This window comes from Nonlabens antarcticus (assembly GCF_015356755.1).
Lineage (GTDB): Bacteria > Bacteroidota > Bacteroidia > Flavobacteriales > Flavobacteriaceae > Nonlabens > Nonlabens antarcticus.
The window spans coordinates 1-57671 of sequence record NZ_JADFCO010000063.1; the positions used below are offsets into that span (position 1 = coordinate 1).

General features: G+C 36.5%; 58 protein-coding genes (1 of these 58 running past the window's edge). 10 read left to right on the forward strand and 48 right to left on the reverse strand.

The genetic code is table 11. From position 1 onward, the window contains the following. Window positions 1-453: 453 nt before the first annotated feature. The 7 genes from IQ282_RS04270 to IQ282_RS04300 all read left to right on the forward strand — a co-directional run bounded on the left by IQ282_RS04270 (window position 454) and on the right by IQ282_RS04300 (window position 6512). Window positions 454-798, forward strand: a complete 345-nt coding sequence (locus tag IQ282_RS04270) for a single-stranded DNA-binding protein (protein WP_194850679.1) — start codon at window positions 454-456, stop codon at window positions 796-798. Between the two features lie 76 nt (window positions 799-874). After that, the gene (locus IQ282_RS04275) at window positions 875-1255 is read left to right on the forward strand and encodes a DUF6876 family protein (RefSeq protein WP_070237383.1); all 381 of its coding nucleotides are present in this window, start codon (window positions 875-877) and stop codon (window positions 1253-1255) included. Between the two features lie 11 nt (window positions 1256-1266). Next, window positions 1267-1464, forward strand: coding sequence for a hypothetical protein (locus IQ282_RS04280; RefSeq protein ID WP_115122621.1), 198 nt, complete (start codon window positions 1267-1269; stop codon window positions 1462-1464). Between the two features lie 431 nt (window positions 1465-1895). Next, on the forward strand, window positions 1896-2276 hold the full coding sequence (locus IQ282_RS04285) for a BfmA/BtgA family mobilization protein (RefSeq protein WP_194850680.1): 381 nt from the start codon (window positions 1896-1898) through the stop codon (window positions 2274-2276). A gap of 11 nt (window positions 2277-2287) precedes the next feature. Then, a complete protein-coding gene (mobB, locus tag IQ282_RS04290; RefSeq protein ID WP_194850681.1) occupies window positions 2288-3319 on the forward strand; it encodes a MobB family relaxase in 1032 nt (343 codons plus the stop codon). Between the two features lie 5 nt (window positions 3320-3324). Next, complete coding sequence (locus IQ282_RS04295; RefSeq protein ID WP_194850682.1) at window positions 3325-4905, forward strand: type IV secretory system conjugative DNA transfer family protein; 1581 nt, start codon at window positions 3325-3327, stop codon at window positions 4903-4905. 113 nt (window positions 4906-5018) lie between these two features. Then, complete coding sequence (locus tag IQ282_RS04300; protein ID WP_194850683.1) at window positions 5019-6512, forward strand: PDDEXK family nuclease; 1494 nt, start codon at window positions 5019-5021, stop codon at window positions 6510-6512. Window positions 6513-6669: 157 nt separating this feature from the next. Here IQ282_RS04300 and IQ282_RS04305 read toward each other — a convergent pair whose 3' ends face one another. The 8 genes from IQ282_RS04305 to IQ282_RS04340 form a co-directional block, all read right to left on the reverse strand. Beyond that, window positions 6670-7347 (reverse strand): DNA-methyltransferase, encoded by a 678-nt coding sequence (locus IQ282_RS04305; RefSeq protein ID WP_052184290.1) that lies wholly within the window; start codon window positions 7345-7347, stop codon window positions 6670-6672. A gap of 103 nt (window positions 7348-7450) precedes the next feature. Then, on the reverse strand, window positions 7451-7813 hold the full coding sequence (locus IQ282_RS04310; RefSeq protein WP_194850684.1) for a hypothetical protein: 363 nt from the start codon (window positions 7811-7813) through the stop codon (window positions 7451-7453). Window positions 7814-7819: 6 nt separating this feature from the next. Next, a complete protein-coding gene (locus tag IQ282_RS04315) occupies window positions 7820-8656 on the reverse strand; it encodes a DUF4138 domain-containing protein (RefSeq protein WP_194850685.1) in 837 nt (278 codons plus the stop codon). Between the two features lie 30 nt (window positions 8657-8686). After that, entirely contained in the window at window positions 8687-9616 is a 930-nt protein-coding gene (traM, locus tag IQ282_RS04320) for a conjugative transposon protein TraM (protein ID WP_194850686.1), read from the reverse strand. Between the two features lie 52 nt (window positions 9617-9668). Continuing rightward, a complete protein-coding gene (locus IQ282_RS04325; RefSeq protein ID WP_194850687.1) occupies window positions 9669-10283 on the reverse strand; it encodes a conjugal transfer protein TraK in 615 nt (204 codons plus the stop codon). 12 nt (window positions 10284-10295) lie between these two features. Next, window positions 10296-11138: a hypothetical protein gene (locus tag IQ282_RS04330; protein ID WP_178987095.1), complete on the reverse strand. Its 843-nt coding sequence runs from the start codon at window positions 11136-11138 to the stop codon at window positions 10296-10298. A gap of 2 nt (window positions 11139-11140) precedes the next feature. Beyond that, entirely contained in the window at window positions 11141-11716 is a 576-nt protein-coding gene (locus IQ282_RS04335; protein WP_178987096.1) for a conjugal transfer protein, read from the reverse strand. Window positions 11717-11720: 4 nt separating this feature from the next. Continuing rightward, complete coding sequence (locus IQ282_RS04340) at window positions 11721-14123, reverse strand: TraG family conjugative transposon ATPase (RefSeq protein WP_194850688.1); 2403 nt, start codon at window positions 14121-14123, stop codon at window positions 11721-11723. A 29-nt stretch (window positions 14124-14152) separates the two neighbouring features. On the opposite strand from IQ282_RS04340, the gene IQ282_RS15090 reads away from it, so the two are divergent. Further along, window positions 14153-14377, forward strand: a complete 225-nt coding sequence (locus tag IQ282_RS15090; protein WP_194850689.1) for a hypothetical protein — start codon at window positions 14153-14155, stop codon at window positions 14375-14377. A 17-nt stretch (window positions 14378-14394) separates the two neighbouring features. On the opposite strand, the gene IQ282_RS04350 is transcribed toward IQ282_RS15090, so the two are convergent. Beyond that, window positions 14395-14682, reverse strand: a complete 288-nt coding sequence (locus IQ282_RS04350) for a hypothetical protein (protein WP_008610937.1) — start codon at window positions 14680-14682, stop codon at window positions 14395-14397. Window positions 14683-14871: 189 nt separating this feature from the next. Here IQ282_RS04350 and IQ282_RS04355 point away from each other — a divergent pair, with 189 nt between their 5' ends. Then, window positions 14872-15510: an N-acetylmuramoyl-L-alanine amidase family protein gene (locus tag IQ282_RS04355; protein WP_194850690.1), complete on the forward strand. Its 639-nt coding sequence runs from the start codon at window positions 14872-14874 to the stop codon at window positions 15508-15510. Window positions 15511-15663: 153 nt separating this feature from the next. Beyond that, a complete protein-coding gene (locus IQ282_RS04360) occupies window positions 15664-16794 on the forward strand; it encodes a cysteine desulfurase family protein (RefSeq protein WP_194850691.1) in 1131 nt (376 codons plus the stop codon). Here IQ282_RS04360 and IQ282_RS04365 read toward each other — a convergent pair. The 39 genes from IQ282_RS04365 to IQ282_RS04555 form a co-directional block, all read right to left on the reverse strand. Further along, on the reverse strand, window positions 16775-17260 hold the full coding sequence (locus IQ282_RS04365) for a hypothetical protein (RefSeq protein ID WP_156115602.1): 486 nt from the start codon (window positions 17258-17260) through the stop codon (window positions 16775-16777). The two genes, IQ282_RS04360 and IQ282_RS04365, sit on opposite strands and share 20 nt — an antisense overlap. After that, window positions 17220-18989: an ATP-binding protein gene (locus IQ282_RS04370; protein ID WP_047550455.1), complete on the reverse strand. Its 1770-nt coding sequence runs from the start codon at window positions 18987-18989 to the stop codon at window positions 17220-17222. Before IQ282_RS04370 ends, IQ282_RS04365 begins: the two co-directional genes overlap by 41 nt. Before the next feature lie 12 nt (window positions 18990-19001). Further along, entirely contained in the window at window positions 19002-20132 is a 1131-nt protein-coding gene (locus tag IQ282_RS04375; protein ID WP_194850692.1) for a phosphoadenosine phosphosulfate reductase family protein, read from the reverse strand. Next, entirely contained in the window at window positions 20122-23343 is a 3222-nt protein-coding gene (locus IQ282_RS04380; RefSeq protein WP_194850693.1) for a P-loop NTPase family protein, read from the reverse strand. The genes IQ282_RS04375 and IQ282_RS04380 overlap by 11 nt, the downstream gene beginning before the upstream one ends. Next, on the reverse strand, window positions 23336-24199 hold the full coding sequence (locus tag IQ282_RS04385; protein WP_047550462.1) for a DUF4007 family protein: 864 nt from the start codon (window positions 24197-24199) through the stop codon (window positions 23336-23338). Before IQ282_RS04385 ends, IQ282_RS04380 begins: the two co-directional genes overlap by 8 nt. Continuing rightward, window positions 24192-24512 carry a helix-turn-helix domain-containing protein gene (locus tag IQ282_RS04390; RefSeq protein ID WP_047550465.1) on the reverse strand — a complete coding sequence of 107 codons (321 nt, stop codon included), beginning with the start codon at window positions 24510-24512 and terminating at the stop codon, window positions 24192-24194. The genes IQ282_RS04385 and IQ282_RS04390 overlap by 8 nt, the downstream gene beginning before the upstream one ends. Window positions 24513-24647: 135 nt before the next feature. After that, on the reverse strand, window positions 24648-27146 hold the full coding sequence (locus IQ282_RS04395) for a hypothetical protein (RefSeq protein ID WP_228547218.1): 2499 nt from the start codon (window positions 27144-27146) through the stop codon (window positions 24648-24650). Between the two features lie 114 nt (window positions 27147-27260). Beyond that, window positions 27261-27923, reverse strand: coding sequence for an ATPase (locus tag IQ282_RS04400; protein ID WP_194850694.1), 663 nt, complete (start codon window positions 27921-27923; stop codon window positions 27261-27263). Further along, entirely contained in the window at window positions 27907-28659 is a 753-nt protein-coding gene (locus IQ282_RS04405; RefSeq protein WP_194850695.1) for a hypothetical protein, read from the reverse strand. The genes IQ282_RS04400 and IQ282_RS04405 overlap by 17 nt, the downstream gene beginning before the upstream one ends. Window positions 28660-28662: 3 nt before the next feature. Beyond that, window positions 28663-28947: a helix-turn-helix domain-containing protein gene (locus tag IQ282_RS04410; protein WP_026754847.1), complete on the reverse strand. Its 285-nt coding sequence runs from the start codon at window positions 28945-28947 to the stop codon at window positions 28663-28665. A 293-nt stretch (window positions 28948-29240) separates the two neighbouring features. Beyond that, complete coding sequence (locus IQ282_RS04415) at window positions 29241-30092, reverse strand: RteC domain-containing protein (protein WP_070237401.1); 852 nt, start codon at window positions 30090-30092, stop codon at window positions 29241-29243. A gap of 64 nt (window positions 30093-30156) precedes the next feature. Further along, entirely contained in the window at window positions 30157-31371 is a 1215-nt protein-coding gene (locus IQ282_RS04420) for an MFS transporter (RefSeq protein WP_121344431.1), read from the reverse strand. Continuing rightward, window positions 31372-33489, reverse strand: coding sequence for a copper-translocating P-type ATPase (locus IQ282_RS04425; RefSeq protein WP_034886804.1), 2118 nt, complete (start codon window positions 33487-33489; stop codon window positions 31372-31374). It abuts the gene before it with no gap. Window positions 33490-33507: 18 nt separating this feature from the next. After that, window positions 33508-33801, reverse strand: coding sequence for a hypothetical protein (locus IQ282_RS04430; RefSeq protein WP_034886805.1), 294 nt, complete (start codon window positions 33799-33801; stop codon window positions 33508-33510). 6 nt (window positions 33802-33807) lie between these two features. Continuing rightward, a complete protein-coding gene (locus IQ282_RS04435) occupies window positions 33808-34452 on the reverse strand; it encodes a hypothetical protein (protein WP_121344432.1) in 645 nt (214 codons plus the stop codon). Next, window positions 34449-35342 (reverse strand): ribose-phosphate pyrophosphokinase, encoded by an 894-nt coding sequence (locus tag IQ282_RS04440; protein WP_121344433.1) that lies wholly within the window; start codon window positions 35340-35342, stop codon window positions 34449-34451. Before IQ282_RS04440 ends, IQ282_RS04435 begins: the two co-directional genes overlap by 4 nt. A 6-nt stretch (window positions 35343-35348) precedes the next feature. Next, window positions 35349-36851 (reverse strand): thymidine phosphorylase family protein, encoded by a 1503-nt coding sequence (locus IQ282_RS04445; RefSeq protein ID WP_121344434.1) that lies wholly within the window; start codon window positions 36849-36851, stop codon window positions 35349-35351. Between the two features lie 28 nt (window positions 36852-36879). Beyond that, window positions 36880-38256 (reverse strand): MBL fold metallo-hydrolase RNA specificity domain-containing protein, encoded by a 1377-nt coding sequence (locus tag IQ282_RS04450; RefSeq protein WP_121344435.1) that lies wholly within the window; start codon window positions 38254-38256, stop codon window positions 36880-36882. 15 nt (window positions 38257-38271) lie between these two features. Further along, entirely contained in the window at window positions 38272-38526 is a 255-nt protein-coding gene (locus tag IQ282_RS04455) for a hypothetical protein (RefSeq protein ID WP_121344436.1), read from the reverse strand. A 132-nt stretch (window positions 38527-38658) separates the two neighbouring features. Next, window positions 38659-39501 (reverse strand): ATP cone domain-containing protein, encoded by an 843-nt coding sequence (locus IQ282_RS04460; RefSeq protein WP_121344437.1) that lies wholly within the window; start codon window positions 39499-39501, stop codon window positions 38659-38661. After that, window positions 39498-40334 (reverse strand): universal stress protein, encoded by an 837-nt coding sequence (locus IQ282_RS04465; RefSeq protein WP_121344438.1) that lies wholly within the window; start codon window positions 40332-40334, stop codon window positions 39498-39500. Before IQ282_RS04465 ends, IQ282_RS04460 begins: the two co-directional genes overlap by 4 nt. Before the next feature lie 24 nt (window positions 40335-40358). Continuing rightward, a complete protein-coding gene (locus tag IQ282_RS04470; RefSeq protein ID WP_070237408.1) occupies window positions 40359-41132 on the reverse strand; it encodes an SDR family oxidoreductase in 774 nt (257 codons plus the stop codon). A 42-nt stretch (window positions 41133-41174) separates the two neighbouring features. Next, window positions 41175-42164 (reverse strand): 2-hydroxyacid dehydrogenase, encoded by a 990-nt coding sequence (locus IQ282_RS04475; RefSeq protein WP_121344439.1) that lies wholly within the window; start codon window positions 42162-42164, stop codon window positions 41175-41177. A gap of 10 nt (window positions 42165-42174) precedes the next feature. Beyond that, window positions 42175-43443, reverse strand: a complete 1269-nt coding sequence (locus tag IQ282_RS04480) for an MgtC/SapB family protein (RefSeq protein ID WP_121344440.1) — start codon at window positions 43441-43443, stop codon at window positions 42175-42177. Window positions 43444-43478: 35 nt separating this feature from the next. Then, window positions 43479-45824, reverse strand: coding sequence for a glycosyltransferase (locus tag IQ282_RS04485; protein WP_121344441.1), 2346 nt, complete (start codon window positions 45822-45824; stop codon window positions 43479-43481). After that, window positions 45821-46891, reverse strand: coding sequence for a glycoside hydrolase family 130 protein (locus IQ282_RS04490; RefSeq protein ID WP_194850696.1), 1071 nt, complete (start codon window positions 46889-46891; stop codon window positions 45821-45823). The genes IQ282_RS04485 and IQ282_RS04490 overlap by 4 nt, the downstream gene beginning before the upstream one ends. A 10-nt stretch (window positions 46892-46901) precedes the next feature. Further along, the gene (locus tag IQ282_RS04495) at window positions 46902-47252 is read right to left on the reverse strand and encodes a phosphomannose isomerase type II C-terminal cupin domain (RefSeq protein WP_121344443.1); all 351 of its coding nucleotides are present in this window, start codon (window positions 47250-47252) and stop codon (window positions 46902-46904) included. 11 nt (window positions 47253-47263) lie between these two features. Continuing rightward, entirely contained in the window at window positions 47264-48238 is a 975-nt protein-coding gene (locus IQ282_RS04500; protein WP_121344444.1) for an ATP-dependent 6-phosphofructokinase, read from the reverse strand. Then, window positions 48228-49121, reverse strand: a complete 894-nt coding sequence (locus IQ282_RS04505; protein ID WP_317174181.1) for an alpha/beta fold hydrolase — start codon at window positions 49119-49121, stop codon at window positions 48228-48230. The genes IQ282_RS04500 and IQ282_RS04505 overlap by 11 nt, the downstream gene beginning before the upstream one ends. A gap of 20 nt (window positions 49122-49141) precedes the next feature. Beyond that, window positions 49142-50500, reverse strand: a complete 1359-nt coding sequence (locus IQ282_RS04510; RefSeq protein ID WP_194850697.1) for a dicarboxylate/amino acid:cation symporter — start codon at window positions 50498-50500, stop codon at window positions 49142-49144. A gap of 11 nt (window positions 50501-50511) precedes the next feature. Then, window positions 50512-51573 carry a class I fructose-bisphosphate aldolase gene (locus tag IQ282_RS04515; RefSeq protein WP_026754864.1) on the reverse strand — a complete coding sequence of 354 codons (1062 nt, stop codon included), beginning with the start codon at window positions 51571-51573 and terminating at the stop codon, window positions 50512-50514. 11 nt (window positions 51574-51584) lie between these two features. Continuing rightward, entirely contained in the window at window positions 51585-52598 is a 1014-nt protein-coding gene (locus IQ282_RS04520; protein WP_026754865.1) for a type II glyceraldehyde-3-phosphate dehydrogenase, read from the reverse strand. Window positions 52599-52668: 70 nt separating this feature from the next. Next, entirely contained in the window at window positions 52669-52923 is a 255-nt protein-coding gene (locus IQ282_RS04525; protein WP_051605472.1) for a heavy-metal-associated domain-containing protein, read from the reverse strand. 15 nt (window positions 52924-52938) lie between these two features. Continuing rightward, window positions 52939-54303, reverse strand: coding sequence for an APC family permease (locus IQ282_RS04530; RefSeq protein WP_121344932.1), 1365 nt, complete (start codon window positions 54301-54303; stop codon window positions 52939-52941). 7 nt (window positions 54304-54310) lie between these two features. After that, complete coding sequence (locus tag IQ282_RS04535; protein WP_121344446.1) at window positions 54311-55666, reverse strand: NAD(P)/FAD-dependent oxidoreductase; 1356 nt, start codon at window positions 55664-55666, stop codon at window positions 54311-54313. A 33-nt stretch (window positions 55667-55699) separates the two neighbouring features. Then, window positions 55700-56161: a universal stress protein gene (locus IQ282_RS04540; protein WP_121344447.1), complete on the reverse strand. Its 462-nt coding sequence runs from the start codon at window positions 56159-56161 to the stop codon at window positions 55700-55702. Between the two features lie 50 nt (window positions 56162-56211). Beyond that, on the reverse strand, window positions 56212-56673 hold the full coding sequence (locus IQ282_RS04545; protein WP_026754869.1) for a universal stress protein: 462 nt from the start codon (window positions 56671-56673) through the stop codon (window positions 56212-56214). A 45-nt stretch (window positions 56674-56718) separates the two neighbouring features. Next, entirely contained in the window at window positions 56719-57345 is a 627-nt protein-coding gene (locus IQ282_RS04550; protein WP_228547219.1) for a lycopene cyclase domain-containing protein, read from the reverse strand. A gap of 114 nt (window positions 57346-57459) precedes the next feature. Continuing rightward, a protein-coding gene (locus IQ282_RS04555) for a DUF5676 family membrane protein (RefSeq protein WP_117157962.1) crosses the window boundary here: on the reverse strand, window positions 57460-57671 show its 3' portion. Its footprint extends 67 nt past the window's final position; 212 of the gene's 279 nt are visible here — the last part of the coding sequence; its start codon lies beyond the right edge, outside the window; it ends in the stop codon at window positions 57460-57462.

The following is a 57671-nucleotide window of genomic DNA, read 5'->3' on the forward strand; positions in this document are numbered from 1 at the left end:
TCACTCGAAAATCCTTAAAAACCGAACCGCTGCCTTACACATTTTAAGGGGTTTATAATGGATAAAGCCTTTATTGTTTTTCGGTACAGCGAAAAACAGGCACGACATAACCAATTCTAATGTAAACACAGCTGCTTATCTCGCTTAACTGTCGGTACGCTCAAACGCAACTGCGTTTAAAAGAATTGCTAATGCCCTTATGGAACTTGTCAAGACTGTACAAGTTTTAGTGAAAAATAAGGTTTCTACTTCCTTGAAATCCCCCGAAAAAAGCGGATTTACTACGTCGCAAACACACCTGATTTTACCCTAAAAGTCTGGACAAAACCCACTTTATCCATTGTGCGGTGCACAGAAGAAAAGAACAAACACCCCTTAAAATTTAATTCAGTTTAAAACAAATAGGGGAAATATAAACCAGTCTGTAACAAAGCAGACACAAATCTTTTTATTATGAGTACTATTAGAAATCACGTACAGTTAATTGGAAACGTTGGTCAAGAGCCAACAATCACGAACCTTGAAAGCGGTAAGAAAGTAGCCCGCTTCTCACTCGCTACAAACGAGTATTACAAAGACAGCAAAGGCGAAAAGCAAACGGACACCAACTGGCATACCATAGTAGCTTGGGGCAAGACTGCCGAAATTGTTGAGAAGTATATTGTAAAAGGCAAGGAAGTAGGAATAACGGGAAAACTTAAAACCCGAAGTTATACAACCGAAAATGATGAGCAACGCTACGTTACAGAAGTTGTAGCCGATGAAATCCTTTTACTTGGAAGCAAGAGCGACAAGTAATCTCTAAAATTAAGAGGGCGTAACCGTCGAAAGATGCGCCCTCTTTTTCATTATTAACTCTTTAAATCAAATTAAAATGAAAGCACAAGTTAACGAAATAAAAGAGCGATTGCAATATTTTACGGGAACAGAAATGTTCTATCAAATCCCATTATTGCGAACCCGTTTTACGGACGGATTGAAATATTTATCGGAAGTAGCAGAATGCTTTTGGCTCATTACGGACACGTCCGTAATCGCAAAAAGTCTGATGAACCGAAGCGAATTTGTAACCATCGATTTTAAAAGATTGCCCAAAGAAAAACAGGATTATTCTGGTTATGAAGCTGAGATAATTTACAGCGACGGCAACGATAATATTTTGGAAAAACACGGTTACAGGGCAACCGATTTCCCACTTGATGAACTGCGGTTATTTTTTGTAAATGATACGCTGATGTTACCAAGCGAATACTAAATTTTGAAGTTATGATTTACATTAAATTTCAAGATTTGAGCGAGGAAAAACAAGAGGAACTTTTACAGGTTTCGAGAGAACACGTTACACATATTTATGGGGAATCCATCCAAAAATATGTTGACGAAACTGGGGCAGATTATGATAGTTTGATAGATGAAGAAATGATTAAGAATTTATACACTTACAATTTCGTTTTCAATATCTGATTTCCCAATGATAATTTTAAAGCACCTCTAAAATTTAGAGGTGTTTTTGTATGTAATTAACATATAGTAAAGAAAAAAACGTATCTTTATTTCGCTGAAATTCAGCATTCAAATTTAAGTAGGGTTATCCACTTTTCGACTTTCGCCGATAACCCTACACATCGAAAAATAACATATCGGAAAATCATTTTCCCTGAAAATGGCAATCGGCTTTTTAGCCGGATTGTATGGATTTTTGCCACGCTTGCGCGTGACGAAAAGGAATAGCAAGAGGGTAACACGCTGCGCGATGTTTCGGATTCCTTTTCGTTTTCAAATAGCTGATAATCAGCGAATTGAACATATTATAATTTCCGGACAATCAACAATTTGCGACAAACGGGCTGTTAATGCCAATTTTTAGGGAAGATTTTGCGACAAATAGGCGAAATATGGACTCATTTATTGGAATTAGATTTAAAAAGGAAACCGCAAAACGTTTCCAAACTTTCTCACGCACTTACTTTAAATCGCACACCGAGGCGATGGCTACGATGCTCGATTTTTTCTTCTACAACGAAATATCGCCAAAGGAAAAATTAGGACCAACAGGGCGAACCATCGAAGCAAAACTTCTCAAAAGAATAAATGCCGTTATCGCCATAATGCGAGATGTAGAAAAGACACAAACCAAACCCACGGTGGCGATGATTCAATCCCTTTTTGAAATGGAAGAGCCAACTAAAAAACCGCTGATTGTAGAAAAGAAATATGCTGAAGAGAAGAAGGAAGTCCGCTTTCGCGAAAAGCAAAACCCGAGTAATCAGCTCTAAATATTTGAACTATGTATATCACAATCACAGCTCAAAAAATGGGTGGTAATTATAGCCAAAGTTCAGCGGATTTTGTAGGCTATTTAGAGAAAGAAAATGAAGGTTTAGAACAACGAGATATGGAACACTTTTTCAATCAATTTGGCGACGAGATTTCCGCTGAAGAAGTGGTAAAGGAAATCGATGGAAACACCGCAAAATTGAAAAAGAAAGAACCCAAATTTTATTCCATTACGGTAAGTCCTTCAAAATATGAATTACGAAAACTTCAGAACAATAGTCAAGATTTAAAAACCTACACCCGTGAGCTGATGAAAAATTATGTTGCCAGTTTCAATCGGGAAATAAATGGACGACCTATAACAATCGATGACATAAAGTACTATGCTAAAATTGAACATCAACGAACCTTCAAGGGAACAGATTTTCAGATTAAAGAGAATCAACCTTACGCTTCAAAAATTCTTCAGCTAAAAACTGAAATCCGGAATATTAAAGATGGACGAGCCGAAGGGAATATCAACAATATGAAAAAGGAAATTACCAAACTGGAAAGCCAAGCACCACATCAACAAAATGGAAAACGGATTGTCCAGGGAATGGCGAAAGATGGAAACCAAAGTCATATCCATATCATCGTGAGCCGAAAGGATGCATCAAACCGATTCAGCTTGTCACCCGGAAGCAAATACAAAGCTTCTGATGTAAAGTTGAATGGGGAAACCGTAAAACGTGGTTTTGACAGAGATAAGTTTTTTGAGAAGGCTGAAAAGACGTTTGACAAGAATTTTGGGTACAAACGCAACTTTGCAGAAACCTACAAAGCGCGAAAGGATTTTGTAAAAAATCCCAATCTCTATTTCGCTGCCTTGATGAAATTACCAGCTAATGAAAAGGCATTGGCTTTCAAAATGATTACAAAAACGGGATTGCCAATAGTGCCAAGTATTCCAGTAAGTCAAACGCAAATTGCACTTCGGGTTTTTAAACGGTTAAGACGTGGCGCAGAAGTGGCCATCAAATCAAGTTCAATAGGAATCTAAGTAATATGCAGATAGATAATGTCATAACTATACTCTCAATTATTGGTGTGGCCAGTATCGTTTCCTATGCAATGTTTCGAGTGAGCAAGTACGCACTATTCTTGAATTTCACAATGCTTTCGTGCTTAGTTATCTATTTAACCGAAGTGAACGAATTAGTATCGATACTGCTTTATCTGGTGTGTCCTTTAATGCTAATTAATATAGGATTATATGTTTTTTTGCATAAGACTGAAAATGCACAAAATAACGATAGAAAAAATCAAGTCAATTTTGCTACTACCAAGGGAAATTTCAAATTGGATAACATCAAAAGGGGCGCATCCATAATCGGTTCTGCGGGAAGCGGTAAAACAGAAAGCGTTGTTTATGGCTTTTTAAAACACTTCCGAAAAGAGAAATTTTGCGGAATAATCCACGACTATAAAGATTTTGAGCTGACCGAAATGGCATATCCACTTTTTAAGGATAGCGATATTCCGTTTAAGGTCATTTCCTTTGATAAAATTATTCATAGAGTAAATCCTATCGCACCACGCTATTTAGAGAACGAGGAAAGCGTAAACGAAGTGTCACGGGTGTTAATCGAAAACCTTTTAGAGCAAAGGGAAAGCGGAACAACTGGCACGACAAAATTCTTCAACGATGCTGCGGAAGGGTTGATTGGTGGTTTGATTTGGAAACTGAAAACCGACTATCCCAACTGCTGTACGTTGCCACATTTGATAGCCATTTATCAAATACTCGATACCGATAGCCTTATCCAGTTCTTGGAAACCAACACCACATCGAGAGCGATGGCAGATGCTTTTATTAGTGGGAAAGATTCGGATAGACAGACCGCTGGTGTAAAAAGTACTTTAGCCAATGCGCTGAAACGAATTAGTACACAACGTATTTTTATGGCACTATCCGCAGACGAAGTGCCATTGAACATCAATAGCGAGGAAAATCCTGCAATCATTTCGGTAGTGAACAACCCTAAATATGAGACATCCTATTCGCCTGTTATCGCCACAATTATTCACACCATTACCAAGCAAATGAGTGTGCGAAATTCTAAACCTTCATTTTTGTTGATGGAAGAAGCACCTACGATTCGTTTATTGAATATGCACCGTATTCCGGCAACACTTAGAAGTTACGATATTGCCACCATATATGTGATGCAGGATAAGATACAGAATGATATGATGTATGGCGATAAGGCAAGCAAAGCGATTTTGAGCAATCTATCCTACCAATTTTTCGGCAAGGTCAACGACCCAGATACTGCAAAATATTACGAGCGCTTTTTTGAAATTATCAAAGATCCCACGAAAAGCATAAGTCGAGGTCACAATTTGGATTTCGATACAAGAATTACTACTGGCGAAAAGGAAATTCCGAAGATTAGAGCAGATGTCTTTTTCCGATTGAAACAAGGCGAGTTTATCACTTATGCGGACGGCAAAGATAAAAAGGTGCAGTTTAGATTGTCTAAGATTCAACGACAGCTTCCAGAAGAATCAAGACAATATTCTCAGGCAGATTTAGCGGCTAATTTTGAAAAAATTTATAGAGATGTAAAATCTATATTTAACTAATTTAAAGAGTGATGCTATATTTAAAAATTATGATTTCGCTATTTTTGACAGGATAACAGTATATTTATGACTGGTAAAATAAGTTTTAAATTGTACTTATTTTAATGCTTTAAATGAAAATAGAGAACGCTGAAGAAATACAAGAACTAAAAGCAATTGTTGAAAAATTATGTAAAAAACATCATTTAATCATACAAATCGCCGAGGATAATTATTTTAAGATATTTACGGACCAATCCTCTGGTATTACACTTTTTCTTCAGTTAGATGAGAACCAAAATTTATCATTTTACTTTCTTCAGAGAACATACGATGTGTTTTATACTGGTGATAGGTCTGATGCGCACGTAGTTCTAAGTTTGATGTTTACAGCTTTCTTGAGGTTCTACAAGTCAGGAATTTCTTGTGAGCAATTTGATATTGCCCATCCTGCCGTTCAAGATGAAATATGGGGAAGGTATTTGGTGCCTATTCAAGTCCCAATTTTACACGGAATATCGACTGCTAAACAACTTATTGAAGTTGTCACGGAAATTATAGAAATGGTTGCATTTTGGCGAGAAAGCTTATGGTATTTTACTGGCTGCCCTTGTGATAAATGTATGAAAAATGAGAATATTGATAATTCAAATTACAAGTATTCACTTGAGGATATCGAAGATTTGTTCTCAGATTTGCATAGCATATCCAGCCGTAATAATTATGGGGACCGTGAACGACCTGAATGGGTGTATTTCTATGACATAGAAGAGGAAGTTACTATGATAAAATCAAGTAGCCTAGCAAAATTTCTCAAGGCAACATTGCAGTTGTATACAGATAAAACTGAACAGTTGAAAGGACAGAATGGGACATTCGTTCTAAGCGACAATATAAAAAATTTTGTTCACGATGATACCAACTCTGAAATGGATGAGTACTTTAAAAAAGTAAATACAAACGGTAAATTAAAAGGATATCCAGTTATTCCAATGGAAAATATGATTGTAACCGTTATGGATGATTACATCATTGCCTTAGGTAGAATATGTGGATTTGAAGAATATAAAAAAGAAAGGGAAATCATCAGAAAGCGGAATAATAGAGAGTCAGAACTTCTATTCCCGATTCCACAGTTCAAATGGAAAGAAAAGGTCTGTCCAGACCAATTTGAATTATTAGTTAAAGCACTATTGGAACGTGAACCAAATGTAAAAAGTGTAAGAAGACCGGCACCCATAAATCAAGGTGATAAGGGTAGAGATTTAATTATTGAGTGGAATGTAATAAATGAATATATGTCCGATACCGCACCGCCAAGAATATTGATTAAAGTTGTAGGGCAGTGCAAATCTGGAACATCTACAATTGGAAAAGGCAAGGTTCTGGACATTAGAGATACGGTAGAGACTCACGATTCTCAAGGATTTTTTTTGGCAGTTAATACTCAAGTTTCTGCACCATTAACCGAAAAACTTGAATCACTAAAGTCAAAAGGCTTATGGGTCTCTTGGTGGAATAGGGATGATATTGAGATGCGCCTTTCTAAAAACCAAGATTTAATTCCCAATTTTCCAAAAGTTATAACATCCAGGGACAAAATAAAATTTGTAGACAAAGAAGATTAGTTATAACATAACTGTCCTCACAATCTTAAGGACAGTCTTTGTTTAGAATTTTTAATCTTAGGTGGTCAAATAGGTGGTCAAATAGGTGGTGTAATAGGTGGTGAAAAAAGTGATTTAATTGATTCGATTGAATAAAATTTCAAACTAAAACGCGCTATTATAAGTAATTATCCATCCCAAATAATCTTGGTGAAGCACTTGCCAAGTTTTTTCGGCCATTGTTACAATAGTCAGCTTCAATCTCAAAAACAATACAATTCCTATTGGTCTGTTTACTGGCAATGGCTGTTGAGCAACTTCCGCCAAAGGTATCTAAGACTAAATCCCCAGGTGTTGTACTTTTTTCAATTAAGTAACTAATTAGCTCTACCGGTTTTTCTGTAGGATGGTTATTGTTTTTGGTTTTAGCAGATTTTAAAATATTACAATCGCGTTTACCATTCAATTTTTTACTTCCGTTACTGCAAAAAATAATCATTTCATACTTTGGTGCATAGTCGCCTTTTAGGTCACCAGTTCCGTGATTTTCCTTTTCCCATATTAGGATGTTTTTTATTCTAAATTCTTTATCAAGAAAAAACTTGAAGACTTCCACGTTATGCCAAGAGCAGAATACATAGAGATGCGCATTATTTTTACACACGCGCTTCAATTCTTTTACCCAATAATCTAACCAATCTAAGTTATCGTCGTTTGGCATTTTTTTATGCTTCTTACCTCGCTTATTACTTCTGTATTTGATGCCATAAGGTGGGTCGGTCAGTACCAAGTCTACACTACCATTAGCAACGGACTTAATACCGATATTCCAGTCTATATTTAGTATTTTTTGCATCTGTTACACAGATTGGTTTCGTTACAATTAGAGCATAGTTATAGCTATTCAGCACCAATAAAAGGCTGACATCACTTTAATAAATACAGAGAAATTAATCTATTTAAAAAGGCCCTTTTTCCCTCGGACCATTATGCGTGACCTTCCATTGGTCATCCTCTTGAACCAACTTAAAAACACCAGGTTTGCCATCATAAGATGTACTATATTTTACCCAAGTCGCTTCACCATCGACAGCTTCATCTAAGATGTCAACCTCGATTTCCTTTTCGGTGTCTGGTATCATATCTAATAACGTATTCAAACTGGCATATCCTTCTGATGTGGTATGCTTTTTTAGGGTAGATTTATCTTTTGAAAAGAAACTTTCCGCTACGATTGTTGCAGTTTCTGCGGGCGACAAATTTTTATTTCCTGAACAGGAAATGAATAGTAGTATTAACGAGCAAATAACTATTCTTTTCATAATATTCTAATTTGGGTTATTGATATATCTATGTGATATTTTCAGTTCTATGTTTCGTTCGCCATCTTTCTCGTTCAATTCCAAAATCGCTCTACGATCGTTGGACAATGAAAATTTAGGCATCACATAAACAAATCGTACCGTTTCACTTTCTTTGATTTTAGACGGCAGATTATGCTTGTATATCGGTTCTTGATAGAGACGTTGCAATGATTTTCTTTTCCCTTTTTGCCGAGTTTCAATCGAAAGGTTCAAGAAATTCAAATCGTAATCCAATGTAGAATTATTCTTAATTCGGATAACGAAGTAGAGTTCTTCTTTATCAAAAACAATATTCTCAATGCTCAAAATTACACCACTTTTTCGTTTTGTGAAGTAACCAAATCGTATGCCTCTTTCAAGAAGATACGAGCAGAATTTTTGGTAATAATAGGTTTTGTTATCTACAAGTTCTTCAGAAGATTCAACAAGCGTCGAATCAGTTACAATCGGTTTTTCATTACCGATACTATTTGATAGCGGAATGAAATAATTGAGCTTAGAGAGCTGCTTTTTATATCTTACAATATACGAAAAAATTGAACCATTTCTGTTGACTACCAGCAAATTACTTTCCTTCCCAGGCTTTGCTTGAAGAAGTCCAAAATACTGTTCTTTTTCACGATTGTATGTAAATACAAAATTATCTGAACCAGTAATACCTTGCCGTATAGGTTCTGGAAAGAATAGCGCAACGTTTTTGGTGTCGTTGGCATAGATTGTATCAAGCGGTATTGGTTGCTGTTGTGCTTTCGCGAAAGCGGAAACAATAATAAGCGCGGAAATAATGATATACTTTTTCATAAGAGTGCGTTTTAAATACCCAATATGGGCTCATAATTTCGGTTTTAAGATTAATCTGTAATTGTTCAGGACATTAACTTTTACGTTGCGGTTACTTCGTCTTAGTACTTTTGTAACGCCACCTACTTGCGGAACGGTAGGTATGTTGATATCGCCAATAATATCGTCGAGAACTTCGGTGGTGGCTTCTGCCCTAAAATTGTTCTGTACGTAGATGCCTTCGCTACCATCTGACAAATCAAAGGCTTTGAGTTTTGTAGGATGGTGCTTTATGTTTTCAATTTCGATTAGCGCCCGATTGGGCTGAAAGCTGATGAAACCGAAAATAGGTGTGTTCTCAGGCATTTCTTTACCATTGATTGTAGCAGTTTTGGTCAGGCGCATCCGCAATCTAGTATTCGCTTTTACGACTTGGTCGCCATCTACTACTACGTATATAGTTTCATCTGTATTACCTATGATTGAAACTTCATTGGGTTTTGGCGAAGCAGCAAAGAACAATTGATGTTCTAAGCCTAATTCTTTGGCTTCAATTTTTTCTTCCCTTTTTACTTCAGCAGAATCAATTTTTGATACCATTCCGCGAACAGTACTTCTCTGTCCCAAATTCTGGTATCGCTTTTCTGAATACTTAATCTTACCAGCTTCATAAATGCTATCTACGATACGCTCTTTTTCGCGTTCTGGAAGGTCTGGGTCGTAAAATCCCAAGGAATCAATTAGCTTTTCATCGTAGATGCTGGGTGCATTGTTTTCACGTACTTTTTTTAAGTCGTTGATTGCATCCAATTTGGAATCATACTCTTTTTGGCCTTCTTCTAAATCAGGAACTAAGGTCTGCTTAAGGTTTTCTGTTTCACTTTCATCATCGCCCATTACCATCATGGAATAGGAAATCAGAAATATGAAAATCACGGCCAATACCGCTGCAAATACTATCTTGTTTTTTTCTACTTTCATAATCGTGTTTTTTTTAAATGCCAATTACCTGCCCGAAGTCAGGCGGGTCGGCTCAACTTTCATCTGATATTTTCTTTAAGGTGTTTTCGAAATAGTTTGTAATCAATAATCCGTGCGGATTGTTCGGAAAGTTTCGGTCGACCATAATCAGGTTTCCGGTGGAAACCAATTCGTAGGTGTCGATGATTGAACCTCTATTGATTTCAAAAATGGTCGTCGTGGTAAAACTATACGAACCATTATTTTCAGTTATCCTTGAATCGATACTCAGCACTTTTTGAACCAATGAATACTGAAGTAATCTATTGTAAACACCATCGGCTTTTTTCTGGCGGTAGAGATTGTCCACGGAACTATTACCCAACCACAATGCCTTTTCCAAGTTGCGCTCGTAATTACTGGCATCGATGTTATAGAAGTAGTTGTGGAACAGATCCAAATGTGCCAGAGCTTCAACTCTAAAATTCTCTTTTTGAGTCACGAGCTTCAGCGGAATAATACTGCCATCGGTATTAATGGCAAAAGCACTATTGAGTGCTTTTTGATTGGTGTTGAATACCATCCATACTGAAAAAGTACTGGAAAGCAAGGCACACACAACAACCGCCAAAACGATAAATCGATTCAGTTTTAGGACATTGTAAATATTCTTATATGGTGTTTTCATATTTAATCTGATTTAGGCAGTAAATAATCTGAGTGTGAAGGATGTGGCACGTTTGTACAATTTGAATTTTAGGAAAACAATAAAGCCTACTGAGCCTAATTGAACCACAGGTGCAAAAAATCCACTTCCAACATCGGTGCCGAATAAATTCGTCCAAAAATTGGTGTTGATTTCTGTATAGAGCGCATTGATAAAAACGTTGACCAAAAAGAAGGCTGGTACGAGCATATAAACCGCAGCGTACAATTTGAAAAACGTATAGGCAAGTGAACGGAACTTTTCAAATACTGCCAAACTAATGACCAATGGAAAAAAAGCCTGCATTATCCCTAAAAGAAAAAAGCGTTCTGCCAAAAACAGCGGATAGATGAACAAATCCAATATCCACAGGAAAAGGCTAATGATAAAGGCAAATATTTTGAATCCATAAAGTGGTGTTACCAATGCTTCATATAATAGCGTCATAGCTGCCTTGGCTACTTCGATGATACTTACATCTTCTTCAATCGGGATGTCCTGCATTTGTAGGGGCAATAACGCAGGTGCAGTCCCTCTATATTGCCCTTCAATAGCCACTAAAATACCATCAAAAAATCCCAATATTTGCGTTGAAAATATGACTGCAATAACTATTGCAAAATTCTTGGCAAGTTCACCTGGACTTAATCCCCAAGTATATCCGTCCTTATCGGCAATGCCTTCATTGTATCTTTTAAGTATGTTGACCAGAAAAAATAGGACAGCAAGCGTTTTCATTCCGGCAATTGTATATTGCGAAAAGCTGCTGCTTTGTATAGTCTGGAACACCGTATCTATATATTCCAACCCAATCCCTAAAATTATAGTTGCTGTCATTTTTAATAGTTCGTTTCTCGATTATTTACTTTATCCTGCATTTTTCTGAAGGAAATAATATCACGATAGCGTTTCGTTTTTGTCTTTATATTGGAAACCATTTCATTTGATTCCTGTTCTTTCTGCTTCAAAACTTCAGCACGTTCAGCATCGCTCATTTTGAGATAGTCGCTCGATAGGACTTCATCGATAAAATCCACCGTGTCCAATGAGTTTTGAACTATGGCATCAAAAGATTCCACAACCCTTGAAACTTCATCGGGTTTAATATATGGCGAGTTAAGAATATCCTGTACATCGTTTTGCATTATATTGATAAGGCGCTGATTGTTTTGTCCAATTTCTTCAACTGCCCTAAGTTGTTGGACAACACTTGATACTTTCTCTATGGCCTCTTTTGCATCTTTCAGGAATTTTACAGACTTAATCATCTGAGCTGTCTGTTTACCTGATTCTATGAGCTGTTTAACCAAGCTGATAAAATTGGTATTGTCATAAGTTGGCATTCCCTGGCACGCAGCGCGTGCAGGCAATAAGAAGATGAAAGCTGTTGCGAGAATTAAAATTTTTGTTTTCATAATATTATGTTTTAGATGTGAATTGAATTATTGCTTTTTGCATATCGTTATGCTCATTGTAGAGCTTCATTATTTCCTCATTTTCCTGTCCATCGGTCAAGTAAGCGGCATATACTTCCTTCGGAACTTCGAGCCGGAAAATGTTGCTTTCCCGTCCAATTTTGATAAACATTTCGGTGTACTTGCGTGGACCAGAAAGGTTGTTTTTGATGGACTTTAATTGGTTCAAGTCGTGGCTGGTTAGGTTGAGCCTTTTGACCAATTCGTCATAGCCTTTTTCGTTATTTAAGCTATAAATGACTTGCGTGTTTTCGAGAATACTTGCTGAAGTTGAATTGTTGGGCAGCTGATTTATCGACTGAAGAATAATCCCAATCGCACCGTTTTGTTTACGGATAGCTTGATAGTAGAATTCTACACTTTCCAGTACGTTTTCAAACTTCAGTTGCTTTGCAAACTCGTCAAAGAGGATGATTCCCTTTTCGGCTCTGTTTTTCCAAATGGTTCTTTGTATAGCCGACTTAATCAGCTTCAACATTACGGAAAGGATTTCCTTATTGTCCTTGACTTCATCCAGTTCAAAAACTATCAAACGTTTGTCCTCAATTTTATAGGTCTGGTCTTCACTTACTTCAAACAGAAAACTATATAGACCATCGCCGACATATTCGGACATTACGTGCAAGAAGCTCGTAACATTGAAGTAGTCGGGATGGATTTTTAAGGTGTCCAGAAGGTCGTTCTGATTCCTTTCTATAAAGCTGTAAAAACCATCTAAAGAATGATTTTCTGAAGTGCTATCGTAATAATGGCGCAATATCTTTTTAACCGAAACCGATTGTGCTTTGGTCACTTTTAAATCTGAAGCGAATAACTCGAAAAGGAACACAGATAAGTCTTCCAACCGTTCTGGCGTGAGGTCATTAGTATCACTTATATAAAAAGGATTGATACCTAAGTTCTTTCCACTTTCGTAACGAAGCACCGTGTATTTTTCAGGGTAGAGTTTTGCAAACTTGGTGTAAGAGCCACCTAAATCAATGATGACCAAACGAACACCACTTTCAAAATACTGGCGTAATATGTTATTGGCCAAAAAGGATTTTCCTTCGCCTGTTGGGGCGAAAATGGCAAAGTTTCGTGCCTTGATGCGTTTCTTTTTTTCGTCCCAGACATCTTTCAGAACAGGAATATTATGTTCGCGGTCATTAAAGATAATTCCAGTAGCATCGCTTTTATAGTTGGTGTTATTAATGAATAGACAAAGCGCGTGTTTTAAATCAGTTACGTATAAATCATTATTCGAAAAATTGGATGAGAAGCAACAGTAACTATTCAGTATATAATTCTTACGTTCTTCGCCTCTCGGGTAATATGGAATAATATCCAGTTCCTTAAATTCAGTCTTTATTTTTGAAGTTATCTTGTCAAGCTCTTTGGCTTCCTTTGCCCAATAAACAATATTGAGATGTCCACGAATGATTCGTGCATTGTCATCGGCATTGATTTGGTCAAGGATGTGCTGAATTTTGCCAAGTACTACTTTATTCTGTGAACCGAAATTGGAACTTTTGTTGAGTTCCTCAATTTTCTTATCAAGTAGCTTGCGCCACTTCTGTTTGTCATCCAAATAAAGGATTTGATTGACAATGTGGTTCTCATTAAGCGTAAGCCCTAAGCCATCAATAAACCCTTGATGAAATACAAAATCGTCAGAAGTGAATTTCTCATTGGTCTTGCTACTCTGTACACTTTCGCCAAAGCACAGTTCGCTATTGATAGCCAGGGCATCAAAATGGTTTTCGCCAATATTGACGCTTTTCTTATTAAGTAAAATATCGGTATCATAGCCTTCATTAAAGCCATTGAAATAAGCACTTGTTAGTTGCTGTATCTCTTCCGCTTTAAGCGCAACAAAATTCATTTTTCGGCTATTGTTGATAAAGGAAACCGAATCACTAACCGAGTTGGCGAAACTCTTGATATTATCATCCAATTCCTGTACGATTCCTTTTGAAACTTTTCTGAAAGGGTTGACGTATTTCGGATTGTTGAGCGCCTTATTTTTAGTCAAGATGAAGAACAAATAACAGCTGTGCTCGATATGCCCACGCCCTTTAAAATGCTCGTGGGTAGCTTTTTCTAAAAAAGTAGAATTCGGAAGTTGTTCTGAAGAATAAGATTTCTTCAAATAGATATCCTGTTTATGGACTACAGTACCAACTGGCAATGACTTTAATGCCTGAAACCAAGCACCGTGCATATCCTCAAAATCCTTTTCGGATAGTGAATAGATTTCAGGTAGATTCCCTTTATAGCATAGTACAACATTGCCATTGTTGGCAAATACGATATTGTCCTGAATATCTACAATGGGTAGATATGCCGAAAGGTTAATCTTGTTCATAATCGAAGCCAGAGTTTCTTTTGTTACTAATGATTTGCGGAAATGCTTTTGCCATTTGGAAAAGCTGTGGATTGTGGGCTATCCGTGTCAGCGCCACATATAGGGAAGCATTAAAGACCAACACACCTATTATCATCCCAAAGCTGAATGAGAAGATGATGATGAGCAACGAAGCCAAAATGGAAACCATCATTAAGGCAAACAGGGAAATGGGCAATCCAAAAATGACCGCCCTTTTCCTGATATTTTTATAGACCTCGAAGCGTTTCATCTATACTACGATTCCTATTAAGTATGTGAAGATTCCGACTACTGCACCTGCAATCAATACAAATACTAAAACTCGGGTAATCCCCTTTTTTAAATCTGCATTTTCCCCAAAAAAATGTCCTGCGTTGAACAGGAAACCTACAAGGAAGATTACACCGAGTAGTATTGGAAAAATAGTTCGGATAGTGTCGCCAACATCATTAACTGAATCTTCAATGCCACCAATTTGAGCAAAAAGCGAAGTGGATAATAGCGAAAGAATGGATGCTAAATAGTGTGATTTTTTCATAACGGAAAAGTTTAAATTTTTAGTTCATTTTCGTTATTAGAAATTTACATATATTTGAATATAAATAGTTGAAAATCAAATATTTGTGAATAAAATATTATTTGAAATCAATTGAATTCGTTTGCTATTAATTAGCATCAAATTCTATTGAATTTTGAAGTGAAGTTGTTGATAACCCGAAAATTGAAAATGAAAAAAGTGCTCAAAAACGTCAGTTTTGTGATTTTGCTTCTAAAAATGTGTTTCATTTTTGGTCAAGAAACGAGTGCTCAAAAACGAATTGTAATTGATGTTGGACACGGTGGAAAAGATTCTGGTGCAATTGGAAAAAATGGTATCCAAGAAAAGGATGTGGCTTTGGATATTTCAAACGCCATTTTAAAGCTGAATAATGAATTGGAAAAACCTTTGGATATTTATTTGACCAGGTATAGTGATACGCTTATTTCATTATTGGACAGAACTAAGCTGGCCAAAGCATTAAAAGCGGATTTATTTGTGTCCTTGCATTGCAATCATTCAGATAACCCTAATGCAAGAGGGATTGAAGTTTACGTGGCAAACGCTACTTCACAGTATTCTGATGATTCTATTTGGCTCGCTTTTCAACTGCAAGGTGGATTAAATAGGAAGCTGGGTTTTGAGAGTAGAGGTGTGAAGTTTGCGAATTTTCAGGTGCTTCGAGAAACAATTGGCTATTGTGCCTCTGTACTATTGGAATTAGGGTTTTTGAGCAACATAGATGAGGAAAGTTATTTTGTTAAAGACATTAATCTAACGATGTTAGCTCATAGTTTGCTAAACTTTTTAAAACGAGTAAGTTTATGAAAAATATGTACACAGAAATTTTTGGAAATTTAAGACATACAATTGCATTATTTTTAAAAGAGATAGTTTTAATTGTAAAATCTATTAAAAAGAATTCTAAACTCAAAAAATAGATATTTATATTTTTAACTTTGCAGTTGTTATTTGAAGAGAGTGAATAAAGAACCAATTTATTTTGATTATGCGTCAACCACACCCGTAAAACAAGAAGTTTACGAGGCAATGTCCCCATACTTTCTTGATCATTATGGAAATGCATCTAGCAGTACTCACAGACACGGGTCAATAGCTTCTAACGCGATTGATAAAGCAAGAAATCAAATTTCTAAACTTGTAAACTGTAAAGAAAATGAGATATTTTTTACTAGTGGTTCAACTGAAGCTATCAAGCTGGCCATAAGTCAAGTTTTCTACAACAGTTTAGATAATGGCAACCATATTATCACATCAAAGGCAGAGCACAAAGCCGTTTTGGATACGTGCAAGGATTTGGAAAAAATCGGTGCTCAAGTAACCTATCTTGATGTAGATGACAACGGAAAAATAGATATAAATTTACTGCAACACAGTTTTGTTGAAGACACAATACTTGTGGCCTTAATGCACGTTAACAATGAAACCGGTGTGATTGCCGATATTGATGATATTGGTGCTATTTGCAAGAAGAAGAATGTTCTGTTTTTTACGGATGCAACTCAATCTTATGGAAAACTTCCGCTGAATTTCCAAGAGGAAAACATAGATTTATTATGCTTTAATGCCCATAAAATTTATGGGCCTAAAGGTATCGGTGGGTTATTGGTTAAAACAACAGCCAAAACAAAATCGAATGTATTGGTTAAGCAACTAATTGAATCGGTCAATTTAGGAACTTTAAATGTACCAGGAATTGTTGGTTTAGGAAAAGCAAGTGAACTTGCGATGACAGAATTAGAAAGCAATTATAATAGGATTCACCATTTGAATAGTTATTTGCAAGTAGAACTGTATCAATCTAAACGAGCAGCTGTTAACGGATTATCAGCTAGTAGAAGTCCTTACATTCTCAATATACAACTTATAAATCAGGACGCTGAGTCATTTATCTTAAAGAACAAAAATTCAGTTTCGGTGTCGATGGGTTCTGCCTGCAACTCTAGATTAATAGAACAATCTCACGTTCTTAAAAGTATGGGATTGAGTAAGGAAAAAGCAGATAGTAGCATCAGGATAAGTTTTGGAAGTCCCACAACTCAATCACAATTAGATGTTTTGCTCAATGCTATTAAAAGCGGGAATAATTAGTTTCAAAAGATTCTACTATTGAAGCAGCTAATTTCTTGATTCTCGAATTCCCAGTTCTAGGACTCAACCTTACCCAAGAAATAACATCAAAAGTAGGGTTGAGTTTTCCTCGCAATAATATAAGTTCTTTCTGTACAAGGTATTCTACAGCCTCTCTATAGGATTTTTCTACAGAGGTGAATTCTCTTGATTTTGGTAGTGGAAAAGATAAAAGAAGGATGTCATCAACATCATTGACTTCGTAGCCCTTAGCTTCATTAAATCGCTTTCTGAGAGTCCCTGTTCTGTTAAAATGAGCACCCGCTCTTCCAATTGTTCCTGTATAACTATTGGTCATTCCCACGTACACTATTTTGTGTTTTTTCGAAAGCCAAATATAGATATAGGCTTGGTCGGCACCATTGAATGCGCCGAGGATACTAGTTTCAAGCATACTTCTCGTCGCTATAATTTGGCGGTAAGTCATTTTCTAGTTTTCTGCACATATTAGCTAGAAATTCTGATACTATTCTTCTGGACTCTCGCAAAATAACTTTAAGGTCGTCGTACTCATATTTTCCAATATTTTTATAGGCGTATAATTCGGAATCGGCAAACTGAAGCATCATTAAATCAAAGAGAATCTGTAAATCTCTGTTCTCTGCATTATCCTCATAGATTAATCTTGCAAACCGATGAATTTTATTAATCCTTACACAGTTACCTAAATCGGTATCATAGTAAGGTTCCCAAAGCAGATTGTCTTCAACAGATGATACCCTGAATATTTTAGTGAGGTTAGCGTTCTTTTCGCCTTTAATGGCCTCTTCCTTTTCGTCTTCTGTATAGTCATCGTCAACAGTATCGTCCACTTCTTCACCCTTATCCTCTTTCATCATTTTAATTATCCACTTGATTTTTGAGGTCATATCATCGGTTATCGCCTTTAATCGTTCTAAGGCTATTTCCTCATCAGGTAGGTCATCACCTGGCAGAATCTCTATCTGTTCAAATTCATCTAATAGCTTATTTGCGATTTCATTAGGTGCTTTATTTATAATGTCACGACTAATCTTTCCGGCATTTTTCCAAGCTGCTTTGCTTTTGCTTTTGGCTTCTTTGGTAAAATCGCTTATGTTCCTAAATGCTTCTTCAGAAAGAGTCAGCGAAGATTTTTTTACATCAATATTAAAGAAATCGTCTGCCTCGTCATTGATGAGTATTCTTCCCCTAAAGGCATAAAAATCTTGGTCGTATGGGATTATGCCTTGTAGGTTTGAAGCCCAGGATATGAGTCTTTTATTTCTGTAAACATAGAAACCGTAATTACCAGCCTCAATTAAATATCTTTCGCGAACTTCTTTGTCTCTTGATTCGCCTATATTTTTAATTCTATAGATAGGTGGATAGGGAAGTTGGGTAATTTCAATAGTTACATTTATTTCAAGTTCATCATCAAGAGTAAGCTCTTTTGGTTTTTCTATCCAACGTACTTCAGTTCCATCCCATTCATTTTCGTTCAAATTTCCATTTTCGTTGGCTTCAGATATAAACAATGGGTCAATTGCATCAATTTTTTTATCACCAATGGTAATATTCACACCGCTTTCAGAAAGGAAATAGAAATAGATTACACCAACTTTTGTCTTAAGTTCTTTAATGGTGTTTCTGACACTTGGATGGTTGTTTAGTCTAATTTCAGAAATGATAATGATGGTACCCTTACCTTCTTTTAGATAGGTTTCAATCAGTTCAGATTCATTCTCTTCAATTTCAGTCTTTTCAGCAAAATATTCTTTTGCTTCCATTACTTTTGGTAGAGAGACTTCATACTTGTTAAATCCCGTTCCATTTGAAGAAATAACTTTAAGTACATCACCTTGCGAAAAAGAAGCGGATTTTAGGCCTAATCCAAATTTCGATAGCGATTTGTCATCATAATGGTCATCTGTTGAACCGAGTTTTAATGCCTCTTCAATTGCACCTTCATCCATACCATCACCATCATCTATGATGATATATTCCTTGACATTGTTCCTTTTATAGTCGGAAAAGTCTTCGCGTTCTTTTTTGATTAAGAGGTTTATATTATTTGCATTAGCCCTTACAGAGTTATCTATGATGTCGCAAATGGCAGCAGAGGTTGTATAGCCAATTCTGCTCAATCCAAATAGAAGCCTACCGGCATCTATGGATAAATCAATTTTATCACTCATAATATTTATATTTTAAATGAAACAACTGGCACAACCAAGGCCTTCTGCTTCAATAATTTCATCTTTCCAGCTGTTAGTGTTCCTTTTACTTAGTTGCCTTCTCATTCTAGTGAAATGTTCTTTCTTGATTGCTTGAACACGTTCGGGTTTGGATAGTTCCTCTAATGTTTCAGTATCCATCCAGTTGTAACCATCCTTTTCATATTCTTTGGCTTTATCGAATAGGGCAGGGTGGTTTTCAAGTAGCCAGACCCATTCTATTTTCTGCTGGTAAAAACAAAAAAAGCAACCAGACCTGCTACGTGAGTAAGTGCCGGTTTCTAATTTACCGTCAATTTCTACTTGGTATGATTTTTTTATGTAGTATGCAGGTATCCCAACACCACTATCATCGAGTATTTTAAAAATATCATCCAATACTAAAACTTCATCATTCTCTATTAAAGGGAAATCGTCTAAAAGCGCTATGGGATAATCAGTATTTTCTTTTAGATAATGAAAAACAACTCTATTGAATAATTTGATATCGCTGTTTAAAAGGAATTCTAATTTCTGTCCTTGCCGAAAGTTTGGTGAAATAGGCTGGTTGACTCTCTTGAGTATATCTTCTTTTAAATGACTTGGACTAAGATTGTCATAAAGCCTTGCTACTTTTGGAATATTATTATTAGCCAGAACTTCTTTTATAACATCTTCACTCCAGATATTTTTTCTAAATGGAAAAATAGATTGAACGTTGGTTTTTTTAGATATGTAACCCTCTCTGTTTTCATCCCCTCGAATCCCTACATATGATATTGTGGGTTCATCCCCAATATATTTTTCAAACGGTTCTAATTTTAGCTTTTTTGTGCACCATCTTGCAGTTGATGAGGGAAGATATCCGCCGTATTCGGCCAAGAAATGGTCAAATGTGGTTTTATAAGGGGTCTCTTTTTCTGGTTCGACAGCAAAAATTGTTTTGATGTCCTTGCCCAATTTACTGTTTAGAGCTTCAACAAGCTCATAGGTCTCTTTTAACTCTTTCCCTGTGTCACAAGAATAATATTCTACATCCAAATCTGGATATAGGTTTTTGAGATAAAGCGCTAAGGCAGCACTATCTTTTCCGCCTGAGATACCAAGTACGTGTTTAACTTTCATCGTGCAAATTTTTTAAATATCTAATAATAGCAGCTGCGCTCAATTTTTCATTTTTGGACAACACCTTGGCCAAATCTTCCTGTAGTTTTGAAACGTACTTTTCGTCTGAAGGACTTAAAACAATATTTTGCTTTACCGTTTTACCAGAAACATCCGTGAATTGAAACTGTACCACTTCATTATCTACATCATCCGCCAAAGAATGTAGCTCTAATAGGTTGTCTAAATTTGAAAAAACCTTTCTTGTGTTATCCATTAATAGCGCTTCGTCCTCATCATTCATTTTTTCAACTGACTTGCCAAGAATCACATCGGCAATCGATTTTAACCAAGAATCACGTTCGTCAAGTTTAGACATTATGCGGTTAAGGAAGACCTTTTCCTTTTGAATCAACAAATGCGGTTTCAAAGACTTATAACGCGCTTGAATTTTGCTTTTGTAGGTAGTGAAATTATTACTATTGAAGTTTAAAGTGTCGCAAATATTCTCTTCAAATCTGTTTAACAACCCTTCGTAGGCAATTCGTATTTCATTAATGGAATCGTTTAAGCGCTCAATAAAACCGTTTAGAATTTCAGCATCATTTTCTTCGAGGTTAATGTTTTTGTAGCCTAATCCTTTTGGTATTTCTGATAGTAGTGCATTCTCTGGGTCTTTAGCGGAAGCAATAGCATCCCTTAAACCTTTAGACGATGGGCTTAATCGATTGGTTTTTTTAACGTATTCGGGAAGTGCATTATAAAATGCTATGAAACTACTGAAAATAGAAATTAGCGAACTTTCTGGTTTATTGCTTGACGCATCAACACCAGTAATTTCTTTATATTTATTGAAAAGGTTCAGCCGGACACCTTCAATTTTATATGATTTCAATTCATAATCAGAAGGTTTTTTGTGTACAAGGTCAAGAACCTCACTTGTTAGGTAAGGTACGTACCCAGAAGCTTTATGAAATAGTGCATAGTCTTGATTTTTGATTATGAGAAATATAGGAATCCAAAAGTCTATAAACCCTTTTTTAAGTTTAAATGGTTTTTTGGATAGTGATTCGTATAGTTCTGACAAGTTCTTTTTAATATGTTTTGAATCCTCTAAGAAATTTTCACAATGTAACCAAAGAGGATTAAATGTAGGATCTGTAGGTTCGGTTAGGATATACGCGTTGTTATGAGCTCTGTGAATTCCGGTCTCTTTTAAAAGCCCTAAATAAATAGACTTCTGTGGTGGAAACTTGCGGTCATCATAATTTAAGTTTTCCTTTTCACTATGCTCAAGCAAATCCTTCAATAAATTTTTTCTTGCGGTTAAAACAGGGGTGCTTAAGTATTCCTTGTTGACCATTTCATTCAAATATCGAGGTGTCGAAGGGTACTCTTTTTTTGATATTTGAGAGAGATTCCTGTTTAAGGAAACTTTTGAGTCAATCTTGAGTTTTTTACCATTGTAGAACCAGTCTGCGTTAGATTTTTCATAGATGCCGTGCTCTAATAGTTTTTGTAATTTTTGTACTTCGTAAGCCTTTTCTTCGGTTAGTATTTTCTTGACCACATTATCTTCTGAGTACTTTCGCAATACAAAGTCCATCTTTTCAATCTCGTATATACGTGATTTTACAAACTCGAAGTTTTTGAGAACTACATATAGTTGTGCTGGTTGTTGCGTATCGTTATTTTTTAAATCTTTTAGCTTTATATCCTTATTAAGGATTATATGCACATAACCGTCAATTTCCCCTTCTGGATTAATATTTTCAATATGATTAGATATGTTTACTTTAAAAAATCTTGGTGTACCTATTTCAAAATAGGCTTCCTTTGCAAAGTGATATTTTTCTTTAAAGTAATGTTTGGTTTTTGAAGCAATATTGATAGCAGTGTCGATATGGGAATTAGCATCTATCAATTCCTGCTCTATATCCACGTCAGTTCCGTCAATGAAGAAAAACTTATTACGATAATTATAGAACTTAATTATTTTTTGGCTTATTAATTTTTCAATGTATTGCTCAGAGTCAGGAATATTCAATGCATATTTTCCATAATATTCTAAGAAAGTTTTATCGAGCTTACCAAAAGACTTTGCGAATAAATTTACCAGACCTATGGTTTTTATGATTTTTGCCAAGTTCTCATATCCAAAATCATTAATAGCTTCAGCTTTATCCAATGCCTTAACAATTGTGTTCCATTGAGGCTTATGAGGGTTTGAATATCTGTCTTCTAATTCGCTTGTTAAATGAAGCGTTAGATAATCAAACACATCGGCTACACTAAAAAAGGTGTGGTTGTCCTTATCTATTTTATCAAAGAAAACTTGACTATTTGCCAAGAAAGAGAATAGAGACCTTTCGTTCTGGCCATACTTTTGCAAAGTCTGAGCTAAAATATTTGCCGATAAAATATCGAATGGATAAAGCTTATTGGCTAAATCGTAGTTCAGCGTTTCTGAATTACTTACGAGCTTGCTCTCGTTTATTTTATTGAATAAATCCTCGAACCCAATGTCTTTTGGTCTTTCAATTTCAAGGTCTTCTATTCTGGCTGATGCCAAATAAAGTAACTGTTCAATAGGTTCATCGAACGAGATATCAATTAGTCTTCCTTTTACCTTATCCCATTCATTCTTTTGGTTTTGAGATAAATTATTGGCATAGGAACCAAAATTTTGATGCAGCGTTGTAATTAAAATGATATTTCTATTGGAATCATTTGCCAACTCAGCTAACTGTTGTATAAAGTACAATTCGCTATCCGGATTATGTTTGGCTGCATATTCAAGAAATTTACCAAACTCATCAATCAACACAACTAATATTTCATCTTTCTTTCTAAGCGATGTAGCTCTTTTGCTTATAGTATCGATAAGATTAGAATTGGATGTGTTTTCCTTAAGCTTAAAAGAGTTTTTTAATACGTCTGTTAAAGGCGAAGCTTCACCAATAATTTTTAAAAACGAAAACTTTTCAAATCCTTTAAATTGCCCATTAAGATTAGCAAAGTAGGGCTTCTTGTCGTTAAGATTTTTTTCTAAAGCCCAAAGGAAGCTGGACTTTCCTGTACCATATGAGCCAATTATATTAAATGAGTGATGTCCTTGCTGAAACCCAGTCACTATTCTTTCAAAAACATTTTTTGCATTGGGTGTAACAACGTAATTAATGTCATTTACGACATCACGTTCAATGTTTGTGGATGTTGTAAATTTATGCATCGTAATATTGCTCTAATATGTCCCACTTATTAGGGATATTTTTAATTTGTAATTCTTTTCTTCCCGCATCCTTTTTATAAACAACGTCCTTAAAAGTTTCTGAGATTTCCTGTATCTTGAGTTCCGTGCCTTCAGAAGAACAAGCGAATACATCGCCAATTTTGTTATGTATTTCATCAAAGCTTATAGACGTATGTTTTGGGAATTTATCTAAGATTAAGAAGTAAAATATTTCTTTGGCTATCTCTGGTCTTTCGCTCACTTTTAATTGAAAAACAGAACCTTCCTCGGTATCGGTAACTTTAGTGATTAAATTAAGGTCAATAAAAATGGATGATAAATCATCTTCCATATCCTTTATGTTCTTATCAGCTAAATAATATGTTTTTATAAATACCTTAATGTCGTTTTTTAAAGAGTTTTCAGCTATCGAAGTTTGATGGTTACTCGCTGCCCTAAGTAAATAACGAAGTAATTGTTGAGTGGTAAATTGTGAATTAACCCTACTTTTTCTAAATTCTTTGAAAACTAAAGGAAAAATAGATGCTAAATTGGTATCTAACAATTTATAATGCAACAACCATAAGGTTCCTTCATACTCTAAAAGTGGGTCATATCCTGTATTACTATCAAAGATTTTATTGGCAAAAACAGTTGTTTGGCCTTCCTGATTTTTTATACCGAAAGCCTTCAGCCAGAAATTTATGGACATTACCATATTTTTCCCAACACCTAAAGCTGTTACGGCATCCGGATTTTTGAAAGACTGACCGGTAGAAAGATAATCGTAGCCCTTCTTCAACCAAAAATGGCGACAGTGAAATGTTTCGTGTCCTGTGAATGTTAGTTTATTCATTTATTTTCGATTCGCCGTTTTTATTTTTTAAATAAATCAATTTGTCTTTACATTCAACCAAGATACTCTCTGGGTTTTCTTCTTCTAAAAGGGAAAACACCACTTTATCGGTTAAATATCTTTTTTCCAACTCAGATACGGAAACATCAAAAAATGAAGCAAAATTAGAAAGAAGCCCTCTTTTAGGAAGCCTCTCATTTCTCTCGTATTTACCAAGTGTGGATTGGTCTATGTCTACCGCAGCCGCAACTTTTCTTATAGGTAGATTTTTCAATTCCCTCAGTGTTCTGAGATATTCACCCAATGTTTCCATCGCCGTTGAATTTTATTTTAAAGACAAATATTGTCCTTACAAAAATAGGATTATTTAGGCCATTAACAACTATTGAGATGAGATATAATGACTTTATTTCTGCTCTGTGATTATTGATCAGGAAAACACTTAATTTTAGTCGCCAATTCCCTGCATCATAGTTTCCATCCCGCCAAAATTTAAAATAAAGGTTGAGTAGTAATGGTCAAACAAATCCTTAAGGTATTGGCCCAAATCAACGTGTTCTAAATCATCTTTTCCCTCTACTTTTTGCCTAATTTCATAACCCCTATTTTTGCTTATAGTGTAAAGAAATAAGGTGTGAAAATATACTGAGGTGTAATATTTTCGGTTAGCAAGTTCTAATTGCTCGTGGTTGATATTCCTTTCTTTCGACTTGAAGTTTTTCAATACAGTACTGTCCATATTGATAAAAATGCGATTGAGTAAATCACCCTCAGCATCTGGAATCATAACCGTCGAATAATCTACATCAAGGCTTGTAGCTTCTTCTACCGCTTCCCAAGTTACATCTGTATCAGAATTCTCATCTACGTTCTTGTACATAAAAACTAATTTTGGTAATCCCAACAAATCATTATCGCTTTCTTTTTTAGGCGTCTCGTCTTTTGGTTTACTATTGTCGGCAATTTTAACCCAAAACATTTCCTCTATATTACCATTGGGTGATGATAGACTTGCTTTGATTTGAACGCTATCGCCAACTTTCAATTCATCTTTAGGATTAAGAGAGATTCTTATTTTTCCTTTGTTCGGGCTACTTTTTATCACGTTAAAAACTTCATCTATTTCTTTTGGCTCACCAGGTCTATTTCCGCCATTAGAATCGTTTGGTTTTATATTGAGCACACTAACCCTTAAATCCCCAGGTTCTTCAATCCTATCAAAATAATCATTTGCTACATCTGTGGAAAAGCGAATGGACTTTTCACCATTTAGTGGTATCGTGGCGACCTCTTTTTCATTATTATTTTTAGTATCAATTTGAAAAAATGATGGAAACCTTTTAGGTTCAAAAGGTGTGGGTTCTTTTTCAGTAGAAGTACGTTTCTTTTGTCCTTCAGTTTTTCTATCCTTTTTAATGTCGAGCTTAAACGTTTGGTTTAGCAATTTTGCCAACTCTGAATCAAGGGGTAGATTCTTTGTAAAGCTTTTTAATAAATCACTCGTGTTTGAGGACGTGTCAATATCCACTGCTTGTTTTCGACGTTTTTCTATTTCTGCCAACCTTCCATCTTTCGCGCTTAGTTTTTTAGCTAGATAACTTCTTAGAAATTGGGTTTCGTCACCATCTTTAAGTCTGTCGCGAGAGGCCATAAATAATTCCTTCCGAAAGTTATATTTCATTTCGGTGCAATCCACGTGAATAAGTAAGTGACTCTTTAGAAGGTTGAGCTTCAATGAGCGTGTTATAAACTCAGCAGTATAATGTCCGTGAGTTTGACCATTGAGTGAGAACATAACTGACATTGAATTTTTAAAATACCTGTCCTGTATAATTTTTTTGGTTCTCTTAAGGTCGTAGTCCTTTACCTTAGTTTTAAACACATAGCAAGACACCTTCATCTTTCCGAATACATCATCTGAAAAATTTTCTGAAAAACTCTCGTCCAGATATTCAGATTCTTCAGCTGCCAACCGTCTTTTTAATCCGAACAAATCATTTTCGAGAACTTTATTGTTTGGATAACGTTCTGCGGTGTCGACCGTTAAAATTGGTAGTGCAGGTTGAAATAAAAACTCATTTACACTTTGGTTTAGGTCTTGGGCAAAACCAGAATAGCCTTTAGGAAATTGATACGAATAGAGTTTTAATATGGTGCCAGTTTCAAATTGACGATTGTTGAGGCCAAGGTCTAATTGCGTTATTGTAAAAGATGGGATTTTTTCATCAATGAGCAAGTATTCGTACCAGGTTTCTTTTGCTTGGTCCGATTCTTTTTTAGGATGCTCACGTACCAAGGTAAATCCAAAACCACCATCATTCGTGTAACGCTTTGAAGCAATGAGCTGATATCTTTTCTTTCCACAGAATACAATGGCACCGCTTCCACCCATATTATATTTACCCTGTACGAAGTGAATATCATTTTTATTACCTCGAAGTAGTGATAGAAAGGTGTCCTCAAACTTTTCTGGATGTTGACCTTCACCGTTATCATAAACAATTACCGATGTTGGATGTTGATTCCGCTGGTTCCGTGGTCCCTTCCCGTCAGCAATAATTTGAATATTCTCAGCTTGTTTTTTGCGAAATGAAGGTAAATCCCAATTATTTTCTGGATAAAATCTTTGAATAGCCTCGTCCATAGTTCTTGGTGCAACATCAGATTTTGGGTCAGTTCCTGAAAGAATACATTCTTTAGTTAGTATGGCATCAATGGCGTTGGTTACTTTCTCTATCAAAGCAGCAATGGGGCTTGACTGTTGGTTTTTTACCACACCATAATTACTAAAATTTCCACCCAGTGGTTTCCAGTTTGAGTCATCGAATATTGAAGGGTATGATTTGATAATACTTATTAAATCATTCTCGTCTTTTGCTTGATATAGTTTAAAGAAAAGTTCTTGATGATTAATTTTTTTTGAAGGTTGGTCAAATAGGTCGGTCATATTAAATTAAAAATTTTAAGCTTCTAATATAGCGAAATCGAATGCTCGTAAAAATAGTTTTCAATTATTTCTAAATAGTTTAGTGATTTTTAAGCTTTATTATTATTGCATAATTCACTTCCTCTTATCGCCAGCTTTTGTATCGAAAGCAATCAAGTTAAACAGTTCACGCATCCTGCTACGAACACGATTGCCATAGCGTTCTTCCAGTTCTTGAGCATTGAGATTGGTTGTGGCGTGGGTTTTTATATTGCCTTTGGTCTGTATAAATAATTCATAGCGTGATAGTAAAACCTCGCCCATAACGTTTAGGTCTTTACCGTAAAAACGACCAGCGGGTTCAACTCCTAAATCATCAAAGCAATAAAATTTGGTATTTCCATATTCCTCGACCGTTTTAAAACCTAAATGATTAAAGCTGAAGGTTACGTTCCGGCAAGGAATCATTTCGTAAGTACGTTGCAACGGCACCAAATGACGTAGCAATTTCATTAAGCTGGTCTTACCGCAGCCTACGGGTCCAGAAAGCAGGATACCTTTATCGATGTCAATTCCGTAAGTTGAGCAGTTCTCTTTATCCTTGATGAAGTAAGAACAGAGCTTTAGCAGTATCACCTTATCCTCATCGTAAATCCTAAACTTCTTCCCAAATAGCAGCTTGCCCTTGGCATTCAAGTAAATTAGAATTTTTGGGAAGTCGTAGAGAACGCTTTTACCATCAAAGTTTCCGAGCGAGTATTCCACGCCACCTTCGGTTATTTTAGAGGGGTTGTCCATAGTCTTTGTTTTTAGTGGTTCGCAAGTTGTCCTTGATTTGGGACGCTTGTTTTTTGTTTGGTTTGTTTTCCTCGGCGTATAATTCTGTTCTGTCCATCCAGTTCGTAGCCAAGGCACGCCAATCTCTAATTTCATTTCCATCACTCGTTTGCCAATTTCGGGTTTGGTAATGCTCATAGAATTTTTTTGCTTCATCAGCATCAAAACCTTTTTCTTTAAAAAAAATAAAAACGGCCTGCCAGCCCTTTGGCTGTTTTATATAGTTTTCTTGTTTGATATTGTTTATAGTAGATACCAATGCTTGTCCACTGGTGGGACGGTGCGAGTCCAAAGCTTGTTCATTATTGGGATGGTGTTGGTACACTACTGGTTCACGTATGGGACGGTACTGTTCCGCAAGCTGTTCTAATATGGGATTGTACTGTCCCGTAACAGGTTCATCACTTGTCCCAATAATGGACATCTTGATTTTACTGCCTTTGTAGGGATTGTTAGAAGGGAAGTAGGATAGATAGTTCCAAGAATCGAGGTCTGTCACACATCTATGATAAGTGGATTTTGAACCAATCTTGGCAACGCGCATTAATTCGCGACGGTTTACATAGAACTCATCTGCAAACCGACTACTGTTCCATTCTTGGAACAGCGCCATATATAGGCTTATGTGCGTTGGATTGAGGCGGTCATCAAAAAAGAACTTTTCAAAAGCCGCATTTAGTAGCTTTATATAGTTCATCTTTTAAGAATTTTGCTTGTGCTGCACTCGATTTGAGTTCATTACACCTTGAATTTCCTCTGCATCATAGTAGATAATGCCCCCAACTTTTGTGTATGGCAACGTTCCATTGATGCGAAGATTCTGTAATGTACCTGGACTTACTTGAAGCAAGTCCATTACCTCGGAAGATTTTAAATATTTCTTGAGTTTTCCAGTTGCTTGTTTAGATAGAAGATTCTTGATGTCATCGAGCAATTCCATTTTAAATTCTCGAAGGTCGTCGGTGGTAATAATATTTGCTGGCATAATAGAACGGTTTTAAAGAAAGGGACTATCGTATCGATTTCAACTAATTTGATAGTCCCTGACCTGATTTGACTTTCGTTCTACAAATTTGGGATGGTTTATTGGATTTTAATCCCAAGTTGTACCCAAGTAGGGTGTTTTTATTTACTCATTTTCAATGGTTTAAATTGGTTTGCTTTAGAGGTGTCACTTAAAATCATCTATGCCAAATGATAATAGATAAAATTAATTTTATTTTTTCCCAAGTAAGACCCAACTTGGGAAGAAATTTAACATTTTTAAAAATGAAAATATCAACCGTCCGTTTCTTCCATTCGCCTTAAAAGTGTTGCTTTTAGTCTATCAATAAACTTGGTTTGGTCGATTTTCCGTTCTCTTATTTCGAGAAAAGTTCTATAAACGTTACCAAGATTAAGTTCAAAAATATCTTCACAAGCTGATGCCATTTCTTTAATACCAGCTGTACCACTTTTTATTGCGCCAGATGCCTGTAATGCATAAATTAACTCAATTAGGTCTGTTTTTGAAGCAGTCCAACCAAGTCGCTCACCGTTTGATAGAGTATTCAGCTTATTCGGTATGCCGTATGACAAATCCCTTAAATTACTTAACTCTTCAACGTAATGGCTTATTAATAGGTCATAGGCCATAATTTTGGCAATTGCATTATCGTGGCTTGTGGAAAATTCAGCATCTGTATAAAAATGAGAAGTGTTTGATACCAAGCTAATTTTATCATTTCCTCGCAGAAAATAGAATTCATCCAGAAGTTCAGAATCCTCTCTATAATATTTAATGAAATCTATATTCCGTCGATTACTTTCTTGTAGCCTATTTATTTCTGAATCAATAAATTCCTGTTGAGATTTTATTGTTCCCGCAGGTCTATTTATCAAGAAATTGTAGAGTTTGGCATAAAATTTCAGTCTGCTATAGATGTAAGGTTTATGCTTTTTAAAGAATATTATTTCATTCTTTTTATCTACGAATTCATTTTCCCTTACACAGATGCGTAATTTCTGCAAGTATTGTCTTGAAATAGAAATACCTTGTTCAACATTGTTGAAATCGTTTAGATTAGATTCCTCAACTACTTTTATTTCCTCTTTGTAATTGTCTAGTATTATATGAATTAACTTATGCAAAATATTTTTGGGGCTTTAGATTTGGGTTAATTATCAATAAGTAATGTTTGTATGTTATATCTTTTTATGGGGGATTTTTAAAAAAGAACAGACAACCAATAGCGAGCAAAACAATGCTACCAGCAATTATGAAAGGATAGTAAAAACCGCCTGCAATCAGCCAAGTTCCTAAAACGGGGCCTAGAATCTGACCAATACTATTGGTCGAACTCTGAATAGAAATATTCCTGCCAGTATTTTTCTTTGATATTAATGAAACCGCAGAGAGCAAATTTGGTGTTACCATAGCGCCTCCAGCAGCAAAAACAACGATTAATCCATAGACTAAAAATTCATTGTTAAAAAATGGAAAGGCAATCAAGGATAAACCAGATATTAATAACCCTAAAGCAATTTGTTTCTTTGTTGATAAAAACTTCTCTCCATAAGTAGCGAACACAGGTTGTAAAACAGCCATTATTGAACCACATAGCATAAAACCAATACCAACTTGATTACTATTAAATCCTAATTCATCTTTTCCGTAGATTGAAAAGACAGTTTCAAATAGCGTCACCACAAATTGGATAACAAACGATAGCACTAGTAATACGATAAAATATTTAGTAAATGTGAACCGCAAACTCACTTTTCGTGTTGTGAACTTATGTACGCGAGCGGTGTTTTTTAACCATTTCATCACAACCAAAAGGACAATCAATCCTAGTAGTGCAGCGAATAAAAAGGGCACTGAAAATCGGTCTAAATGTAGCAGGCCTATTGTATATTTTATATGAATATCAGTTTGGGACAGAAAGCCGCCAATGACAGGGCCGAAAATAACACCAGAGCTAATGGCAACACCAGACCAGGCCATTATTTTTGTTCTACGTTTTTCAGATGTAATATCACTTAAATATGCATTGCTAACTGGAATAACTGATGACGTAAAAATTCCACCAAAAATTCGAGCGATATATAGCATTGTCAAGGATGTGGCTAGGCCGGTAAGTAATTGCATAATTACAAAACCGATTAGTCCACAAATGATAATAGGTTTCCTGCCGTATCTGTCCGATAGTTTTCCCCAAACCACTACGAATAGTAACTGAAAAAATGGATAAATGCTTGTGAGCAATCCAATATGGAAATTGATAAGGTCGGTGTCAAGATTGTCTTTTAAAGCTAATCTTTCGGTATAGTAAGGAAGGGTTGGCAATAATATACCATAGCCCAACATCACTACAAACAAACTCAATAGAATTAAAAATATCCTGTTGAGTTTTTCTTTTCTATCCATTTATTTTTTACCGATTTTTCGCTTCAATAATTGCGCATTAATAGCCACTATAATTGTACTCAAACTCATAAATACCGCTCCTACAGCTGGTCCTAAAACAAAGCCAGAAGAGTATAGAACACCTGCAGCTAATGGAATGGCCACCACATTATACCCAGTTGCCCATATTAGGTTCTGAATCATTTTATTGTACGTAGCCTTTCCGAACAAAATTAGGTTTGCAATATCTTGTGGATTGCTATTTACCAATATAATATCGGCTGTTTCGGCGGCTACATCAGTACCAGAACCAACAGCGATTCCTACATCAGCTTTGGCAAGTGCGGGCGCATCGTTTACGCCGTCTCCAGTCATAGCCACAAACTCTCCTTTGTTTTGTAATTCTTCTACAATTTCTACTTTTTGGTGCGGTAGCACTTCGGCATAGTAGCCATCCAATCCTAATTTTTCACTCACAGCTTTGGCTGTTTTTTCGTTATCCCCAGTTGCCATCAAAACTTTGATATTATTCTTTTTAAATATTTTTATAGCTTCCGCAGATTCAGGTCTTATTTCATCAGCAAGCGCAATGTATCCTGCTAGTTGTCCTTCAATTAATACAAATACAACAGTTTCAGCAGCGTCACTATAAGCATCTTCAGGAATAGTTATTTTTTCATCCCTTAAATAACCAGGACTAACCACTTTTACTTGCTTTCCTTCTACATTTGCCTCTACACCTTTACCAGTGATCGCATTAAAGTTTTCAGGCTTTGGGATTGTAATATTGTCTTCTTTAACTTTTTTAATAATCCCAACAGCAATTGGATGTTCTGAACTTTGTTCCAACGCACTTGACAGTCTTAAGATTTCATCGTTTGAATAGGACGCATTTACAGATTTGATTCGAGTAACGCCAAAGTCCCCTTTGGTCAAAGTCCCTGTTTTGTCAAATAGTAAGGCGGATATCTTACGTGATTCTTCAAAGGCAGTTCTATTACGGATTAATAATCCATTTTGTGCAGATACAGCAGTAGAAATGGCAACTACAAGAGGAATTGCAAGACCCAATGCGTGTGGACAAGCGATGACCATAACGGTAACCATTCTTTCTAATGCATACACAAACGGAAAGCCTAAAATCAGCCAAACTGCCAACGTACCAAAACCAATAGCCAAAGCTATATAAGTCAACCATTTTGCTGCCCTATCGGAAAGGTTTTGCATTTTAGATTTGGTCTTTTGTGCTTCCTCAACCATCGTAATAACCTTATTGAGATAGCTGTCTTTTCCTGTATGTTCCACCTTTACCTTTAAAGTGCTATTGCCATTTACTGAACCACCTATTACCTTATCCTTTTCTTCTTTTTTTACAGGCTTGGACTCCCCTGTAAGCATTGATTCGTTTAAATAACTTGAACCTTCTACTATGATACCATCAGCTGGAACTTTCTCTCCTGGCTTTACCAAAATCACGTCATTTTTTAACAAATCTTCAAGTGGTATATCTTCAATAGTGTCGCCTTTTACCCTGTGAGCTTCGGCAGGCATCATACTAACTAAAAGTTGTAATGCTTTTGAAGCGCCTAATACACTTTTCATTTCTATCCAATGACCAACAAGCATAATAGCAATTAGTGTTGACAGCTCCCAGAAAAAGTCAACTCCTCGTAAACCAAAGACAGTTGCAGAACTGTAGAAATAGGCGACACTTATTGCCATAGATATAAGTGTCATCATACCAGGTGCACCATTCTTTATTTCGGAAACAAATCCTTTAAGAAAAGGCCAACCACCATAAAAATATACAACAGTGGAAAGTGCAAAAAGGATGTATGGATTTCCTGGAAGTAAAAATTCATAACCAAAAAATTCTTGAATCATTGGTGAGAAGAACAATATGGGGATGGTAAGCACGAGTGTTACCCAAAACCGTTTTCTAAAGTCTGCAATCATCATTTTATGATGGTCGTGACCCATTTGTCCGTGACCCGGATTATGACCCGAATGGTCTCCACCTCCATTTCTCATCTTGGAATGATCCATTTTGGAATGATCTTCTTTTTCGTGGTTCATTTTAGAATGATCCATTTTCGAATGGTCCATTTCGTTGTTTTTGTGCTGCTCGTGATTTTCCATTATAGTATTGTTTAAGTGTTATCGTAATTTTTTTCTCATTGCTTCCGATATGTTTTCGGCATAGACGCCATAAGCATCTACTAAAAGACCTTTAAGCCCTTTTTTGGAAGATATTGCATATAAAATGCTGTTATCATCGGTACTGCTCATTCCTTCAAAGCGATATATTTTATCCACTTTAAAATCTTCTGGTCGAATCTCAATTTTCAGGGAAGCACATTCCAGACATTCAGGTTTTAAGTTGAAATCATAAGGGTATTCGTTTGTCTGCAAATCGTTAATAGCTTCTGAAAGGGTGTCATAATTTTTCATTTATTTTTATTTATAAGTCATTGTAAAATAACTGTTGTCTTCTTCTGTAAATTTTTGAAAGGTCAATAGACCTTGTGCATTTAATTTCTCGTTAACAGTATAATTGAGTTGCTTAATGCGAATTCCCAAGGCATAGGCCTTAATGTTAATTTTTGAATTAATATTATTTTCGCTATTATTAAATTTTCGGTCGTAAATTTTTATGGTACTTTTTGAGCCAAAAAAATTCAACAAGCCCGAATCAAAACTCATTTCCAGTTCTATATTTTCAAGATTTTTCAAGTCGTAGAGTTCTTTAAATTTTTTAGAAGTGGTATTAATTTCGGTTTCTTTTGATTTTGGGTTTGAAAATGGAAATGCCATTACCATTATACTGGCTTCATCAGGCTTACAGCGATAGGTTGTGGTGTATTTATCGGTCGCTATTTTGTCTTTATCAAACAATTCCGTAACCACCTCAATTTCATAGTATCCATTTTTCTTTATTGTTTCACCAGCTTCAAAAGTTTGTTTGTTTAGAAAAGAGCCTTCTTCATCAAAATTTTCTCGAATAACAACTCTACCTGAAATCTGCCCAATGAGCATTTCAGTTTGTGCATTTATTGTGATACTGAATAATATAAATAGTACTATGAAGCCTTGTTTTCTCATATGTGATGCATTAATTTTTTGACCTCTTTTGCCATAATATCGCTTAAATCAATAGCATTTGAAGGGTGCGGGATGGTATTGCACGTCACTATTTTTTCCACTCCGGAATCCAATAAATCTTGATAGGCATTTCCTGAAAAAACGGCGTGAATACCTACGCAAATAGGTGGTTTCATTCCTGCTTTTTTCAGATGTTGTACGGTTTCAATCATTGTACGTGCTGTCGAAATAATATCATCTACCAAAATGGGAGTAGCATCTTTGTATTTATCCACATCGGGAACAGAGACTTCTACATCACGGTCGCCGTGACGCACCTTTTGTAATACTGTAAATGGTGCTCCGGCATTTTTGGCGACTTCAGAAACCCATTGTTCACTTTCCGAATCGGGTCCAATAAGTACCGGATTTTCGATATTTTCTTTAATCCATTCTGAAATAGCATCGGCAGCGTGAATCACTTTATTTGGAATTTGATACACTTCTCCTAAAGAACTAATTCTATGCAAATGAGGGTCAACCGTGGTAATGCTATCCGCAAAACCTGAAATCAATTTTCCAAAGAAACCAGAAGTTACCCCTTCACCCTCATTAAAGACTTTGTCCTGACGCATATAAGCCAAATAGGGCGCTACTAAACAGGTACACATTGCTCCCAACGATTTGGCTGTATGGCTTAGAAAATAGAGTGGCAAGAGTTTTGCATCTGGTTCGTGCAAGGTGCATACCAGTACCACACATTTGTCTTTAACATCAGATAATATGCGCGTGTATGATTCTCCGTCAGGGAATTTCCGTAAAGTGGCTTTGCCCACTTCAGCTTCCATTTTTGTAGCCATTAGTTCTGTGAGTTCTTCATTTCCGGGAAGACTGAATAATATTGTTTTCATAGTTTTTTAAATTATAGTTATGATATCGTTATGGTTGTTTTTATATTCCAGGGCATAGTTGAGTTCGCCTTTGGATTCAGCATATATAGTATAAAGCAATTGGTTCTCCTCAATTTGTTCTCCCAAATGAACATTTAGAAGAATCCCTGCGGACTTGGATTGAGGCGCTCCGGAAAGCTTGGCGAGTTTTGCGATTTTTCGGTTATCAATTCGCTTTAAAACCCCAGGGGTTTCTGCTCTAATTTCGGTTTTATAGGGTGCTAAAACAGGTTTTGAAAAGCGACCTTGCGCATTACAAATAGCAAGGAATTTTTTATAAGCCTGACCAGATGTGAGAATTTGATGTGCGGTTTCTAACCCTTTCCCTTTTTCTACTTTGCCAGAAAGCTCTATTAGTTCAGCGGCTAAAAGCAATGCTCTTTCTGTTAGGTCTTTTGGTGCATCTGCTTCATTTTTCAAAACTTTTAAAATATCAATGGCTTCTAAAGTGGGGCCGATACCCCTTCCGACAGGTTGTGAGCCATCTGTAATGACAACTTTTACATTCAAGCCAACAGATGTCCCAACGGTTTCCATATGATTTTTTAGTTTTTGAGCCATTTCGGTACTACGAACCTTGGCGGTTTCACCCACGGGAATATCAATGACCACGTGAGTGGAACCAGCTGCTGCTTTTTTAGAGAGTACCGAAGCAATGAGCTGCCCTTCACTATCAATATCCAAGGCTTTTTCAATTTTGATGAGCACATCATCCGCAGGACTTAATTGGGCTGTTCCGCCCCAAACAAAACAACCGCCTTCTTTTTCTACCACGGTCTTTATTTCTTCTAAAGAAAGCGTCACATTGGTAAGTACTTCCATTGTATCTGCTGTGCCTGCTGGCGAAGTGATTGCCCGTGAGGATGTTTTTGGCATAGTAAGCCCATATGCGGCAACAATGGCAACGACTAACGGTGTTGTTCTATTTCCAGGCAATCCGCCAATACAATGTTTGTCCACCACGATATCTTTGTTCCAGTTCAGTTGCTTACCAGAAGCAATCATTGCTTTGGTAAGGTCAGATATTTCATCAATATCCATTCGGTCACCTGCGCAGGCAGTTATGAATGCCGAAAGGTGGATGTTGGAATAATCGCCTTCAACGATATCGGTTATGATGTTGTTATATGCATTGTAATCCAGCTTTTGATTGTAGATTTTTGCCCTGACGTGGCTTAAAGATTCAATTGGTTCTAAATGGGAAACATATAATGTATCATTTGGGGAAACATTCAGTTTTTTCGCAGCAGCATCTGATAGTCCGATTTCATTGGGCAACAGAATATCAGAATTCAGGACATTAAGACTTGCTACGATTGATTTATTTGCATTGGATATTCTTATTCGGGTAAGTGCCTCAAACCCTTCTGAAATACAGACGTGGCAATCTTCGCGCATATACACTACATTTTCGTTTTGGGTATAGATTCCGAGATGTTTATATTTTAATATGTTTGAGTGTGTGTCCATATTTTATTGATTGTTGTGATTTTTCGATTTATTCTATTTCTTCAATATTATAGAGCTGTGGGATTTCTGCATCCCACCCATAGGTTTCCTTCATTCCTTTTTGAAGGGCTTCGGCACCTTCTTTTTCTCCGTGCACAATAAAAATTCGGGCTGGTTTATTTTTTATTTTGCTCATCCAGTCTATAAGTTCAGCGTGGTCTGCGTGTGCCGAGAGGCCTTGAATTTCGGCTACTTCCATTTGAAAGGATACCGTTTTCCCATACACTTTTAATTCCTTGTCGCCTTCCAATAGTTTTCTTCCACGAGTGCCTTCAGCTTGATAGCCTACAAAAAGTAAGGTGTTATTTGGGTTTTGCGCTTGGGTTTCGAGATAGTTGAGCATTCTTCCACCTGTAAGCATTCCACTTCCAGCAATCACGATTTTTGGTTTGTTGTCTGTTCTTAATTCCATTGTTTCACGATAACTGCTTACGACCGTAAAGTGAGAACACATTTCATCACATTCATTGTCCTCCAGTCTGTGCCAATCACGAGTTCTATGAAACAATTCCAATACGTTGGCACCCATCGGACTGTCCATAATCATTTGAACTTTTGGAATTTTCTTTTCTTTCAATAATTTCCAAAAGATGAGCATCATTAGCTGGGCACGTTCTACCGAAAAGCTTGGGACAAATAGACTGCCCCCTCTATTAATGGTGTCGTTGACCAATTTTTCAATTTGCGGAAGTGCTTCCACTTCGTCAGGATGAAGCCTTCCACCATAAGTAGATTCTATAAAAAGTACATCCACTTTTTTTGGTTTTAGGGGTGGATATAGCAATAAATCATTGGTTCTACCAATGTCTCCTGAAAAGACAAAACGTTTTCCGTGCACATCCAACTCAATATAGGTTGCACCCAGAATATGTCCGTTGTATTGGAAGCGAACTCTAATACCGTCAAATAATGGAATCCATTGTGATTGTGGAATTCCTTTAAAGTGTGGGATAGTTTTTTCTACATCCTTTAAATCGTATAATGGTTCTGCGGGACTATGTTTGGAATAGCCTTCCTTATTGGCACGTTCGGCTTCTTGCTCCTGTATTTTTGCACTATCATTCAAAATGATTTTTGCAATGTCCAAAGTAGGATTCGTACCATAAATGGGACCATTGAAGCCTTGTTTTACCAATCTGGGTAAATAACCTGTATGGTCCATATGACCGTGGGTAAGCAAAACAGCATCAATATCACCTACATTAACAGGTGGGTACTCCCAGTTTTTAAGACGCAATTCCTTTAACCCTTGAAAAAGTCCACAGTCTATAAGTATCTTTCTATCTCCTGTATCCACTAGATATTTTGAGCCGGTTACTGTACCTGCCGCTCCTAGAAAGTGGATGTTTATTTTATTGTTTTTCATCTTTATGTTATTTGTTTAATGTCCACCACAACAGGAAGGCGTATTTCCTTTTTCTTGGTTTGATTTGCTCAATTCCGCTATTTCATTATATAGATTGCGGGAATCCTCTTTGATTAAGAGTGCCAACTTCTTTACGGATTTAGGCTCGAAGTGTACCATACCCAATAATATTTCAAGGGCTTCCTCAAGTAGTTTTGGGTCATCTTCCAATGCTTGGTAAAATGGCTCTAGGTCAATTTTTTTCTGTTCTTGCAGTTCATCTGTTTTCATCTGTTTAAATTTTATTGTTTTTTATCGGTCAGATGTAATTCGCCATTAAAAATCTCGGTTGTTATCAAGAATCGCTATGGCTCATTTCATAATTTTTGTTTTAAGATTGTTGAACTTTTATATTATTAATTCTCAAGAGCTTTTACATAGCGCTTCTGAATCTTCTAAAATCTTTTTGTGTCTTTTTTTATCAATTCCTATCTTTTCCAATAACACAGGTTTTTCGTGAAGCTCCTTGCAGAGCACGATACCTTCATCTAATAACTTTGTTTTTTCAGCTTTGGTTAGGGTAGTTAATGCGGTTAAAGGGTGCAGTCCCAACTTATCTATTCTGTCTTTTAAACCGTCACCAATTGGATAATCCCAACTTGTCAATAGTAGCTCTACGCATTTACCATATTGCACCGCATCACTTGTAAATCGTGTATTGGTGTACACGCCTCCTTTATGAAGCTTGGCTTCGTGACCTTTTTGTCGTTCCCATTGTTTTTCAACATCTAAAAATCTTGAGTGGATATATAAGGGAATTTTCACGTTGCAAAACCTACCTTGGTCACTGTGGTATTTACATTCAATCATATAATGGGTATTGTCTTTTTGGGCTATCACATCCACTTCGTGCTGAACGCAATTGCCTTGAACTATGACACCAACCTGTGTTGAAAATCCTTCGTGCGCCAATAGTTTGCCTACCAACTTCTCAAATGGGAAGCCAGAAGGACCAAATTCCATCAGGGCTTTTTTGAGTTTGTATTTTGAAGCACTTACTCTCGACTTACCTTTTAGCATTTTAAATGCCATTTGATAGATTTTTTTTGTGGTAATACCATCGTATAATTGGTCTTCAACTTGCCCTACTATTTGCTGAATCAATTCTTCACTTGCTTGCGAACGTCTTAATGAATTGATAAGTTTATCCACATCAAAGGCTACCACGTCGCCCGAATATTTTACTATGTTTATTGGATGTTTCATTTTTTAATATGTATGGTCATTACAGGAAGTTCTGAATGATTGGTTACACCTTCGGCAATACTTTTTGAAAATAGGCTCAAAAAACCTGTCTTTCCGTGGGTACTCATCGCAATTAAATCTGCTGGCTGATGTTTTAAAAATGTATTAATACCTGCCTCTACTGAAGATTCGTTATGAACACTCATAGAAAAGTTTTTTAAGGCGGGAAACTTTTCAAGAAATTGCTTGACAGGGTTTAATCCAGCGTTGATACTATTAAAGTCTGTTTCTGTATTTATACGTAACAAATGAATTTTAGCATCGCATTTTTCAGCTATTGAAAGCACCGCTTGAAACGGATGACTCACATCTTCTTCAAAATTTGATACGAACAGAATGTCCTTAAAGGGAAATGTTACTTCCTCTTCTTTGACCACAATAATCGGGGCATTAGCCTTTCGGACAATTTTCTCAACATTACTGCCTGTTATCTCCCGTACACGACCCTTTGTTCCGCTACTACCTGTAATGATAAAGTCGTGATGAAAATGGCCAGAATGTTCCAGAATATCTTTTTGTCCTGAATCGAACTGAAGAAAGGTTCGGCATTTAAGACCTTCGTGTTCTGCTATTTTTTCGAGTTCACGTAAATTAGCCTTTGCAGCACCTATCTGCTTTAAGGTTTCTGGATAACGCTTTTCTTTAAGTTTGTCTAATTTTACCCAATCCACAGGTGTTGTCATTTGATGTAGAAAGTGTATTTCTGCATTGTATGTTTTTGCCATTTTAATCCCGAGATGTGCAGCTTTAGTACAGTTTTCAGAGAAATCGGTAGGTACAAGTATGTTTTTCATAATTTTTTGTTTTAGGGTAGTTTGTTATTGTGCGGTATAGCCACCATCGATTACCAATTCAGAACCAGTCATAAACTTGGATTCATCCGAAGCTAGATAGACGACTCCATAGCCTATATCATCAGGCTCTCCCAAATGGCCAACAGGATGCAAACTTTCTAATTGCTTTTTGCCTTCTTCTACATCACCTTGAGCTTTCAGAAAATTTTCTACCATTGGTGTCCAGATATAAGCAGGATGTATAGAATTGATACGGATTCCGTAGCCTTGTCTTGCACAATGCAGGGCAGCAGATTTCGTGAATATGGTAACACCGCCTTTGCTTGCGTTATAAGCAGGTAGGTTAGGGTCCCCGATAAGTCCTTCAATGGAAGAGAAGTTGATAATGGAACCACCTTCTCCAGTTTCCTTCATACCCTTTATACCATACTGAGTACCTAAAAAAGTGCCATTTAGGTTTACATCTATGAGGTTTTTCCAATCTTCAAGGGTAACTTCTTCTACAGTTCCACCTAATCCTATTCCGGCAGAATTAGCTAATATGTGTAATTTTCCGAAAGTTTTGAGCGTGGTCTCAATGACATTTTTCCATTCATCTTCTTTGGATACATCTTGTTTAATGAATATAGCCTCCCCACCGTTAGCTTTGATTTGTTGGACTACCTTTTTTCCATCTTCTTCATCTATATCTGTAACAACGATTTTTGCTCCTTCACGTGCTAATAAAATAGCACTTGATTTCCCTAGACCAGAGGCACCTCCTGTGACAATGGCTACTTTATTTTTTACTCGATTCATAATTTTAAGATTTAAGTGTTACTACTATTTTTTGCTTCTTAATCAAGAAACTTCATTTCCTGAAACTTTGCCTTTTTCAAAACAATCCAGATTATATATTGTGGTTTCAGCAATATTTGTCAATGCAGTTTCGGTTAAAAAGGCCTGATGACTGGTTATCAAAACATTGTTGAAGGTCATTAATCGGGCAATCACATCGTCTTGCAAAATGTCATCGGAATGGTCTTCAAAGAACAATCCTTCTTCTTCCTCATACACATCTATTCCGAAATACCCAATTTTTTTAGTTTTCAATCCTTCGATAACAGCTTTGGTATCGACCAATCCTCCACGACTTGTATTGATAAGCATTACGCCTTGCTTCATTAATGAAATATGTTTTGCATCAATCAAGTGTTTCGTTGAAGACGTTAGTGGTACGTGTAAGCTTATGATATCGGACTGCTTACAAATAGTTTCACAATTGGTATAGATTACATTGTAGGAATTGATTAAATTTTCATCCACAATGACATCCTGAACAAGTATTTTACAACCAAAACCGTGTAGTATTTTTACCAATACAGACCCAATTTTTCCAGTCCCGATAACGCCGACGGTTTTTCCATTGAGGTCGAAACCGGTAAGACCGTTCAATGAGAAATTCTGGTCACGAACCCTGTTATGTGCTTTAATCAATTTTCGGTTTAATGCAAGTATGAGTGCCATTGTATGCTCTGCAATGGCATAAGGGGAATAGGCTGGAACACGTGCCACCTTCATATCCAGTTCAGCTGCTTTTGCTAAATCCACGTGATTGAATCCTGCTGAACGCAGAGCAATATATTTTACGCCAAAAGCATTGAATTTTTCAAGAATGTGTGCCGAGGCATCATCGCCCGTAAATAGACTTACTGCTTTAGAACCCGTTGCGAGAATAGCAGTTTCTTGAGTTAAACGACTCTCAAGCAACTTTAATTGATGCTTACCATCATTCGCTTTTACGAGATACGGCTCTTCAAACTTATGCGTGCTGAATACTGTTGTTTTCATTTCACTTTTTTTAATTTCCTAACTGTATTAAAATATATACTAACCCTACGATGACAACAGTTCCAAAAATTAGCATCACGAGTTTCCCGGTCTTTTTAGAACCTTTGAAATAGGTAATACCAAGTTTTACAATCATATTGCTTATGGTTGCTGTTATAATGACATTGGTGGCCAGCGTGAGTTTTTCTTCCAATGACCCAAATTTTGCCATACTGATAGTTATCGCATCCGTATCTGCCAATCCTGCAATTAGGGCTGAATAGTATAAACCGCTTTCGCCAAAAAATTGATTTCCATAAAAAACTGCAAACAGGATGACCACATAAATACCACCAAACCCAAGAGCGTTCCAAATATTGAGCGGATTACCCAGATTGATAGCTGTTTTTGTGACATCTGTATTCTTTTTGATGAATAAGAGTGCGCTTATCAAGCAGATAAGGGTAAGAATAGTAAATGGAATGACTAAATTTAAAAGTATGGCACTATTGAAAATATAGGCCAGAATCGCAAGTCTGGGAAACATAATTGCGGAAGCTATAATGATACCCGCAGCATATTCTTTTGAAAGTTCTGGCGATTCTTTACTTCGCGAAGCATATATCCAAGCTACTGCGGTACTTGAAATCAATCCACCTAAAATAGCAGTAAGCAGAATACCACGTTTAGAACCTACATATTTTACAAGAAAATAGCCGATGAAATTCAGAAAAGATACTATTACTATTATCGCTCCAATCTCAAAAGGGTTTAGCAAACCTTCTGGACCATAATCTTGATTTGGTAAGAAAGGCAAAATAAGAAGCGCAATAATTGAAAACTTAATAAAAGCAAAGAGCTCTTCAGAAGTAATATTCTTAATGAATGTATTAAAGGTCGTTTTCAATGATAACAGCGTAACCACGACTACTGCGGTCGCAACTGCTTCCTTATGCAAATGATTGGCAACCATAACACCCAAAATTAGCGTAGCGAACAAGGCCATATTGGTGGTAATACCAGTCATAATATGCTTTTGTACTATGGAAAGATGACTCAAAGACAGAAACAAAAGAAATGCTGCCGCAATGATAATGACCAACCAAGGTGTATAGGTTGTGGAAAGATTTCCCAATATAAAACCAATAATGGCAACAATTGGGAAGGTTCTTATACCTGCAAAGCCTTGTTCTTCCTTCAATTTATCATATTCACGTTCCAACCCAAGAATAAGGCCAATGCCCAGACTGATGAGCAGTCCAAGGATGAAAGGGTTGATATTTTTAAAGGCCTCGGTCATAACTACTTTTTTATTGCTTGGTAGGATTAAAATCGCTAACTGTTTGATACATTTCGTTCTATTTTTAAACTTTTACCGATGCACTTTTCTTGGATGATCTTTTTGCCACGTTTTGAAGCCGAGTCCATCTTTAAACTTAAATCTAATTTATTTTCTTTAAGACCAACCTCCAAAGGGTAACCCTCAACAACTAAACGCGCCATTACGTAGCACAAGCTGGATTCCGCACCTTGATTTATATTAATATTTTCTTTTTCAAGACCATCATAACAGGCACCATTAACAGGGTTGTACATAATTTGCTTGAGATGGTTATTGCCTAAAAACCAATTAAATGCGGTATGAAGCTGTTTGGAGTATTTCTTTTTATGGGTAACTTTACAGAATAGGTCCAATGAAAGAATGGTATAAGCCACCTCAATGGGTTGTTCGCCGTGAAAGGTACGTTTGTTTCTTTTGTGAAACCATCCGTCATTAGAAATGACTTTAATTTGCCCTTTCATAAAATATTGTGATAATAAAAAGTCAAAAGTAGTTTCGGCAACGTCCTTGTATTTTTTATTTTTTGTGATTAGCCAAGCATAAAAAAGCGCTTCTGGCAATATACTATTGGCATAGGTCAGGTAATCTTCAAACCATTCCCATTTTTTATCACTGGTAATATTAAAAATGCGCAAGAGCTCTTGGGCCAATGTATCTGCTAACTGATTATATTGGGTTTTAGGCTCATTTTCTTGATAATAATAAAGTCCTTTTAATATAAAGCCAATGGCTCGTGGGGATTTGAAATCCGCTACATTTCGTATGACGTTTTTAAAACAGTTTTCTGCTTTGGCTACTAAACTTTTTGGCAGGTTTTCTGTATCAGACAATACATAGCCAAGTGCCCAAATGGCCCTGCCATTGGAATCTTCCAGGTTCACTTCGGTATTCTGATTGGTAAATTGCTTTTCATAATCCACATAATTATAGAACAGTCCATCGTCCTGTTGGCAAAACACAATAAAGTCCATATAAATTTCAATGAGCCGCAGGACTTTGTCATTTCTTTTTTTCTTATAATACATAAGCATTGCTATAAGCGCCCTTGCATTATCATCAAGTGTATAACCAAAAGACGTATCCGGGACACTAAAATTTGAAAATTGAAGCATCCCAAAGTCAGTAGTCATATCTTCAATATGGTCTGTTTTTATGGGTGGTAAACTAAAATCCAAAGAATTATTATGTTGCAAATAATCCTGAAAAATATCGGAATAGGAAATGGCTACATTTTCCCAACTAAAAGCACGCATTTTAAGAAAAGCATTTTTTCCCATTGATGTTGCTATTAGCGGTTGTTCCAACAAATCGATAACAGCGTTACTAATTTCTATGGGATCTTCAAAATCATTCAATAAAATACCAGTACTGGAATCAAGGTATTCTTTAGAATGGGGAATAGGAGTTGATATAACAGGGTTTCCGCAACTCATGGCATAAGCAAAAGTGCCGCTAACGGCCTGGTTGGGATCTTTAGATGAGAATAAGTAAACATCGGACAAGGATAGGTATTCCAACAATTTGGAAAGTTCCAAATATTCGTTTATAAAAATGACATGGTCTTTAATATCTAAATCATCGACTATTGTTAAAAGCGCATTTCTATATGTTTCGCCTTCTCTCTTTATTATATCAGGATGTGTTTTGCCTAAAACCAGATAAACTGTGTTAGGGAATTTTTGGAGTATTTTTGGCAATGCACGAAGGGCTGTTTCTATATTTTTATTCTCACTTAATAAACCAAATGTGGAGAGCACATTTTTATTTTGAAAGCCATATCTATTTTTAAGCCGTTGTTTTTCTTTCCATAGTACAATATGGGTGCCATGGGGTATGACAGCTATTTTGTTAGTATCAATATGATAATCACTTTCTAGTATTTCTGCGGATTTATTGGTAAGAACGATCAGTTTCTCGGAAAGATCACCCAACGCTTGCACTATTTTAGTTCTTTTTTCATCTGGATAGGGTAGCACGGTATGAAACACACAAGAAATAGGGATGTCTAACTTTAGCAGAAAAGCCACTAAATGGCCACCGTAGTCACCTCCAAACAGCCCAAACTCGTGTTGTATACAAACCATTCCAATATCGTCCCTTTCATTTAACTTATTAGCTACTTTGAAAAAGGAACTTAACTCTTGGGCATCTATTTTATATTTAACTTCCTCTGGATAATCATTAGCGTCGCAGCACTCATTTTCCAGAGCACAAACCTCGATCTCTATGGTTGAGCCAAAGCATCTTTTCAAAGCCCGTATCAAATCTTGTGAAAAAGTAGCAATACCGCACTCGCGTGGAGGATATGAGCATACGAATAAAATTTTATGATTTTTCATGATATAGCTGTTTTTTTTAATTCATTCAATACTAGTTGTAGGCTTACTTTAGCTACCGCCGTATGTTTGTCGGCCGCTCCATAATATATATGAAGGTCGTCCCCGAACAATGCGGTCCCGGTAGGAAATACCACATGATCTACAACACCAAGCAGTTCCCATTCTTCGGTAGGGGAAAATAAGGGATAGGGCAATCGTCCAATTATTTTTATAGGGTCTTCAATATCCAGTAACGCAGCGGCGGCGTGATAGGTCTTTCCAATGTGGGTTTCACAAACTCCGTGGTAAATCATCAGCCAACCATCCTTTGTTTCTATGGGAGGGCATCCGGCACCGAGATAATTCACTTCAAAATCGTAGAACGGATCCATAAGAATATGATCGTGAAGGTTCTTTATATGATTTTCCCAAAATTCTTTGGTAAGGTTTTCCCACTTTTCAAACTGTACTATTTGTATTCCTGGCCATATACGGTGGAGCATTACAAATTTACCGTTGATTTTTTTGGGGAACAGGACAATGTCCTTATCCCTCAGATACCTATGTTTTTCATCTGCCAATCCAATTTGTGCAAACAAGTTGTAGTAATAATAATACTTTGGATTCAATCTTTCCTGATTACAATGCTCCAAATGGTATTTATATTCTTTGTAGGTAATGAATGGTGTGATTATCCCCTTTTTCTCAAAATGTTTCAGGTCTTTTGAAGTTGCCAAAGCACCCATGGCATTGAACCCGTCATAAGCTGTATAAGTTAAATAATAGATATCTTCAATTTTAACAATACGAGCATCTTCCACACCATGTTTTTCATAATCAAAATCACGAGTTATTAACGGGCTTGATTTCCTTTCTATGAGATCTAAATGCTCATTGGTTTTGGCATATCCAATGGTAGAGTAATTGCCATCTTCCACCGCACGGTAAAAGATATGCACCTCTTCACCTTCTTGAAATATTCCAGGGTTTAAAACCCCATTGCTCTCAAATTTCAATTTAGTGGGACTGAGCAGTATCCCTTTTTTCTCTATGGGTATTCTGGTATTAATTTGATGTGTATGTTCCATATTGTAATATTTATTTGGGGTCTTCCCTGTTGTATTTGTCCTTTAGCCTGACAATATCGTTTTCATCAAAATTTCCAAAAGCAATTTCAAGTACACTTACAGAAGAATCAGATGTTTTTATTTGATGTACGGTTTCCTTCGGGATAAAAAATTCGTCCCCTTTATGGCCAACTTTGGTATTGTCGCCAATTACGAAAGTTCCCGTTCCATCTATTACTCTCCAGAATTCTTCCCTGTTATGGTGAAACTGTAGACTTAGCTCTTCGTTTGGATTAACCGTAAGTATTTTTACGGTGCTAATCTCGTTATGGGTAAAGCGTTCAAAGTTTCCCCAAGGTCTTTCCTCTATGTATGTTTTCATTTTTCTCGTTTTTATTTTCCAAATAGTTCTAAGAGTTCGTGCAATTCTTTATTGACCTGATGTTGTTTGACCACTTCATTAAAAGGGGTTAAGTGCAATTGATTGTTTAAAATCCCGACCATTACATTCTTTTTACTTTGTAAAAGTGATTTTACGGCTTCCACCCCAAGCCTAATACCCAACATCCTATCTAAAGCAGAAGGATTTCCACCTCGCTGAACGTGCCCAAGCCTCGTAATTCGTATATCGACATTGGGATTGACTTCCTTTATTTTTGAGGAAACCAGTTCAGCGCCTATTTCATCACCTTCAGAAACCACGACAAGAAAAGCATCTTCGCTATCGTAATTTTTAATCTTGTCCAATAGGTAAATAAAATCTTTTGCACTTTCAGGAATTAGTATGGCATCTGCACCTACCATTAATCCCGAATGAATAGCGATGTAGCCTGAATCCCTTCCCATTACTTCAACAATAAATACGCGGTTATGAGATTCGGCAGTGTCCTTTATTTTATCAATATTTTCAATAGCCGTGTTTACTGCGGAATCAAAACCAAGGGTATAATCAGTACCAGATATATCGTTGTCAATAGTCCCGGGAATACCAATGAATGGGATGTCGCATATTTCTGAAAAAGCCAATAAACCTTTAAAAGTGCCATCGCCACCAATAGCAATTAAAGCATCTATGTTGTTTGCTTTTAGAGTTTGCAATGCTTTTTTACGGCCCTCTAATTCCAGAAATCGTTTGCTTCTTGCTGTTTTTAGAATGGTACCGCCTTTTTGGGTTATTTTTTTTAGTTCGTGTGATGCTAATGGAACCAAATCACCGTCTATCAACCCTTCATACCCTTTTCGAAAACCACTTACTTTTATACCCTTTACTTCAGCGGATTTTGCAATGGCGTACAATGCAGCGTTCATTCCAGGACTGTCGCCTCCTGAAGTAAATACGCCTATATGTTTAATTTTATTAGTGCTCATTAGATATGGTTTTTTGTAATTTTTTATCTGAAATAGTAAAATCTTGAATTGTGTTCCAAACAAATTCTGCTTCTTTCAGAAAGAACTGATGGTCTCCTTCAGATGAAGTAATTAGTTGTGCGTTTTTAAATTCCTTTGATAATTTTAAGGCATTTTCTAAAGGTGCAGTGGTGTCTTTTTCTCCGTGAATAAAAAGCACGTCTTTATCCTTAATTTTCTTTGCAATCGCATATAAATCTGTTTTCAAGATGACCTTTGTAAGTGAATAATAATAACTCTGCCAATGATGCTTTTTTGCATCTTCATAAACATCATCTGTGAGGTTGTCAGGTTTGAATGCACTCGACATAAAAATGGGATGAATCATACAAATGTATTTCGAGAATTTGCTTGTTGAAATCCTATCCACAAAGGAATGGGATGACATAATTTCTTTAAACTCATCAGCGTTCTTATAAACAGGTATGCTTATAAAAATTCCTGCCTTGAACCAAGTTGGTTGCTTTTCCAATAGTGCCAATGAAATCATAGCTCCCATAGAATGTCCCGCAATAATTGTTTTGCCATCATTGAATTCTTCTTTGTTTAAAATTAATTCAAGGGCTTGCAATTGTATTGAAAGGGAATAATCACTTTGTGGTTTTGGCGAATCACCAAAACCTAGCAGGTCGACTAAAAGTAGCTTATGTGTAGTTGTAATACTTTCTAAATTGCGTTTCCAATAATGCAATGAGCCTGTTAAACCGTGCAACAAAACAAGTTTGTTTTCTCCAGAGCCTATTATTTCATAATTCAACAGTGTTTCTTTGGCATCATAAGCTGGTTGCTTACCAATTTTGTAATGCTGATAGCTTGCTATAGCTACAACAGGAAGAATGAACACTATGGATATGAGTAGTAATGTCATTGTTTTGAAATTGATTTATTATCCGTTTTCTCACTAACCAAGATTGGGGTTTTACCATAGTATCTATTGAAAACCATACAGGCAGTCAAATCACCAGTTACATTTACCGCAGTCCTAAACATCCCCAAGAGTCTCTCTACACCAATAATAATAATGATGCCTTCAGCGGGTATGCCGACACTTCCCAAAACAGAAGCGAGTATAACCACACCGCCTCCAGGAATGGCTGGTGTGCCAATGGAAGCAGCTACTATGGTTACGATGACCACTATAATATTGAGTAAGCTCATTTCCAGTCCATAGGCTTGGGCTATAAAAAGAGTCGTTATAGTTTGATAGAGCGCCGTTCCATCCATATTGACGGTTGCGCCAATAGGTATAATAAAATTGCTAATGCTCTTATCCACTTTCAGTTCTTCTTCCGCTGTTTTTAGTGACAAGGGCATTACAGCCGCAGAGCTCGTGGTTGAAAAGGCCAATAGTTGAACATCCCTTATTTTTTTTAGGAAATGCAATGGGTTTGTTTTTCCAAGAAGGACAACCAGTCCTAAATAGAAAAACACCAGTAACAATAGACCGAGTAACACCACCACAACATAGTAGGCTAGACCTGACAGAGAGCTCAAGCCAACACTAGAGGTAAGCTGTGCCATAAGCCCAAAAACAGCAACAGGTACTAACAACATAGACCATTTCACTACCGTCATACAGACTTCTTGAATGGCACTTAAGAGTATCTTTACTGGGCGCAATAATGCTGCATTAAGTGAGAGCACAGCCACACCAATAATAATTGTAAAAATCACGATACTTAACATATCGGCATTTACCATAGACGCCAAAGGGTTTTCGGGAAGCAGGTTTGAAATGGCATCTGGAATATTTTCAAGCCCAAAAGAAAGTTCGGTATCCTCCGTAGAGGTGGTCATTATTTCGTTATGTTCGGATAGCGATTGTTGATGCAAAAAACGACCAGGTCTAAAAAGTTGTGATAGTATAACACCGAGACTTACCGAAACTATGGTAGTGCCCAGAAAATATAATAATACGCCACCACCTAATTTTTTCAAACTATCCTTGTCATTACTGGCGATTCCTGTGATGATTGAAGCCACAATCAATGGAATCATAATCATTTGAACCAGCTTTAGAAAGAGTACGCCTGGCAATGCCAGCCAATTTCCTAAACCATCAGCTGTTTCTTTGGTAATCCAACCATTATGAGGACTTAACAACAACCCAAATCCAACACCTAAAAACAAGGCAATAATAACCTTAAGCCATAAGCGGCTTTCTACCAGTTTTACCAGATAGTGATTTAGTGACTTAAGTGATTTTACTTCTGTTTCGAACATTCTTTATTTTGTTATGCAATACTAATTTTATGGTCTAAATAAACTTTTTGAACGGATTGTAATACTTCCACACCTTCACCGAAGGGCTTTTGAAACGCCTTTCTTCCCATAATCAGCCCAGAACCGCCAGCTCTTTTATTAATTACTGCTGTAGTAATCGCTTCCACTAAATCAGACTCTCCTTTAGAGCCACCACCGGAATTAATTAATCCGATCTTCCCCATATAGCAATTAGCCACTTGCAACCTGCATAGGTCAATGGGATGTTTTGTTGTCAGCGTTTCATACATTTCATCATCATATTTTCCAAATCCTATCTCCCTAAAACCAAAATTGTTTGTTGGCAATTTTTGTTTGATGATATCAGCTTGAATAGTAACACCCAAATGATTGGCCTGTCCAGTTACATCGGCAGCGGCGTGATAATCTTCTTTTTCGGTTTTAAAAGCTTCGTTTCGGGTATAGCACCATAAAATGGTAGCCATACCTAAATTATGGGCTTCTTCAAAAGCTTCAGCTATTTCTTTAAGCTGTCTGTTACTTTCTTCGGAACCAAAATAGATAGTTGCACCGACGGCAACTGCTCCCATATCCCACGCAGCTTTTACTTTGCCAAATAAGGTTTGGTCATATTTATTGGGATAGGTAAGTAGTTCGTTGTGGTTAATCTTTACGATAAAGGGAATTTTATGGGCATATTTTCTAGCGTTCAATCCCAATACACCAAAGGTGGAAGCCACGCCATTACAACCTGCTTCCATCGCTAATTTTATAATATTCTCTGGGTCAAAATAATCCGGATTTTTATAGAAAGAAAAAGCTGCACTATGCTCGATACCTTGGTCTACAGGCAGGATGCTCAAGTAGCCTGTACCACCAAGATTTCCGTGGTTATACAATTGTGAAAGACTTCGTAGTACCTGCGGATTTCTATTACTTTGAGTAAATACCCTGTCTAGGCTTGTCTTACTAGGTGTTTGCAATTCGTCCTTGGTTATTTTTTCACAAACGTGATTCAAATAGAAGGACGCTTTTTCACCTAATAGTTCTGTAATATTTATATTTGTTTTCATTGGAATAAGATTTAATGAATTCCTAAACTTTCATTTGTTTTGGCGATGGATTTGGCACCATCTGTTTCAATTCCAGTAAGTGCTCTGATGGCATCAATCGTTTCTGGGATTACAATGGCTTGGTTATCGACCACGTAGGCATAAAAAAGTTCATCTCCCACTACCTTCAGCATATCTTCCCAAAGGGCTACTTCGTACATATCGCCCCAAGGTCTTCCCATATCCAAGAACATTTCTTTAATGGTGTTGTTTGAAACCAGGCCTTGGTCATATTGAATTAGTTTGATACGACTAGACGTTTTAAAAGCATTTAAGACTTCTTCTTTCGAGACTTGCTTTTTTAACTTCACGTTCCAATAGTGCATATGGCTTAATGTTTCTGGAACTTTTACTGCGGAAGTGATGACGTCCAAATCAGGATCTACGCTTTTAGCGTCAGGACCTTGATGGCTTGGAATATCTCTTTCTGGAAGCATTGTGTTCATAATTCCGCCCAAATGACTTTCCCAAGGATCTGTTGCTCTTCTTAAAAGTGTTCCTCTGGCATAATCCAATAAATCGGCTCTTTTTAAAGCGGTCAACGTCCTTAAAATAGAAGTGGTGTTGCAAGAAACAACTCTTGTAGCATCTAGATTTAGAGCTGATTGATAATTGTTTTCAGCACTAAAGGAATGGCCTGTTGTTTCGTGTTTTTCGCCTCCGTGCAAAATAAATTTGATGTTTTGTTCTTTATAAATTGCGACATTTTGAGCCGCAATCTTTTTAGGGGTACAGTCCACGACGAGATCTGATTTTTTCAACAGGTCGTGCATATCGCCTTTTACTGAAATACCTTCGGATTTCATTTTATCAGTTGCTTCTGGGGTGGCTGCATAGATATCGTACTCTTTTCTCACGGCATTTTGAATGCGCCAATCGCTAATGATATCGCACACGCCCGAAAGCTTCATATCGTCCTGTAGATTGATGGCATCGGCCACTCTTTTTCCAATGACTCCGTATCCTATAACTGCTATATTTTTCATTTTCTAGTTTATAAATATGTTGTTGAATAAATCTTAACTTTTTCTTTTACTCCGAGTTTTAATCAGGTTTTTAACTGCAACAGGATCCTCCTGATTTTTTTTGATTTTTATCCCCTTCTGCGCCCGCGATACTATAACCACCTGCTTTTACCAAGGCTTGACTGAGTTGCGTTTTGCTTATAGATTCATTTGCTTCAATAACTGCTTGGGGTGGATTCAGACTTACTTCTACCGTTTGTACTCCCTCAATTTGTTTTAATGCTTCTTTAACATTTTTAACACAACCTCCGCAGGTCATTCCTGTAATTTCAATTTGTTGTTTCATTTTTTTGATTTTAAATTAATTAACTTGATTTTCTATTATTTTTGATTTATCCTCGCCCATTCCCATTGGCATATTGCCATCATCATCTGTATGCGAAATCATAAAAAAACGTTCCGCAACAAGAATCAGGATAATTCCAATTGCTGCTACGATGAGCACCATTGGATCATTCAGATATTTTATATATAGAAAAGCTGATAGTACTGCTATATCCATTACAATGGCTATTAAAGGAATGATGGGTTTAAATTTTACCTCGTTCTTTAAGTGGCGAAAAAGCCCCCAATGGATAGCGATATCCATAATGAGATAGAAAATAGCGCCTATAGAAGCGATTCTTGTTAAATCGAAAAAGGAAGTGAGTAAAACGGCAAGGGCAACCGTAAATATGAGTGCTGGATTTTTAAAATTACCCATTTTTTTTAAAGAGGGTATTTGTTTCATATTACTCAACATCCCCAATAAGCGCGATGCCGAAAAGACACTGGCGATAACCCCTGAAAAGGTTGCTACAATAGCGATTGCTATAGTAAACCATAAACCCCATTCCCCAAAAACAGGTTCGGCTGCTGCTGCCAAAGCATAATCTTTTGCCTTTATTATTTCAGGGATACTCAAACCGCCTGCAACAGCAAGTGCCAAGGCCACATAGATAAGTGTGCAGATAAGAATAGAAATCACAATGGATCTTCCAAGGTTTTTGTGTGGATTTTTGATGTCTCCACCTTGATTCGTGATTGTTGTGAACCCTTTATAGGCAAGGATTGATAATGCCAATGCCGCTACAAAGCTTAGCCCTTGTGGTAGCGTTTCGGTATTTTGTGGGATATAGTCTCCTGTAATATCTGCAAATCCGGAAGCTACTAAACCTGCAATGGCGAGCAATGCAATACCACCTACTTTAATAATTGCTGTAAATGTGGCCGTTGCTCCAATCACTTTATTTCCTAGAATATTTATGACATACGCTGTTACCAAAAGTAGAATACCAAGAATGGATGCATAACCAGCATAACTTTCTGGGAATAATCGAAGGGTATATGCGCCAAAGGTTCCCGCGACCAAACTTTGTGCAACGACCATTGAAACATACATTAGTAAAGAATAGACACCTGTGGTCGTTCCAGGTCCATAGGATTTATTGAAAAACTTAACCACCCCCCCAGATGACGGAAAGGCATTTGAGAACTTCACATAAGAATATGAACTAAAACCTACCACGATAGCACCTGCAATAAAAGCAATCGGAAATAAATCGCCTACCAATTCAGCTATTTGTCCCATAAGTACAAATATGCCAGCACCTATCATTACACCTGTACCAAGAGAGATGGAACCTATTAGGGAAAGCTTATCGTTTTCATTTGTGGTGTTTTTCATTTGTAAATTATTTCTTTGTGTTATTAATTGAAGATTTTGGTTCAAAATTTCTAATAATTAGGCGATTGCTCTTTTCATAAGTGAAATAGCTTACCGCCCAATTAAAACCAACCATCAATCTATTTCTAAATCCGCTTATGGATAATAAGTGTACAATTGACCACAGCAACCAAGCGAAATAGCCTGCAAATTTAAATTTGCCTAAATCGGCAACCGCTCTGCGTTTTCCTACTGTTGCTAATGAGCCTTTGTCTTTATATTCAAAAGGGTTTACGCCCTCATTCTTAATAATTTTCAATAATATATTACCCAAATACTTACCTTGCTGAATAGCTGTTTGTGCTACTTGCGGATGCCCCTTTGGCGTTTCTTCTGTAATTACAGCCGCTATGTCGCCTATGGCAAAAATGTTGTCATAGCCTTCTACCATTAAAAATGAGTCGGTTTTTAAGCGATTGCCCCTAACCACGTGTTTTTCATCAATACCTTTTGGGAACTGTCCTTTAACACCCGCCGTCCAGATTAGGTTTTTGGCTAAAATGGTTTTTCCACTTTTGGTTGTTACTATTGAGCCGTCATAATCGCTTACCGATTCATTGAATAGTACCTTTACATCCAAGTCCTTCAAATATTTCAGGGTTTTCGTAGATGCTTTTTCAGACATCGTACTTAACAATTCATCAATGGCCTCTATCAAATAAATGTTCATAATGGAAGAAGGGTACTCGGGATAATCCTTAGGAAGAATGTATTTACAGAATTCAGCCAAAGCTCCTGCCATTTCCACGCCAGCTGGACCACCTCCAACGATGACGAAATTTGTTAAGGCATCACGTTCTTTGTCATCACAAGTGATTGCAGCTTGTTCTAAATTTTGCAGCATCATATGACGAATATTTAGAGAATCGCGAATGTCCTTCATCCCAAGACTATGGGACTCGACATTGTCCATACCAAAAAAATTAGTAGTTGTTCCCGTTGCCAATACGAGATAGTCGAAATGAACGCTTCCCTTATTGGTTATAATGGTGTTTGTAGAAGGTTGGATTTCTTCCACTTCAGCCAAACGAAACAATACGTTTTTATAGCCATTGATTTGTTTTCTAAATGGAAAAACAATACTGTCAGGCTCCAAAGCACTCGTTGCTACCTGATAAAATAATGGCTGAAACTGGTGGAAGTTATTTTTATCGAACAATACTACCTGCACCTCTTTATGTTTTAATTTTTCAACCAATGCCAAACCTGCAAACCCACCACCTATAATAACAACACGAGGTAAATTAGTATCTGGAAGGCAGATTTCATCTGTTATCTTGCAAGCAGATTCTGTAATAGCAGTATTTGAATGGTTGACGTTCATATTTAGTTTTTATACATTGTTATTAGCCATAGATTATTTTGCATCCTTGTCTTTCAAAATCATTACTGAACATTTGGCTTGGGTTGCTAAATATTGTGAAACAGAACCCAATAAAAGACGTGAAAATGCCCCTTGACCTTGTGACCCGACCACGATTAAATCTGCTCCGAACGATTCTGCTTTTTCTAAAATTTCTTTTTTTGGAAGACCGCTGATAACACTTGTTGTGATATTAAGCGATTCATTTTCTTCTTTTAATATCTTGATGGCTTCGGAAATAATTTTATCCCCTATTATTTGTGCATTTTTTATAGCTTCATCAGGGTATTTATAAAGTGTTGCTGTTGTTGAATGTAACCCTGATGTTGGCAACGCACGATACTCATAAACATTTATGATGCAAACTTCACTTTCCTTTGGTAATGGAAATTTTCCAAGTTCCTTAATGGCAACCTTGCTAAAATCAGAACTATCTATGGCTAACACTATTTTCATAATTTGAATGTTTTTAAAGATTAGATTGCTTGAAGCTCATTTACAAATGCTTAAGCATTTTCTTTTTCTTTTACAATTAATACCGAGCATTTGGCGTGTGTTGCTAGATATTGTGAAACAGAACCTAATAAAAGACGTGAAAATGCTCCTTGCCCTTGCGAACCGACTACAATTAAATCGGCATCAAAAGATTCCGCTTTTTCCAAAATTTCTCTTTTTGGAAGACCGCTGATTACATTTGTTGTTATAAGAAGTGAGCGATTTTTTTCTTTCAATACTTTACCAGCTTCGGAAACAATCTTTTTCCCTATTTTTTCAGCATTGGCTATAAATTCTTGATAATACACGTCAAGAGTTACTGTTGTGGATATGAGTTCTGGGGTTGACATCGCAGGATGTTCATAAACGTTTATTATACTAATTTCACTGCCCTGTGGTAATGGAAATTTTGCAAGTTTCTTAATGGCAACCTTGCTAAAATCCGAGCCATCTACTGCTAATACTATTTTCATAATTTGAATGTTTTATTGATTAAATATCCTATGCTTTATTCTTTTTTATATAGGTTTAAATTGATTACTTGTTTTATTTGATTTTATGAGTTTCCGCCAATAGATGTGTTCATATAATCCAGACCAGAACATCCCAAAAGTGAAGGCGAATAATAATTCTTCAATAGGAATGCCCAAGACAAGAATATGGGTCAGGTTGTCAAGATTCCAGTACAACTCCACATATTGAGGATAGAACGGAAGGATGCTTCCGAAATAAATGAAGTACAATACCGTAAACAGAATTCCCCCAACCCAAATCTTTCCTTTTAAATCTGGGCGACAATAAAGAGTCGCCAATCCACCTATGAACAAAGCTATAATGCCGCAATAAATGTGATTGAGCGACGTAAAAAGCGCCAGAATGATGAATACAGCTGCTGGTATAAAAAGTATAAAAATATGCAATCGGTGCCTGCTATGACTTCGTTCGCTATGCGGTATTTGGGCAAGTCCTCTTTTAAAAATAAGGTTGTAGAGTACAGTGCCAATGCCACCTATTGCGAAAGAGAAAATCAAACTTTCGATATCGAAGCCTGTTTTTTCGGCCAAATCAAAAAGCGAAGGTGGAAACCAATATTCTGGTACAAACAACGGTTCTGTTAAACCAAAGGGCATCGTAATCAGGCTCATTTTGAGCATTTCTTTTCTATGCCCTTTTTTTGAAAAATAGATTATTGCCCAAAGGGCAAGAATAATTAGTGACCATATAAACCAGACGTATTGCATAAATCCTAAAAGGTTTTTTTACTTTTTTATTTTTATTTGCGCATTATAAAAAGCGCCAATAGAAGCGCCTATAAGCCACCAAAGGATAAAAGTTTGTACGATACCCATTAACACTTCTAATAGGGGAATATCCATTCTAATGATATTGGAAGTGTCCAAGCCGTGCAATAAGCTATTGAAAAAGATGATTGAACCTTCCCGTCCTGCTGTAGCCATTACTATCATACAGC

Bases quoted from the DNA above. Each gene is read 5' to 3' on its own strand.
- IQ282_RS04435 (WP_121344432.1), bottom strand. From the start codon at position 34,452: ATGAGAAAACAAGGCTTCATAGTACTATTTATATTATTCAGTATCACA.
- IQ282_RS04550 (WP_228547219.1), bottom strand. From the start codon at position 57,345: ATGAGCCTGATTACGATGCCCTTTGGTTTAACAGAACCGTTGTTTGTA.
- IQ282_RS04540 (WP_121344447.1), bottom strand. From the start codon at position 56,161: ATGAAAATAGTGTTAGCCATAGATAGTTCTGATTTTAGCAAGGTTGCC.
- IQ282_RS04395 (WP_228547218.1), bottom strand. From the start codon at position 27,146: ATGACCGACCTATTTGACCAACCTTCAAAAAAAATTAATCATCAAGAA.
- IQ282_RS04295 (WP_194850682.1), top strand. From the start codon at position 3,325: ATGCAGATAGATAATGTCATAACTATACTCTCAATTATTGGTGTGGCC.
- IQ282_RS04500 (WP_121344444.1), bottom strand. From the start codon at position 48,238: ATGAGCACTAATAAAATTAAACATATAGGCGTATTTACTTCAGGAGGC.
- IQ282_RS04410 (WP_026754847.1), bottom strand. From the start codon at position 28,947: ATGCCAGCAAATATTATTACCACCGACGACCTTCGAGAATTTAAAATG.
- IQ282_RS04340 (WP_194850688.1), bottom strand. From the start codon at position 14,123: ATGAACAAGATTAACCTTTCGGCATATCTACCCATTGTAGATATTCAG.
- IQ282_RS04445 (WP_121344434.1), bottom strand. From the start codon at position 36,851: ATGGACACACACTCAAACATATTAAAATATAAACATCTCGGAATCTAT.
- IQ282_RS04355 (WP_194850690.1), top strand. From the start codon at position 14,872: ATGAAAAAAGTGCTCAAAAACGTCAGTTTTGTGATTTTGCTTCTAAAA.
- IQ282_RS04525 (WP_051605472.1), bottom strand. From the start codon at position 52,923: ATGAAACAACAAATTGAAATTACAGGAATGACCTGCGGAGGTTGTGTT.
- IQ282_RS04465 (WP_121344438.1), bottom strand. From the start codon at position 40,334: ATGAAAAACATACTTGTACCTACCGATTTCTCTGAAAACTGTACTAAA.
- IQ282_RS04495 (WP_121344443.1), bottom strand. From the start codon at position 47,252: ATGAAAACATACATAGAGGAAAGACCTTGGGGAAACTTTGAACGCTTT.
- IQ282_RS04380 (WP_194850693.1), bottom strand. From the start codon at position 23,343: ATGCATAAATTTACAACATCCACAAACATTGAACGTGATGTCGTAAAT.
- IQ282_RS04325 (WP_194850687.1), bottom strand. From the start codon at position 10,283: ATGAAAACACCATATAAGAATATTTACAATGTCCTAAAACTGAATCGA.
- IQ282_RS04440 (WP_121344433.1), bottom strand. From the start codon at position 35,342: ATGAAAACAATATTATTCAGTCTTCCCGGAAATGAAGAACTCACAGAA.
- IQ282_RS04430 (WP_034886805.1), bottom strand. From the start codon at position 33,801: ATGAAAAATTATGACACCCTTTCAGAAGCTATTAACGATTTGCAGACA.
- IQ282_RS04385 (WP_047550462.1), bottom strand. From the start codon at position 24,199: ATGAATAAACTAACATTCACAGGACACGAAACATTTCACTGTCGCCAT.
- IQ282_RS04490 (WP_194850696.1), bottom strand. From the start codon at position 46,891: ATGGAACATACACATCAAATTAATACCAGAATACCCATAGAGAAAAAA.
- IQ282_RS04315 (WP_194850685.1), bottom strand. From the start codon at position 8,656: ATGAAAAAGTATATCATTATTTCCGCGCTTATTATTGTTTCCGCTTTC.
- IQ282_RS04510 (WP_194850697.1), bottom strand. From the start codon at position 50,500: ATGTTCGAAACAGAAGTAAAATCACTTAAGTCACTAAATCACTATCTG.
- IQ282_RS04310 (WP_194850684.1), bottom strand. From the start codon at position 7,813: ATGAAAAGAATAGTTATTTGCTCGTTAATACTACTATTCATTTCCTGT.
- IQ282_RS04475 (WP_121344439.1), bottom strand. From the start codon at position 42,164: ATGAAAACAACAGTATTCAGCACGCATAAGTTTGAAGAGCCGTATCTC.
- IQ282_RS04470 (WP_070237408.1), bottom strand. From the start codon at position 41,132: ATGAATCGAGTAAAAAATAAAGTAGCCATTGTCACAGGAGGTGCCTCT.
- IQ282_RS04515 (WP_026754864.1), bottom strand. From the start codon at position 51,573: ATGAAAACAAATATAAATATTACAGAACTATTAGGTGAAAAAGCGTCC.
- IQ282_RS04305 (WP_052184290.1), bottom strand. From the start codon at position 7,347: ATGCAAAAAATACTAAATATAGACTGGAATATCGGTATTAAGTCCGTT.
- IQ282_RS04375 (WP_194850692.1), bottom strand. From the start codon at position 20,132: ATGAAAGTTAAACACGTACTTGGTATCTCAGGCGGAAAAGATAGTGCT.
- IQ282_RS04365 (WP_156115602.1), bottom strand. From the start codon at position 17,260: ATGACTTACCGCCAAATTATAGCGACGAGAAGTATGCTTGAAACTAGT.
- IQ282_RS04350 (WP_008610937.1), bottom strand. From the start codon at position 14,682: ATGAAAAAATCACACTATTTAGCATCCATTCTTTCGCTATTATCCACT.
- IQ282_RS04450 (WP_121344435.1), bottom strand. From the start codon at position 38,256: ATGAAAAACAATAAAATAAACATCCACTTTCTAGGAGCGGCAGGTACA.
- IQ282_RS04460 (WP_121344437.1), bottom strand. From the start codon at position 39,501: ATGAAACATCCAATAAACATAGTAAAATATTCGGGCGACGTGGTAGCC.
- IQ282_RS04335 (WP_178987096.1), bottom strand. From the start codon at position 11,716: ATGAAAACAAAAATTTTAATTCTCGCAACAGCTTTCATCTTCTTATTG.
- IQ282_RS04330 (WP_178987095.1), bottom strand. From the start codon at position 11,138: ATGACAGCAACTATAATTTTAGGGATTGGGTTGGAATATATAGATACG.
- IQ282_RS04425 (WP_034886804.1), bottom strand. From the start codon at position 33,489: ATGGAAAATCACGAGCAGCACAAAAACAACGAAATGGACCATTCGAAA.
- IQ282_RS04300 (WP_194850683.1), top strand. From the start codon at position 5,019: ATGAAAATAGAGAACGCTGAAGAAATACAAGAACTAAAAGCAATTGTT.
- IQ282_RS04520 (WP_026754865.1), bottom strand. From the start codon at position 52,598: ATGAAAAATATAGCAGTTATAGGATACGGAGTCATTGGAAAAAGAGTG.
- IQ282_RS04275 (WP_070237383.1), top strand. From the start codon at position 875: ATGAAAGCACAAGTTAACGAAATAAAAGAGCGATTGCAATATTTTACG.
- mobB (WP_194850681.1), top strand. From the start codon at position 2,288: ATGTATATCACAATCACAGCTCAAAAAATGGGTGGTAATTATAGCCAA.
- IQ282_RS04485 (WP_121344441.1), bottom strand. From the start codon at position 45,824: ATGAAAAATCATAAAATTTTATTCGTATGCTCATATCCTCCACGCGAG.
- IQ282_RS15090 (WP_194850689.1), top strand. From the start codon at position 14,153: ATGATTTGCGGAAATGCTTTTGCCATTTGGAAAAGCTGTGGATTGTGG.
- IQ282_RS04270 (WP_194850679.1), top strand. From the start codon at position 454: ATGAGTACTATTAGAAATCACGTACAGTTAATTGGAAACGTTGGTCAA.
- IQ282_RS04545 (WP_026754869.1), bottom strand. From the start codon at position 56,673: ATGAAAATAGTATTAGCAGTAGATGGCTCGGATTTTAGCAAGGTTGCC.
- IQ282_RS04400 (WP_194850694.1), bottom strand. From the start codon at position 27,923: ATGGACAACCCCTCTAAAATAACCGAAGGTGGCGTGGAATACTCGCTC.
- IQ282_RS04480 (WP_121344440.1), bottom strand. From the start codon at position 43,443: ATGACCGAGGCCTTTAAAAATATCAACCCTTTCATCCTTGGACTGCTC.
- IQ282_RS04370 (WP_047550455.1), bottom strand. From the start codon at position 18,989: ATGAGTGATAAAATTGATTTATCCATAGATGCCGGTAGGCTTCTATTT.
- traM (WP_194850686.1), bottom strand. From the start codon at position 9,616: ATGAAAGTAGAAAAAAACAAGATAGTATTTGCAGCGGTATTGGCCGTG.
- IQ282_RS04280 (WP_115122621.1), top strand. From the start codon at position 1,267: ATGATTTACATTAAATTTCAAGATTTGAGCGAGGAAAAACAAGAGGAA.
- IQ282_RS04535 (WP_121344446.1), bottom strand. From the start codon at position 55,666: ATGAACGTCAACCATTCAAATACTGCTATTACAGAATCTGCTTGCAAG.
- IQ282_RS04420 (WP_121344431.1), bottom strand. From the start codon at position 31,371: ATGGATAGAAAAGAAAAACTCAACAGGATATTTTTAATTCTATTGAGT.
- IQ282_RS04285 (WP_194850680.1), top strand. From the start codon at position 1,896: ATGGACTCATTTATTGGAATTAGATTTAAAAAGGAAACCGCAAAACGT.
- IQ282_RS04455 (WP_121344436.1), bottom strand. From the start codon at position 38,526: ATGAAAACAGATGAACTGCAAGAACAGAAAAAAATTGACCTAGAGCCA.
- IQ282_RS04405 (WP_194850695.1), bottom strand. From the start codon at position 28,659: ATGAACTATATAAAGCTACTAAATGCGGCTTTTGAAAAGTTCTTTTTT.
- IQ282_RS04530 (WP_121344932.1), bottom strand. From the start codon at position 54,303: ATGAAAAACACCACAAATGAAAACGATAAGCTTTCCCTAATAGGTTCC.
- IQ282_RS04390 (WP_047550465.1), bottom strand. From the start codon at position 24,512: ATGGAAACATTGGGTGAATATCTCAGAACACTGAGGGAATTGAAAAAT.